Source organism: Faecalibacterium sp. AF10-46 (genome assembly GCF_003604105.1).
Taxonomy (GTDB): domain Bacteria; phylum Bacillota; class Clostridia; order Oscillospirales; family Ruminococcaceae; genus Faecalibacterium; species Faecalibacterium taiwanense.
The window spans coordinates 1-57,671 of the sequence record NZ_QVGY01000002.1; the positions used below are offsets into that span (position 1 = coordinate 1).

Genomic DNA, 57,671 nt, shown 5'->3' on the forward strand with positions numbered 1-57,671 from the left:
GTTGTTCGGAAAATTGTGGGCAGCGATGCAGGGCTTAGCCCAGCAGCCCGGACAGCAGCGGGACAAGGGTCACGCCGATCAGGGCAACGCCGCCGCCCGCGACCAGCTGCTTCACGCCCTGGCTCTTGCTGCCGGGGTTATCCTGTCCGTAGCCCTCCAACAGGTTGATGCCGCCCCAGACACACAGGGCACCGCCCAGACCGACCACGATTGTCTGCAAAGTATCGACTGCGCTGTTGAAAAATTCCATAAGGTCCTCACTTTCTGCCGCTTGTTCTGCGGCACTCAAAAATAAAATTATTCGGCTGCATTTTCATCCGACAGGTCGATTTCGTACAGGTCAAAACTTTCGTCCTGTGCGACTACCTGCTGCCGCTTCCGGCGCAGGGTGGATAAGAACCTGTCCACATCAAAGGTGTTTTTCTTGTCCGCGTCTGCAAGGTACTTGTAGTGCGGGTGCTTGGTGATGTCGAACTTCTCCGAGAAGAACGGTCTCACGCCACGCAGTTGCAAGATGCACCTGCCGCCGTCCATGATTGCAATTTCGTCCTCTGACATCAACGCCTTTCCTAATTTTTGATAGTTCAGTCCGTGGGAGGTTTGAGAACCCCGGTTCTCGCTGGTGTTGAAACTGTCGATGGTCTCTTTCCCCAGCGCTTCGGAGATTTCTTTGGCATTCTTGCCCCGCCCACTCAAAAAGAGAACAGAATCGCAGTTGTCTGAAATGATTTCGGCCGCATCTTTGTAGATGGCTTTCAGCTGCGACTGGCTCTGCAAAATGATGGATGCCGAGATTTCCCGGCTGCGGATGGTGGCGATCATCTTGTCGAAGTTGGGAATCTGCCCGATGTTGGCGAACTCGTCCAGAATCAGCCGTACATGGACAGGCAGTCGGCCACCGTATTTATCATCCGCACGGTCACACAGCAGGTTGATAAGCTGGCTTTGGAGCATGGCAAGAATGAAGTTGAAGGTGGTGTCCGTGTCGCTCATAATCAAAAACAGCACCGTCTTTTCATCCCCGATGGTGTCCAGCTCCATTTCATCATCCTCCATCAGTTCCCGCACTTCCCGGATGTCAAATGGGGCTAAACGGGCACCACAGCTTATCAGGATGGAGGAACGGGTCTTGCCGGCCGACAGCAAAAACTTTTTGTACTGCCGGACGGCGAAGTGGTCAGGGTCTTTCTGTTCCAGCCGTTCAAACATGAGGTCCACTGGGCTTTGAAACTCCGGGTCGTCCTCGCGGGATTCACTGGCATTTATCATTTCCAGCAGAGTGGTGAAGTTCATTTCTTCTGCCGGGGCCTCATACCAGATGTAGCCGATAAGCGCGGTGTAGAACAGCCGTTCCGACTTCACCCAAAAATCTTCTGCTGATTTTTCACCCTCGCCCTTGGTGTTGGCGATAAGGGTATTCACCAGCTTCAGCACATCCTTTTCCGAGTGGATGTAGACAAAGGGGTTGTACTTCATGGACTTGGAAAAGTTTATCGTGTTCAGGATTTTCACTCGGTAGCCTGCCCGCTGGAACATTTGGCCTGTTTCGAGAACCAGAGTACCTTTCGGGTCAGTGACCACGAATGAGGTGGGATAGTCGGAAGTGGGGAAACATTGCATGAGGTTGGGCTTCACATAGAAGCGGGTCTTGCCGCTGCCGGAGCCGCCGATCACCAGCACATTCTTGTTCCGGGCCGTCTTGGGGTCTTTGGGCCGCCCAGTCATGGTCAGGCGTTCGGTCTGGGTCAGCAGGATGTTGTTTTCAAACTTGGGGTCGATGTACGGGGCAATGTCTTTGGCCGTGCCCCATCGGGCAGAGCCGTATTCTTCACCCTTGCGGTATTTCTTGGCGTTTTTGCCCTTGCTGTACACGATGAGCCGGACAGCCACCGCCCCGGCAACGCCCACGCACATGTCAAACGGATGCAGGCTGGGCAGCGGGCTTGCAAAGGCGACAGAGATGCCGCCCGTCAGGTGCAGCAGCTTTGCCGAAGCATCCGCGCCCGCCGCCAGACGGTACGCCTGCCCGCATTTGGCGAACAGGTACACGAACAGCAGATACGGCAGATTCAGCACCAGCAGTTTTTTCAGTTCAGGCTTCATCGTTCCAGTCCCCTTTGCTTGATTTTTTCCTTCGCACGTTTCGGCTGCTGGGCGGCTTTCTGCTTGGCTACTGCCAGCACCTTGCGGATGGAGGGCCGCTGCTCCTTGGAGAGTGTTTTGGCGGTGAACTCCCGGAACGCCTGTTCCAGATTGTCCGCATCCTTGGCCTTGAAGATCACGATGTAATGGGGCGGCTGGGTGGTTTTATCCTTGCGTAAGGTAAAGTCCACGCCGTACTTCTTGGCGCAGGGCTTGAACGCCCCGATGTTCGCCTCTGTGACTTCAATGTTGGTCAGGGCCGCGCCGTGGGCTTTCAGCTGTTTCAGGCTTTGCTTGCCGTGGTGCAGCTTTGGTCCCTTGGCCCGGTGCTGCAAGTATTTTTTCAACGCAGCTTGCAGGGCTTGGGCGGTGAGCTTGCCCGTTTTCATGGACAGGGCAATGGTTTTCTGGGTGACTTCTTCCTGCAATATGAATCCCTCCTTGTTGCAGAAAATTCAGAGCGGCAGCTAGGGTGGAACCACCAGCCGCCGCAGGTAAAGTGTTCTCATGGATGGGTACTCCTTTCGGTCAGTTGTTGGGCGGGCGGCCCCAATCAGGCTGCGCCATATCGTGCGCCACAAGGGACGCATAGTAGCTGTTGATGGTGCTGGGCGCGTTAAAAAGCATGGCCCGCAGGTATTGCTTGATGTTACGGACTTTGGTGGTGTTATCCCGCAGGCAGTCCATGACGAACTCGATGTGATGGCTGTCCAGTTTCAGGAACTTGGCCTTGACCAACTCTGCCGGGTAATCGTCCCCGGCCACCCGGATGGACTTGCGGTTGGTGCAGACGGTTTCCAGCAGGATGTCCACGATCTCGTCCAGTTGCTCCCGGTCTATCCGGGGATTCTGGATGAGGGTGTCATACTCGATGTTCTCCAAAATCAGGTCCCGGTAGATTTGATAGGCCGCTTCCTTTCGGTTTTCCGTCCGTTCCGGCGGCGGGGCCGCTGCCTCGTCCTCGTCCAAAGGCAAGGGGTTTGGGGAATGGATAGGAATGGAATCGGTATTTAATCTCTCTTTCTTTTGTTTTTCTGTAATTAGTTTATCTTTATTTAATTGCATTGGATTTTCCAACGTAGGGTTTTCCTGCGTGGGATTCTCCAACGTTGGATTTTCCAATGCAGGTGAAACCGATGCAGGAACAGGCTGCGGCAGCTCGAAGATCACATAGTCTGCACCACGCAACCGCCCTTTCTCGTCCCGTTCTCTGGAACGCTGGATGTATCCTGCCTGTTCCAGTTCCCGGATGGCCTGCCGTATCGCGTCTATGCTTTCCCGGTTGATACGGGCCAGCCCTTGCAGGGTGTAGTCCCAATCTTCCGGCAGGGAGGGCATTTGGGAGAGCAAGCCCTTGGCTTTCAGGGATAAGTTCCTGTTCCGCAGGTGATGATTCGACATGACCGTGTAGCCGCTGTTCTTTTCTAGCCGAAAAACTGCCATTTCACGGATACCTCCTTTCGTTGTAAACAAAAAAGCAGCGTTCATTTGCTCCCGGTGATGGGAGAAGTGAACGCTGCGCGTACTTGATAATTTTTAGGTTGTGTGGTATATAAAAGGCAACTGTTTTTTCAATACAGCCGCCCATCGGGGTGCGATACAAGCAAGTTGCTATCCGATGACCTCAAAAACAAATTGTACTACGATGGTTTTCAAAAAGTGCTGTATCACTACTCGCACCAAGAAAAACCAGTACACGTTGTGTACTGGTTTTTCTTTTTGTCTGCACGATGGAAGGGGCTCGAACAAGGCGGCGGCGCACAGCGCCGCAAGCAAAGCCACAGTGCGGCTTTGCTTAGCCTGCGGGTCCCAACCCGTAGGAATGTCTACCGTGGAAGCTGTAACCGAAAGATTTCATGGCTTTTTTGTTTTGTAAGCCACGAGTGCACGGTTTCTGCACGATTTTTGCACGGTGGGTGTTATCCATGTCCGATTATGTAGGGCGCTGTATTGCATTGCAATCAGTGCCCTTTTTCTTAGCGTGAAAATGTAAAAGACCAACTGTATATTTCAGGCTTCGGAAAGAATCTTCCCCTCCTCCAGCATCTTTTTCACCTCGCGCAGGTCTTTGCACTCGGCGGTGTACAGACGGCGCATCTCGTCGTCGGCGGGGGCAAGGTCCGGCACCATCACGGTGACAAAGCCGCCCCGCGCACCGGCGCGCACGCCGTTGTAGCTGTCCTCCAGCACCAGCGTTTCAGCCGGGATGGTGCCCAGCGCCTTGGCCGCGGTGAGGAAGATCTCCGGGTCGGGCTTGGACGCAGAGAACTGCTCGCCGGAAATAAGGGCCTTGAAGTGGCTGGTCATGTTCCAGTTGTTGAGGTGCCGCAGGATGGATGCCATCCGGCTGGAGGAAGCCACCACCATGGGAATGTGCTGCGCTTCCAGATACGCGATCAGTTCATCCAGACCCGGCTTTTTGGGCGGCGGTGCCTGAAAGGCCGTCTCCGCCTGCGCGTGCAGGGCATCCATGATGGCATCGGTATCGCAGTCCGGGCCGTAGAAGCGGCGCAGCACGGCCCGCATGGAATCGCCTGCCGAGCCGCGCGCGGCAGAGTCCAGCCCTTCCTTATAAGAAAGGCCCAGTGTGGCCAGTGCGGGCTTCCACAGGGTGGCCCAGATGCGCTCGGTGTCGAACATCAGCCCGTCCATATCAAAAATAACACCTTTTATCATTGTGCAAAAGCTCCTTTCTGAGCCTGTAAGATCCGGCTTATGCCCTCATTGTATCATATTTTGGGCAGTTTGCACATGGAAAAGCAGGCAATTTAGCGCAACTTAACCTGTCCAAAGATGAAAGATTTTTCGTTTCCTTGTAAATCACATTCATATTATTATAATAGAAAACAACATTCGGTGTTTGCGGGCGCATTTTCACTCGCTGCGCCCGAGATCAGGAAAGAGGGAAAATAAATCATGTTGGATATCAAGATCACCCGTACCACTGCTCCGAAGGCAAAGCCTGACGAGAGCAATCTGGGTTTTGGCAAGAAGTTCACCGACCATATGTTCGTGATGGATTACACCGAGGGCGAAGGCTGGCACGATGCCCGCATCGTCCCCTACGGCCCCTTTGAACTGGACCCGGCTACTGTCGTGTTCCACTACGCGCAGGAGATCTTTGAGGGCATGAAGGCATACCGCACGGCCGATGATACGGTCCAGCTGTTCCGCCCGGACTGCAACGCAAAGCGTTTCCAGGACTCCGCCGACCGTCTGTGCATCCCCAAGATCCCTGTGGAGGACTACATTCAGGCCGTTGAAACTCTGGTGGACGTGGACCGTGACTGGGTGCCCCATTCCGACGGTGCTTCCCTGTATATCCGTCCCTTCATTTTTGCAAACGACGTGGGTCTGGGCGTGCACGCTTCCAAGCACTACATTTTCTGCATCATCTGCGCTCCCTCGGGCGCTTACTATGCCGAGGGCATCAACCCCGTCCGCATCTATGTGGAAGACGAGTACATCCGTGCCGCTCCCGGCCTGACCGGCTTCACCAAGTGCGGCGGCAACTACGCTGCTTCCATCAAGGCCGGTGAGCTGGCCGAGGAGCAGGGCTACGCACAGGTGCTGTGGCTGGACGGCGTGGAGAAGAAGTACGTCGAGGAAGTTGGCAGCATGAACATCATGTTCAAGATCGACGGCAAGGTGTACACCGCTGCTACCGTCGGCACCGTTCTGCCCGGCGTTACCCGCCGCAGCTGCATCGAGCTGCTGAAGGACTGGGGCTATGAGGTCGTCGAGGGCAAGATCGCCATTGCCGACATCATGGCTGCTGCCCGCGAAGGCAAGCTGGAAGAGGTGTTCGGCACCGGTACCGCCGCTGTCGTCTCCCCCGTCAAGGAGCTGGTCTGGAAGGGCGAGCACGCCTACATCGGCGACGGCAAGATCGGCCCTGTCACCCAGAAGCTGTACGACACCATGACCGGTATGCAGTGGGGCAAGATCCCCGATACCAAGGGCTGGATCGTGCCTGTTGAGAAAAAGAACTGATCCCGATTCTCCGGAGAGAACCTTTTTATTCAGAATAGCAGCAAACGCCGCCAGGCCTCCGCTCGGCGGCGTTTGCCGTATATCGGAAAACGCCTTCCGTCAAAACTCCAAAATTTCCCGGCGCAATTGCTTTCTGTGCCCTGCAGTGCTAAACTGAAAACAGAACAGCGGCCTGCATTGCGGCAGGCGTGCGGGAAAGATTGAGAGGAATGGACCCATGGTCAAAAAATGGAGCGTGAGCTACCCTGCTGTCAACGGCACCGAGCAGCGCAGAGTATATGTTTATCTGCCCACGATGTATGAAGCTGACCCTGACCGCCGGTATCCGGTGCTGTATATGTTCGACGGCCAGAACGTCTTTTTTGACGAGGATGCCACCTTTGGCAAAAGCTGGGGCGTGGCCGATTATCTGGACTACACCGACACCCCGCTGATCGTGGCGGCGGTGGAGTGCAACGCCGGAGCCAACAACGAACGGCTGGTGGAGTATTCGCCCTACCGGTTCGACGACCCGCAGTTCGGCCACTTCGACGGCAAGGGTCAGGCCACCATGAGCTGGTATATCCACCGGTTCAAGCCCTTCATCGACCGCAGCTTCCGCACTCTGCCCGACCGGGAGCACACCTTCATCGGCGGCAGCAGCATGGGCGGCCTGATGAGCCTGTACGCCCTTTTGCAGCACAACGACACTTTCAGCCGTGCGGCGGCGCTGTCGCCGTCCATCTGGGTGTCGCCGGAAAAGCTTTCCGGCCTTGTGGGCCGCGCAAAGCTGGAGCCGGGCACCGTGCTGTACATGGACTACGGCTCCCGCGAGATGGGCAACCACGACGGGATGCGCCGCGGCTTTGCAGAGATGTGTGCAAAGGTCATGACCCGGGGCATCCACCTTACCAGCCGCATCGTGCCCGGCGGCACCCACAGCGAAGCCAGTTGGGAAAAACAGCTGCCCTTTATGTTCCATACTCTGATGTATGAGGTGGAGGAGTAAACCCTAAAAGGAGGAAACACCATGGAAATGCAGTATTTTAAGGACTACAGCCCGGCGCTGGGCCGCGACATGGAGTGCAAAATTTACGGCCACGCAGGCCGCCCGATGCTGTACATCCCCTGTCAGGATGGCCACTTCTTCGATTTTGAGAACTTCCACATGAACGATACCCTTGCCCCATGGATCGATGCTGGTAAGATCATGGTGATCTCCATTGATACCATGGACAAGGAGACCTGGTCCGACACGCAGGGCGACCCCTATTGGCGCATCCGCCGCTATGAGCAGTGGCTGCGCTATATCGTGGAGGAGGCTGTGCCCAAGATCCAGTATCTGGCCAAGGAGCGCAACGGCTGGGACGACCTGCCCGGTGTCATTGCCTTTGGCTGCAGTCTGGGTGCCACCCATGCGGTCAACCTGTACCTGCGCCGCCCGGATGTGTTCTGCGGCTGTCTGGCCCTCAGCGGCATCTACACGGCCCACTATGGCTTCGGCAATTATATGGACGAGCTGGTGTACATGAACTCGCCCGTGGACTACATGAAGAACTTCCCGGAGGATCACCCCTACATGCAGCTGTTCCGCAGCCAGAAGGCGGTCATCTGCTGCGGTCAGGGCGACTGGGAGCAGCCGGACACCACATGGTTCCTCAAGCGCATCTTCGAGGCCAAGAACATCCCCATCTGGGTAGACCTGTGGGGCCACGATGTGAACCACGACTGGAACTGGTGGTATAAGCAGACTGCATATTACATGCCGTATATTCTGGGCGAGTAAAATGGCTCGCCCTCTCAGTCACCTTCGGTGACAGCTCCCCCAAAGGGGGAGCCTTTGGCAAAACCAAAAGGCATTGCCGTACTGCCAAGGCCTCTCCCTTTGACAGATTTCCCCCGGTTGGGGGAAGATGTCGCGCAAGCGACAGAAAGGGGAACGAGGTGGACGCGAGCTTTGCGAGCGGACGGAGAGGGCGAGGCCGCCTTGATAGAGGTTCATAGAGGAAAGAGGAATCATAAAACCATGCAGAATTTTATTTTTATTTCGCCCAACTTCCCCACCAATTACTGGCAGTTCTGCCGTGAGCTGAAAAACAACGGCATGAACGTGCTGGGCATCGGCGACCAGCCCTACGATGAGCTGAAGCCGGAGCTGAAGGACAGCCTGAACGAGTACTACAAGGTGGGCAGTCTGGAAAACTACGACGAGGTCTACCGCGCCGTGGCCTTCTTTGCCTTCAAGTATGGCCGCATCGACTGGCTGGAGTCCAACAATGAATACTGGCTGGAGCGGGACGCAGCCCTGCGCACCGATTTCCACATCACCTCCGGCTTCCAGACCGCCGATATGCCCCGCATCAAGTACAAGAGCAAGATGAAGGAGTATTACCAGAAGGCCGGCATCGCCACCGCACGCTACCACATGGTGGACGATTACGAGGGCTGCCGGAAGTTCATCGACGAGGTGGGCTACCCGGTGGTGGTAAAGCCCGACAACGGCGTGGGCGCATCCGATACCCACAAGCTGTCCAGCGACGAGGACCTGAAAAAGTTCCTCGTGCAGAAGACGGCCCATCACCCGGATGTGGAGTACATCATGGAAGAGTTCGTCCGGGCCGAGGTGAACAGCTACGATGCCATCATCGATGCCAACGGCAACCCCATCTTTGAGGCCGGCAACGTGAGCCCCATGTCCATCATGGATATCGTCAACGACAACGACAACTCCATCTATTACATCATCAAGGACCTGCCCGAGGACACCCGCGCCGCAGGCCGTGCCGTCGTCAAGAGCTTTGGCGTCCGGAGCCGCTTCATCCACTTTGAGTTCTTCCGCATGACCGAGGATCAGGCCAGCATGGGCCAAAAGGGCCAGATCGTGGCACTGGAAGTCAACATGCGCCCCTGCGGCGGCTTCACCCCGGATATGATCAACTTTGCCCGCTCCACCAACGTCTACAAGATCTGGGCGGACATGATCGCCTTTGGCGGCACTGATATGCCGGTGGGCGAGCACTTCTACTGCCCGTTTGCAGGCCGCCGCGACGGCAAGCACTTTGTGTACAGCCACGAGCAGATCATGCAGAAGTACCAGCAGAACATGCGCATGGTGGACCGCATCCCGGATGCCCTGAGCGGTGCCATGGGCAACCAGATGTACGTTGCCACCTTCTCCACCCGCGAGGGCATGGAGCAGTTCTACGCCGACGTGCTGGCCACCACCGACGACAACAACGCCGCTGTACAGAAGGAACTGAGCAGCATTCTGGCTCTGGGCGAGCCGGAGACCACCCCGGCGGAAAAGCCCGCCGCTCCTGCCGCTAAAAAGGCACGCACCACAAAGAAAAAGTAAGAATACGCTCAAACAGCCCCGGAACGGCATCTGCCGCCCCGGGGCTGTTGTTATATTGCAAAAAAATGGTCACCCGTTCTGAGCGAAATGACAAATTTTTTCAGATTGGTTGACAAGATGCCGGGGGGGGGGTAAGATGTGGGTGTGAAGCATATTTTTGGGGTGCTTCGGCACAAAAAACAGGAGGCTTGTATTATGAGATTGTACAAAAAAGCAGCCGCTGTCCTGCTGGCGGCAGCAATGGCCGTTTCCATGATGACCGCTTGCGGCGGTGGCGGTGGTTCCACCGGCGGCAATGGCGGCGGCAGCGGAAACAATGGCGGAAGCACATCCGTGGCTGTGCCTGCACCGGACAAGTTTGAAAATGTTGGCACTGGTTCCGAAAGTGAGGGTGGCGGGTCCGGCACTTTGGGTACGCCGATCGCAAGCTTCAGCGGAAGCCAGTATGCAGCTTTTGTTCAGAATGTGAAGAATCATCAGTCCACCGGTCTGTACATGGAATACACCACTGTGGAATATGATGCGAACAAAGCATATAAATCTGGAATAAATTATATTCTTGCAGCGGATAGAAATGACATCTATTTGAAAATGAGGTCTGTCGGCAGCACATCCTCGGTTCCGAGTGTGGTATTCGGAACGGTCGAGAACAATACAGAGTGGTTGTACGCCTTGTATGAAAAGTCGAAGGTTGCAGTGGGCGAGCAGGGAGCCTATAATGAAGGCCAGCTGTGGGATGATATTGGCTTTAGTGCAGATGCTCTGCCCTATCAGATGTACAAGACTGTTGTAAAAGTGAACGGCCAGCCCTATGACGCTGAGACCTTTACGGATTCCTATGGAACCAAGTACACTATCTGCTATCAGGGCAGTATGCCGAAGTATACGATGATTGAATATGCGCATCCGGATTCAGACGGTGTGCAGTATTACGTCACCGAGTATAAGACCATCCAGTACACCACCAACGGCCTGTGCCAGTGGCCGAAAGACGGCTATAAGGTCTATAAGTACGTCAGCACTTCTCAATCCGGCAATACGGCAACGATCGTGCTGGCAGATGAAGCAGGCAAGCAGTATACGATCACTGTCGTGGAAGGCGTCCCCAATGGCCTGACCGTTAAGGATGGAAACGGCAATGTCGTTACAGACCAGTTCAAGTGGCTTATGCAGGGCGAGTAAAACAAGAATATAATTTACAACCAATAATCTTCAGCCCCGGAATGGCGTGCCCGTCCCGGGGCTGTTGTTATATTGCTAAAAAATGGTCATCTGTTCCGGGCAAAATGACAAAATTTTTCAGATTGGTTGACAAGATGCCCGGGGGGGGGGTAAGATGTGGGTGCGAAGCATATTTTTGGGGTGCTTCGGAACAAAAAACAGGAGGCTTGTATTATGAGATTGTACAAAAAAGCAGCCGCCGTTCTGCTGGCGGCAGCAATGGCTGTTTCCATGATGACCGCTTGCGGCGGTGGCGCAGGCGGCGGCAACGGTGGCAATGGCGGGAATGGCGGTAATGGTGGCGACACTGAAATCGTTGAACCGGTTCCCGGTCCGGATACAACGGACCCGGATCAGGGCGGTGAGACTGGCGGCACTACGACTCAGCCCGAGAAGACAAAAATCCCGGATGTGACAAAGAGTCAGTATGCACAGTCCTCGAAGAAGATCTACAATTCGAACGAGTTCTATGTCCTGGCTACTATGGCCGATTATGATGCCAATAAAACAAAAACGAGCGAAGGACAGATGATTTTGGCCCGCAAAGGCACCGATGTTTACATGAAAACTGCCTTTACTGAAAACAGCAAGACCCAAGAGCATGCGGTGTTCGCAGAAAAGACAAACGATGGCAAGTATGCAAGTTACCTGCTGTTTGAGGATGCTAAGACTGCATTGAAAAGTATTCGGAACGATCCGCCCATGGACTTTTCTAAAGAGGAAAAGTTGCCGAACGAAATGTACAGCACTACTGTAAAGGTCGGCGGCAAAGAATATTACGCAGAAACCTATACAGATGGAAACGGTTCCGAACAGACCACTTGCTTTGGCGATAATGGCATGCCGAAATATCAGTTTTTTCAGCGAAAGGATGGCACCTCTGAGACTACGGTGTACCAAACCATCCGAATCGGTAACTCTAACAACCTGTGTCAGGTGAACGGCTATAAGGCTTATACGATGGAGAAAGATGCGGAAGGTAAACCGATTCTGGTCGATGAAAGTGGCAACAAGTATAAAGTTACTATCGAGTTTGACCAGACTACCCACAAGGTTACTGAAGTGAAAGTCGAAGACAGCAATGGCAAGGATGTAACGACGAAAGACTTTGCATGGTTTGTTAAGTATCTTAAAGGTTAAAGCACTTTTCTCAAAAAAATAACAAGATGTTTTGCCCCGGCTGTCCCCCGACAGCCGGGGCTTTTCGTTGTCCCTTTTGGCAAAGTGTGGTATACTGTTGCCAGAGATTTTATTGGGAACGAGGTACATCTATGAAAATTCCTGCAAACGGCTTTACCCACGCCGGCAAGTTCCACGCCGACGATGTGTTTGCCACTGCCCTGCTGCAAATTTTGCGCCCGGATATCAAGATCACCCGCGGCTTTGTGGTGCCGGACGGTTTTGACGGCATCGTGTACGATGTGGGCTTTGGGATGTTCGACCACCATCAGGAGCCGCGGGAGTGCCGCCCCAATGGCGTGCCCTATGCGGCCTTCGGCCTGCTGTGGCGGGTGCTCGGCCCCGGCCTTGTGGGCGAGCGTCAGGCCCGGCTCATTGACGAGAACTTCATCCAGCCGCTGGACCTCAACGATAACACCGGCGAGCAGAACAGCCTGTGCGATGCCATTGGCTTTTTTAACCCGGTGTGGGACTCCAAAGAGGATCAGGACACCTGCTTTTTCAAGGCGGTGGCCGTGGCAAAGCAGATCTTGGAAAACCAGATCGCCAGCGCCAACGCCGTGAACCGCGCCGACGAAAAGGTGCAGCAGGCCTATCAGAACTCCCGGGACGGCATCGTGGTGCTGCCCTGCTACCTGCCGTGGAAGAACGGCCTGTACAAAACGGATGCGCTGTTCGTGGTCTACCCCAGCCAGCGCGGCGGCTGGAGCGCCCAGTGCGTCACCGACCACAAGACCAAGCGCCCCAAGCTCCCCTTCCCCCAGAGCTGGGCCGGTCAGCCGCAGGAGGTCATTGAGCAGAAGAGCGGCATCCCGGGCATCAGCTTCTGCCACGCCAGCCGCTTCCTCATCACCGCCAAGGATAAGGAAACTGCCCTTGCCGCCTGCCGTCAGGTGTTAAAGAACAATGGCCGCATCTGAGCCGTGCGCCCGGCCAAAGCCCGCCTTTGTGTATATGGTGCGGTGTACCGGCGGCCAGCTGTACACCGGCTGGACCACCGACCCTGTCGCCCGCCTGCAGGCCCACAAAAGCGGCAGAGGGGCCCGCTACACCCGGGCCAGAGGTGCAGCGGCCTTTGCCTACGTGGAGCGCTGTGCGGACAAGCGCAGCGCCCTGCGGCGGGAAGCTGCGCTCAAAAAGCTGCCCAAGGCGCAAAAAGAGCTGCTGTGCCGCGCATGGAGCGCGGCGGGCGGGCCCTTTTCCGGCGCATAAAGACAAAACGAAACCCGGAACTCTTTCAGGGCCAGACGGCTCACAAAAGGGTCCCGGGCGTTTTGTTTTTGCGGTGTGAATTCTTTCCGTGTGCTGTAGTCCGCACATGCCTCCGGACAGGCTGCATGTGCCCCGAATATATACTGCGCAAATGCATAAAATATGAATATATTCTGCAAATAACGCATAAAGATACAAATTGAACCAAAACAGAGGTCAAATCCGTGTAAGGTTTGGCGGTTTTCGGCATTGACGGAAAAGCCGCGCTGCGTATAATAAAAGCATCAACCGAAACGCAGATGCAAGAGGGTGCAAGAGGGATGCTTGCATCAGGGAACAAAAGTGTATTTTTAAAAGGAGCAATCATCATGAAAAAGGAAAACATCAAAAAAGTCGTTCTGGCATACTCCGGCGGTCTGGACACCTCCATCATCATTCCCTGGCTGAAGGAAAACTACAACAACTGCGAGGTCGTCGCCGTCTCCGGTGACGTGGGTCAGGGCACCGAGCTGGACGGTCTGGAAGAAAAGGCCAAGGCTACCGGCGCTTCCAAGCTGTACGTGCTGGACCTGAAGAAGGACTTTGTGGAGAACTACATCTTCCCCACCCTGAAGTTCGGCGCAAAGTACGAGGATTACCTGCTGGGCACCAGCTTTGCACGTCCCTGCATCGCCAAGGCTCTGGCAGATATCGCCATCAAGGAAGGTGCAGATGCCATCTGCCACGGCTGCACCGGTAAGGGCAACGATCAGGTGCGTTTTGAGCTGACCCTCAAGGCCCTGTGCCCGGATATGGCCATCATTGCTCCGTGGCGTGAGTGGGATATCAAGAGCCGTGACGAGGAGATCGATTACGCCGAGGCTCACCACATCCCCCTGAAGATCAACCGTGAGACCAACTATTCCAAGGACAAGAACCTGTGGCACCTGAGCCACGAGGGCCTCGATCTGGAAAGCCCCGCCAACGAGCCGCAGTACAACAAGCCCGGCTTCCTGGAGCTGGGTGTCAGCCCCGAGCAGGCTCCCGACGTTCCCACCTATGTGACCATCCACTTTGAAAAGGGCATCCCCACCGCCGTTGACGGCAAGGAGATGGGCGCTGTGGAGCTGGTGGAATACCTGAACAAGCTGGGCGGCGAGAACGGCATCGGCCTGCTGGATATCGTGGAGAACCGTCTGGTGGGCATGAAGAGCCGCGGCGTCTACGAGACCCCGGGCGGTGCTATCCTGTACAAGGCCATCAACGTTCTGGAGACCATCACTCTGGATAAGGAAAGCTCTCACTTCAAGGCTCAGCTGGCCCAGAAGTACGCCGATATCGTTTACAACGGCCAGTGGTTCACCCCGCTGCGCGAGGCTCTGGATGCCTTTGCCGACAGTCTGGAAAAGACCGTCACCGGCGATGTGAAGCTCAAGCTCTACAAGGGCAACATGATCAACGCAGGTGTCACCTCTCCGTACACCCTGTACGACGAGCAGACTGCTTCCTTCGGCGAGGACGAGGACTACAATCAGGCTGATGCCGCAGGCTTCATCAACCTGTTCGGCCTGTCCATCAAGGAGCGCGCAAAGCTGTCCAAGAACTGGCCGGAGATCAAGTAATCAGCTGTAACATCTTCCCTTTCGTGTGTTTTCACACTTTCACACGGAAGTTCCATCCAACCGGCATCGTTGCCGGCGGCACCGCCGCAGGAGCGTTTTCCCCTGCGGCGGCTTTGCCGTTTTTTAGAAGAAATTGACGAATGGCTGCTGTATGTGGTAACGGGCTTGCCCTCTCAGTCACCTTCGGTGACAGCTCCCCCAAAGGGGGAGCCCTTGGCAAAACCGGAAACTTTGCCGTACTGCCAAGGCCTCTCCCTTTGGGAAAGGTGGATGCGAACGCAGTGAGCAGACGGAGAGGGCGAGGATGCTTGCCGCGGGGCAGCGGTTCCCGGACATAAAGTAAAGGATAAAACTATGGCAGAACAACTCTGGAAGGGCCGTTTTTCCAAGGCCGTGGATTCCCGCGTGAACGACTTCAACTCCTCCATCCGGTTCGATCAGCGCATGATCGCGCAGGATATGCGCGGCAGCGGCGTGCACGCCGCCATGCTGGCAAAGCAGGGCATCATCTCGGAAAAGGACTGTGAGGACATCCTCAACGGTCTGGCTTCCATCGCCGACGATCTGGCAGCCGGCAGGCTGGAGATCGACCCGGGTGCCGAGGATGTGCACACCTTTGTGGAGCAGACCCTCACCGCCCGCATCGGCGATGCGGGCAAGCGGCTGCACACCGGCCGCAGCCGCAACGATCAGGTGGCGCTGGATATCCGCCTGACCCTGCGGGACTACAGCCACACCCTGCAGGCCTACATCGTGGAGCTGGTGCGGGTGCTGTGCAAAAAGGCAGCGGAGAACACCACCGCCGTCATGCCCGGCTACACCCATCTGCAGCGTGCCCAGCCCATCACCTTTGGCCACGCCCTGATGGCCTACGCTTCCATGCTTCTGCGCGACCTGCAGCGCTTTGAGGATGCCACCGCCCGCATGGACGCACAGTGCCCGCTGGGCAGCGGCGCGCTGGCCGGCACCACCTACCCGCTGGACCGGGATTTCACCGCCGAAAAGCTGGGCTTTGCCGTCCCCTGCGCCAACAGTCTGGACGGCGTGTCCGACCGGGATTTCTGCATCGAGCTGGCAAGCGCTATCTCCATCTGCATGATGCACCTGTCCCGCCTCTCTGAGGAGATCATCCTCTGGTGCAGCTGGGAGTTCAAGTTCATTGAGCTGGACGATGCCTTTACCACCGGCTCTTCCATCATGCCGCAGAAGAAGAACCCGGATGTTACCGAGCTGATCCGCGGCAAGACCGGCCGCGTCTACGGCGACCTGAACACCCTTCTGGTGATGATGAAGGGCATTCCCCTCGCCTACAACAAGGACATGCAGGAAGATAAGGAAGCTATCTTCGACGCAGTGGATACGCTGGAGCTGTGCCTGAAGACGGTCACTCCCATGCTGGATACCATGAAGACCATTCCGGCCAACATGCGCCGCGCCGCCGCCAAGGGCTTTATCAACGCCACCGACTGCGCCGACTACCTCACCAAGAAGGGGATGCCCTTCCGCGATGCCTACAAGCTGACCGGCTGCATGGTGTCCGACTGCATCGCAAAGGACAAGACCCTTGAAGAGCTGACCCTCGACGAGTTCAAGGGCTACAGCGCTCTGTTCGAGAACGATATCTACGATGCCATTGATCTGGTCAAGTGCTGCGAGGGCCGCACCAGCTACGGCGGCCCCAGCGAAGCCAGCGTGAACAACCAGATCGCACTGGCAAACGCACAGCTGGATGCGTGGGAGGAAAAGAACGCATGAGCGTGAAAGTTTTTATTGATGGCTCTTCCGGCACCACCGGCCTGCGCATTGCCGACCGTCTGGCACAACGCCCGGAGATCGAGCTGCTTTCCATTTCCGCAGAGGGCCGCAAGGATGTGAACGAGCGCGCCAGGGTCATCAACTCTGCCGACCTCGCCTTCCTCTGCCTGCCGGATGCCGCTTCCAAAGAGGTCATGCCCCTGCTGCGCCCGGACGTGAAGGTGCTGGACACCTCCACCGCCTTCCGCACCGATGCCGCATGGGACTACGGCTTCCCGGAGCTGGCGGGCCAGAAGGAAAAGATCCAGAAGTCTTACCGCGTGGCAGTGCCCGGCTGCTATGCCAGCGGCTTTATCAGCATTGCCCGCCCACTGGTGGAGCTGGGGCTTGTACCGAAGGATTACCCCTTCAGCTGCACCGGCATCTCCGGCTACTCCGGCGGCGGCAAAAAGATGATCGCCGAGTACGAAAGCTCTAACCGTCCGGCACACAGCAAGCTGGATGCACCCAAGAGCTACGGTCTGGGCCTTGCCCATAAGCATCTGCCCGAGATGCAGAAGATCAGCGGCCTTGCCCACACCCCCATGTTCGTGCCGGTGGTGTGCGACTACTACTGCGGCATGCAGGTGCTGGTGCCGCTGGATCTGACGCTGGCGGGCAGCACCGCCGAACAGGTGGCCAAGGGCATTGCCGGGTACTATAAGGACGCTGCCACCGTCAAGGTGCACGCTCTGAACGAAGCCCTGCCGGAGAACGGCCTGTACTCCAATGCCATGGCCGGTACCGACCGCATGGAGCTGTACATGACTGTGAACGCTGCAGGCGACCAGATGATGCTGGTGTCTGTGTTCGATAATCTGGGCAAAGGCTCCTCCGGCGCAGCGGTCCAGTGCATGAACCTGATGCTGGGGCTGGAAGAGACCGAAGGGTTGGAATAAACTTGTATCGCATATGGGCAGCGTCCTCGCCCTCTCCGTCTTTGCTGCGCAAATCCACCTCTCCCAAAGGGAGAGGCCTTGGCAAAGAGATGAAGTCTGCGTGGACTGCCAAGGGCTCCCCCTTTGGGGGAGCTGGCGAACGTATGTGAGCCTGAGAGGGCGAGCCTGTTTGCGTGAGAAGTATTTCTTTGTGGGAAAGGAAGATCATTATGCAGTATCAAGAAGTTGCGGGCGGCATCTGCGCGCCCAAGGGTTTTGCAGCGGCTGGCGTGCACTGCGGCATCCGCGCAAACCATGCAGAAAAATACGATCTGGCACTCATCAAGGCGGACGTGCGCTGCGCCGCCGCCGGTGTGTACACCACCAACAAGGTCTGCGGTGCACCCATCAAGGTGGACCGCGCCCACCTGAAGGACGGCTATGCACAGGCGATCATCGTGAACAGCGGCAACGCCAACACCTGCGCCGCCAACGGCGTGGCTCTGGCCGAAGAATGCTGTGAGCTGGTGGGCAAGGAGCTGGGCATCGACCCGCAGGACGTGCTGCCCGCTTCCACCGGTGTCATCGGTCAGCCCATGGTCATCGACCCCTTTGCCCGGGGCATTCCTGCCGCCGCCGCAAAGCTGGCTGCGGACGAGCAGGGCAGCACCGACGCTGCCACCGCCATCATGACCACCGACACCCACAAAAAGGAATACGCCATCCAGTTCGAGCTGGGCGGCAAGACCTGCACGGTGGGTGCCATTGGCAAGGGCAGCGGCATGATTGCCCCCAATATGGCAACCATGCTGGCCTTCTACACCACCGATGCGGCGGTCTCGCCCATCCTGCTGGAAAAGGCCCTCAAGACCGTGGTGCCCGGCACCTACAACCAGATGAGCGTGGATCTGGACACTTCCACCAACGATACCCTGATCATCATGGCTTCCGGCCTTGCAGGCAACCCGGAGATCTGCGAGGAGAACGCGGACTACGAAGCCTTTGTTGCGGCGCTGACTGCCATTGCAGAGCACATGTGTGCCGAGCACGCCGGTGATGGCGAGGGTGCCACCCACCTCATCACCTGCGAAGTGACCCACGCCCCCGACCTGAAGACCGCCCGTGCCGTCAGCCGCAGCGTGGTGTGCTCCAACCTGTTCAAGGCGGCGGTCTTTGGCCGCGACGCCAACTGGGGCCGCATCCTGTGCGCCATCGGCTACACCCCCGGCGATTTCTCCATTGATAAGGTCTGCGTGTGGCTTTCCAGCAAGGCCGGTGAGGTGTATGTGTGCGAAAACGCCGCCTACCACCCCTACAGCGAGGACGAAGCCGCCAAGGTGCTGGCTGAGCACGATGTGCTGGTCAAGGTGGACATGGGCACCGGCGATGCATCCGCAAAGGCATGGGGCTGCGATCTGACCTACGATTACGTCAAGATCAACGGCGACTATAGAACTTAATGGAACTCCCCCAGTCGCCTGCGGCGACAGCCCCCTCACGGAGGGAGCCTGAAAGCCTCCCTCCTTGAGAAAGACTCCCCCGGCCGGGGGAGGTGGCACGAAAGTGCCAGAAGGGGAATGGGTAGCATCGCGTAGCGATGACGGAAGGAGTTCGTCTGGTGGAAAACGAATGCCGGAGCAAGCGTGCTGGCGGCAAGGAGAGTATATGAAAAACGAAGAAATGGCGCGCCTTTTCTCTGAGGCGACACCCTACATCCAGAAGTATCACGGAAAGACCATGGTGGTAAAGTACGGCGGCAATGCCATGATCAACGAAGAACTGAAAAATGCCGTCATGAACGATCTGGTCACCCTTACCCTGCTGGGTGTGCGCGTGGTGCTGGTGCACGGCGGCGGCCCGGCCATCAACGAGATGCTCAAAAAAGTGGGCGTGGAGAGCCATTTCGCAAACGGTCTGCGCGTGACTGACGATGCCACCATGGAGATCGTGCAGCAGGTGCTGGCCGGTAAGGTGAACAAAGATCTGGTGGCAAAGCTGCGCGGCCGCGGCGTGGGCCTGTGCGGCATGGACGGCCAGATGCTGCGCTGCACCGAGCTGGACCCCCAGCTGGGCCATGTGGGCGAGATCGTGCATGTGGACGCTACCCTGATCGCAAGCCTGCTGGACGGCGGCTTCATCCCCGTGATCGCCACGGTGGGCATGGACGATCTGGGTCAGGCCTACAACGTGAACGCCGACACCGCCGCTGCACAGATCGCGATTGCGCTGAAAGCGGAGAAGCTGGTATCCATGACCGATATCGCGGGCCTGCTGCGGGATAAGGACGACGAGAGCACCCTCATCCCCGAGGTGGAGGTGTCCGAGATCGAGGGCTATAAGTCCGCCGGCATCATTGCGGGCGGCATGATCCCCAAGATCGGCGGCATGGCCGATGCCATCTATCAGGGCGTGCACGAGGCGGTCATCATCGATGGCCGCGTGCCCCACTCCATCCTGCTGGAGCTGTTCTCCGACCGCGGCTCCGGCACCCGCTTTTACCGCCGCAGCCACCGCGAATAAGCATTGCACAGGTGCCGTGCAGGCGGTATAATAAGAAAAATGACCCTCTCAAGCCTTTGCCAGCATTTTCTGGCGCGAAAGCGCCTGAGAGGGTTTTCTGTTCACAGTTTCTGTTCACAGGAGGGTACACCTATGGATTCTGAAAAAGTCATCAAGCGGGACGGCGAATACGTCCTGCACACCTATAACCGCAACCCTATTGTGCTGGAAAAAGGCCACGGCCTGCGCGCCGCAGGCCCCGAGGGTCAGCAGTATCTGGATTTTACCAGCGGCATTGGCGTGAACAGCCTTGGCTACTGTGATCTGGACTGGGCCGAGGCCGTTTCCGAGCAGGCCCATAAGCTGCAGCACTCCTCCAACCTCTACTACACGGCCCCCTGCGGCAAGCTGGCCAAAAAGCTGTGCAAGCGCACCGGCATGAGCAAGGTGTTCTTTGGCAACTCCGGTGCCGAGGCCAACGAGGGTGCCATTAAGGCTGCGCGCAAGTACAGCGTGGACCACTACCGCAAGGACCGCACCACGGTCATCACGCTGGTGAACAGCTTCCACGGCCGCACCATCGCCACCCTGACCGCCACCGGTCAGGAGGTGTTCCACAACTACTTCGGCCCCTTCAACGAGGGCTTCCTGTATGCTCCGGCAGGCGATATCGAAGCGCTGGAGGAGCTGGTGGACCGCACAACCTGCGCCGTGATGCTGGAACTCATTCAGGGCGAGGGCGGCGTGATGGCGCTGGACCCGGACTACGTGCAGGCCGTGCGCAAGCTCTGCGACGAAAAAGATCTTGTGCTCATCGTAGACGAGGTGCAGACCGGCGTGGGCCGCACCGGCACCTTCCTGTGCTGCGAGCACTACAACCTCAAGCCGGATGTGGTCACGCTGGCCAAGGGTCTGGGCGGCGGCCTGCCCATCGGCGCAGTGCTGATGAACGAAAAGGTAGCCGAGGGCATGGGCCCCGGCACCCATGGCTCCACCTTCGGCGGCAACCCGGTGGTCTGCGCCGGTGCCAACGTGGTGGTGGACCGCATGGATCAGAGCTTCCTTGCCAATGTCAACGAGCGCGCCGTCCAGCTGCGCGCAGGCATCGCAAAGCTGCCCCATGTCAAGAGCATTTCCGGCATCGGCCTGATGGTGGGCATCGAGTTCTACGACCTCAAGGCCGCAGATGTGCTGGTCGCCTGCCGCGAAGCGGGCCTGCTGGTGCTGACAGCCAAGACCCGCCTGCGCCTGCTGCCGCCGCTGACCCTCAGCGAGCACGATGTGGACATGGCGCTGGAGATCCTGAGCGATGTGCTGGGCAAGATGGAGCCGACGGCTCCGAAGGAGCAGGCATGAAAAATCTGCTGAAAATGAGCGACCTCTCCCCTGCCGAGCTGACCCACATTCTGGATGTGGCCGACCAGCTCAAGGCACAGCAGAAGCTGGGCGGCACGGCCCCGCTGTTGGCAGGAAAGACGGTTGCCCTGATGTTCTCCAAGGCATCCACCCGCACCCGCACCAGCTTTGAGGTGGGTGTGTACCAGCTGGGCGGTCTGGGCAACTACATGAACACCGCCGAGCTGCAGGCCGGGCGCGGCGAGCCCCTCAAGGACACCGCCCGGGTGCTGGGCCGCTACTACGACTGCGTGGTGTGGCGCACCTACCGCCAGAGCGATCTGGAAGAGTTTGCCGAGCTGGCCGGTGTGCCGGTGATCAACGGCCTGACGGATTACGCCCATCCCTGCCAGGTTCTGGCCGACCTGATGACCATTCGGGAGCGCCGGGGCAGCCTTGCGGGCCGGAAGCTCTGCTTTGTCGGTGACGGCAGCAGCATGGCAAACAGCCTCATCGTGGGCGGACTGCTGGCTGGGATGCAGATCACCTGTGTCTGCCCGCAGAGCTACCGCCCGGCGGCGGATGTGCTGATGTTCGCCCACAAGTACGGCAGCGCCTTCCACCTGACCGCAGACCCTGCCGAGGGCATTCAGGATGCCGACGTGGTGGCAACGGCTGTGTGGAACACCGCCAAGCCCGGCACGCCGGAAAGTGAGCAGCGCCTGCGGGATTTTGTGGGCTTCCAGCTCACCGGCAAGCTGCTGGAAAGCGCAAAGCCCGATGTCATGGTGCTGCACTGCCTGCCCGCCCACCGGGGTGAGGAGATCTCCTCGGCAGTGTTCGAGCAGCACGCACCGGAGATCTTCGATGAAGCCGAGAACCGCCTGCACGTGCAGAAAGCCGTGCTGGCCATTCTTCTGGCGGGAAAATAAAAACAGAAAACACAAAAAATGCCTCCGGCATCTGCCAGAGGCATTTTTTGCTTTATGGAAGAAAAACGGTTCAGCTACGGTCCATCTTGACCACGAACAGATAGCTCAGAACAAAGGACAGGCCGAACGCAATGATCCAGCCAATGGCTGCATAGAGGAAGTAGGGGCCGATGTAAGCGGGAATGCTGAAGATGCTGGAGGTGATGTAGCCGTACAGACGCACACCGAAAGCACCGATGAAAGCGCTGCCCACGCAGCTGCCGATGGTAGCTGCAAGGAAACCCTTCTTGTACTTGGTCAGCACGCCGAACAGAGCAGGCTCGGTGATGCCCAGAATGCCGGACAGAACGGAGGACAGAACGATGGAACGTTCCTTTTGGCTCTTTTCTTTGAAATAGCAGCCTGCGGCGGCACCCACAATGGACAGATTTGCAATGAACATCATGGGCATGAGCATATCATAGCCCTTGGTAGCAAAATTCTCCAGTGCAATGGGGGTCATGGCGTGGTGCATACCCACCAGAATGGAAGCGGGACGGATCAGGCCCATGACGACGCCTGCGAAAATGGGAGAGATGCCAAACAGAACATCCAGCATCCATGCCAGTGCTTTGCCGATGTAAATGCCGATGGGGCCGATGACAGTCAGAGCGAAGAAGCCGGAAATAAACAGGGTGATGGTGGGAGTGATGACGGTGCGGGCAGCTTCGGGCACAATGTTATCCACCCATTTGTAGATGTAGCTCAGGGCGAACACGCCGAAGATGATGGGAATGACCGAGCCGGAGTAGTTGAACACCGGGATGGGCAGCACACCGGCGAACATGAAGTTGCTGATCTCGCCTGCCTTGGCGGCATCCACCATGGTGGGGTACATCAGGGTAGCGGCAATGGCAATGGCCAGATACTGGTTGGTCTTGAACTTCTTTGCAGCCGATGCGGCAATGAAGAACGGCAGGAAGGTAAATACGCCGCTGGCCAGCATGTCAATGACCTTATAGGTGTCGGTGGCATTGGATACGACGCCCAGAGCCACCAGACCGCCCATAAGACCCTTGATCATACCGGCACCGGCGATGGCGGGTACGATGGGGCCGAACACGCCGGACACCATATCCATGAACCAGGAGATGAAATCCTTCTTCTTTTCCGGCTGTGCAGGAGCGGTGTCCTCTTTCAGGTCCAGCTGCTGCAGGGCGATGTCGTAATACTTGTGGACACTGGTGCCCAGTACGATCTGCAGCTGCCCCTTGGCAAACTGCACACCAATGACACCGTCCAGAGCTTTGATGGCATCCTCCTGGATCTTACTGGTATCCTTCAGCTCAAAGCGCAGGCGGGTCATGCAATGCCATGTGTTCACAACATTGTCTTTGCCGCCGACATACTCGATAATCTTGGCGACGACTTCGGTCTTTTCCATAAGGGAGAGCCTCCTTCTTCGATTTCCTTTTCTTTTTTGATTGTGTTCCAAAGCGAAAATCCAGCACGTGCGTTGTGACTTCATGATAGCACAACCATTTTGGCTTGTAAAACGGTCCATTTCTGCTGATAAAATACAAAAATAATCGGTTTTACGTTTTATTTACAAAAATATTTCTAAAATTGGACTGTTTTATTTTGACTTTTGGCCCAAATAAAAAGCAGGAATTGATTTGCCGGGCAAGGTATGGTTGAATAGTCTTGCAGACAAAAGACACGAACACTTTTCGGGATACTTAAAGAGGTGTTTTTATGAAACCTACGATCATTACAGATATCAAATGCTTCGTCACAAATCCGGAACGGCACAATCTGGTCGCCGTCAAGGTGCTGACCGACAAGGGCGTTTACGGTGTGGGCTGCGCTACGTTCCAGCAGCGTCCGCTGGCGGTCAAGTGCGTGGTGGAGGATTACCTCAAGCCGATTCTCATCGGCCGCGATGCCAACGACATCGAGGATCTGTGGAACCTGATGATGGTCAACTCCTACTGGCGCAATGGCCCGGTCATCAACAATGCAGTGGCCGGTATTGATATGGCTTTGTGGGACATCAAGGGCAAACTGGCAGATATGCCGCTGTATCAGCTGCTGGGCGGCAAGGCACGAACGGCCATCCCTGCCTATACCCATGCCGTTGCTGATACGATGGAGGAACTGTACCGCGAGGTGGATCGCATTTACAACGAGGGCTACCGCCACATCCGCTGCCAGCTGGGTTTTTACGGCGGCATCCCGGATGAGCTGCATACCCCGGAAGATCCCATTCCCGGCACCTACTTCAATCAGGACGACTATATGCGCAATACAGTGTATATGTTTGGCAAGCTGCGGGAAAAGTACGGCAGCAAATTCCACATCCTGCACGATGTGCATGAGCGGTTGACCCCGAATCAGGCCATCCAGTTTGCAAAGGATCTGGAGCCGTACAAGCCATTCTTCCTGGAGGATCTGCTTTCCCCGGATCAGAACGAGTGGCTGGGACAGCTGCGCAGCCAGTGCGCGACCCCCATTGCCACCGGCGAGCTGTTCAATAACCCGATGGAATGGAAAGAACTGGTCATCAACCGCCGCGTGGATTATCTGCGCTGCCATGTCTCCCAGCTGGGCGGCATTACCCCGGCAGTCAAACTGGCGCATTTCTGCGAGCCGTTTGGTGTGCGCATCGCGTGGCATACGCCTTCGGATATCACGCCTATCGGTGTTGCGGTGAATACCCATCTGAATATCCATCTGCACAACGCGGCCATTCAGGAGAACATCGAGCTGAAGGATAAGATCAAAGCCTGCTTCCCCGGCTACAACGAGGCAAAAGGCGGCTACTTCTACCCTATTGAGCGTCCGGGCATCGGTGTGGATATCGACGAGGAAGAAATTGCAAAATATCCGGTTCGGTATCGTCCGCATGAGTGGACGCAGAGCCGCATCCCGGACGGCACGCTGGTGACACCGTAAATCTGAAAAACGATCTTTACCACAGAGCTTTACAAATTTGTACGCTCTGTGGTATTCTTTTTGAGGAAATGAATTTTGGGAGGGCGTTACAATGAGCGCAAAAAAGACGGATTTTATTGTGACCGACCTCATCAGCAAGATCTTCCAGCGCAAGACGATTATGGATAAACTGCCCAGTCAGCGGGAGCTGGCAGGGTTGTATCATGTGTCTCGGTTTACAATCCAGAAGGTGATGTCCCGGCTGCAGTCCATCGGGCTGATCTATATGACGCAGGGCGATGGAACCTATGTCAATAAGCGCGCTCTGGGGCATCCGATGGTGTACAATTCGCTGACCGAAGTGCCTTACGATGAGTTGCGTTCCAAGCTGATCTATCTGAAGCAGGTCGAACCTTCCAGCGAACTGCAGCGCATCTTCAACCTGAAAACCGGTCAGAAACTGTGGGAGTTCCGGCGCATCCGTATTGTACGGTATGAGATCAGTCAGGTAGAAACCGGCTGGATGCCGCTGGCGCTGTTTCCGGGGCTGAACAAGGACGTGCTGGAGGATTCCATCCAGAACTACGCCTTGCAGCAGAAATACCGTATTGCCTATTTTATCACCAACTACCATGCCGGCGCACTGGATGCAGAGCACGCGGAACTTCTGGGAAGCAAAAAAGGCGTTCCGGCAATGGAGATCACATCGCGCGGCGTACTGCGGGATGGTAGCATTTTTGTGTATAGCCGCATCAGGGCGCTGCAATATGAATGCACCTATGTTTCACCCTTTAATAAGGATGTGTTCCTCTCCCGTCGGGAAAAGCCGGACGATCCTGCATAAACATCGTGCCTGCCGGGTAAAAACGGCAGGCACGATGTTTAAATCATTATACTTTCATCGCTCCCCTGTCCAGAATTTTATCGAACCGGGCAAAGAAGGTGATGGTGGTGATGGTGGCGGCCAGAATGTCGCTGACCGGCTCGGCCAGAAACACGCCGAACACTGCATCCGGCAGAACGTGCGGCAGAATGAAGATGAGAGGGATCAACAGAATGATCTTGCGCAGGCAGGCCAGCAGCAGGCTGACCTTAGCCTGCCCCAGCGCCATAAAGCTCTGCTGGCAGGCAATCTGGAAGCCCATGGCAAAAATGCCCGCCATGTAAATGCGCATGGCCCACGTGGTGTACTGGATCAGTGCGGTGTCCGAGGTGAAAATGCCCGCCACCGCGCCGGGGAACAGCATCATCAACAGCCAGAACACACAGGTGTAGGCCCCGCACAGCGTCAGTTGAAAACGGAAGGCTTCCTTGACGCGGGCCTTCTTGCCTGCGCCGAAGTTGAAGCTCATCACCGGCTGTCCGCCCTGACAGATGCCCTGAATGGGCAGCGTGCACAGCTGGGATGCGCTGGTGATGACGGTCATGGCACCCACGGCCACATCGCCGCCGTACCGCGCCAGACTGGAGCTGAAGCTGATGGAAAGCAGGCTCTCGGTGGAGAGCATCACAAAGGTGGAGATGCCCAGAGCCATCACCGGCAGGATGACATTGCGCTCCGGGCGCAGATAGTCCCTGCGCAGGCGCAGGAGGGTCTCTTTGCCGGTGAGGAAGCGGATGATCCATGCCGCGCCCACGGCCTGACTGAGCACCGTGGCAATGGCCGCGCCCCGCACGCCCAGCCCGAACCCGAAGATTAGGATGGGGTCGAGAATAATGTTGATCACCGCGCCGATCACGGTGGTAAGCATACTGGTCTTGGCAAAGCCCTGCGTGGTGATAAAAGGGTTCATGCCCAGCACCACCAGCACGAACACCGAGCCTGCAATGTAGATGCGGCTGTAGCCCAGGGCGTACGGCAGGGTGGCATCGCTGGCACCGAACAGCCGCAGCAGCACCGGTGCCCCGGCATAGAAGCCGATGGTCAGCACCACGGCAAAGAACATCAGCACGGTAAAGCTGTTGGAGATGATCTTTTCGGCCCGCTGCCTGTCCCCCTGCCCCAGAGCAATGGCGGTGCGCGGCGCGCCGCCCGCGCCCACCAGCATGGCAAAAGCGTTCAGCAGCATCAGAATGGGTGTGAACAGCCCCACGCCGGTCAGAGCTGCCGCGCCAATGCCCGCAATGTGGCCGATGTAAATGCGGTCCACGATGTTATACAGCAGGTTCACCACCTGCGCCACCACGGCGGGGATCATGAGCTGCAGCATCAGCTTTTTGATGCTGCCGGTGCCCATATCTTGTTTTGCCTGTGCCATTGGAATGCTCTCCTCTGTACTTCAAATTTGAAAAATATCGTTCCTATTATACTCGGCTCCCGCCCAAAAGAACAGCCTTTTTTGCAAAGAAACCGCGCTTTCTGCCCCAAAAACGCAAAACGGCCCGGCTGCGTATGGCTTGCAGCCGGGCCGTGCCGTAACGGAAGAAAAGTGTTGACGAAAAACCGCTTTTTTGATATACTGTAAAGGCTAATATATGGAGATGTATCGAAGCGGTCGTAACGAGAACGACTCGAAATCTAACTGGCTTTTTGGAAGTGGGTTTCCGGTTTTGCTAGGTTTCATGCGGGTTTTCCGACTTCGAGAGTGAACGATTTTCGGTCGTTCTCTCCTGAAATTCTCTCCAAAGTTTTCCCAGAATGCACGGAGCATTCTAAAATTTAATATGTGGAGCATTACTCAAGTGGTCGTAAGAGGTCGCACTCGAAATGCGATAGGCCGGGAGACCGGTGCCAGGGTTCGACTCCCTGATGCTCCGCCAAATCGAATGGACAGATGAATTTTATTCGTCTGTCCATTCTTTTTTGCCGGAACATCGCCCGTCCACCCTGTCTTTGGGGCGTATGGCATCATGCTGACGCATTGCCATAGGCCATTTTATCACCCCATGGCAGATTTCAGGTAGTGCAGACGGTATTTCAGATACTGGCGGATCGCGGACGCTCTTTTTTCGCTCAGCAAGGCAAGAATCGGAGAGATTGCCTGAAGAATCTTCTGATAATCTGCTGCCCCCGGCCTATGAATTTTGCGTTTTTTCACGCAAAAGGGGCCACCGGTCTTCAGGCAGAAGGAGCGTAGAGATTGCACCGCCCCACCACCAGAAAAGCCACAGCGGAACAAGTCCACTCGTCAATTATGTACATACCTTAAAATCGTTTTTATAACTTCATCCATCACAATCGGCTTTGACAAATGTGCGTTCATTCCTGCATCCAGTGATGCCTGAACATCTTCTGCAAATGAATTAGCTGTCATTGCTATAATAGGAATGTTTTTTCCATCCGGTCTGTCATTCATTGCCCTGATTGCTTTTGTCGCTTCATAACCATTCATTTCAGGCATCATGACATCCATCAGGATTACATCAAATGTGCCTTTCGGATGATTTCTGAACATCTCAACAGCATTCTTTCCATCCACAGCTCTTTCTACATTCATCCCGAGCTCTTCCAACTGCACGGCAGCAATCTCTGCATTCAGTTCATTATCCTCTACAAGAAGGACCTTCACACCTGTAAGATCTACCTTTTCAGAAAAACCTGTGTCTGACTTATTACATTCCTTATCTGTAATTTCCAAAGGAATATCCACAGTAAATGTGGTTCCCTCATGCTTTTTACTCTGCACAGAAATGGTTCCGCCCATCATATCCACATACTTCTTTACGATAGCCATCCCCAGTCCAACTCCGTGGTACTGCGTTCTCACATCGGAATCTTCCTGTGTAAATTCCTCAAAAACTTCTTTTGTAAATTCCTCACTCATGCCAATACCAGTATCCGAAATGCGGTAACGTATATTTATATATCCATCCCCGCCCTTTTCCTGACACTGGGCTTCAAATGTAATCGTCCCTCCATCCGGAGTGTATTTTACGGCATTGCTCAGAATATTGACCAGCACATCGCGCAGGCGTGCAGGATCCGCAAGTACATTTGGAATCTTTGCGTCTTCACGCTGAATCTTAAAGTTGATATCCCTGTTCGTAAGAAAGCCTTTTATAATATCCAATGCAGAATCTGTAATGTTTTTCACATCCGCCGGTACCGGATCGTATTTCACTTTTCCACTTTCGATATGGGTCAGATCTAATACATCATTGATCAGCGACAGTAAATACTCTGAGCTTTCGTCAATCTTTTCCAGACAATTTTTCACTTCGTCTGACGGATTGTTTTTCATTGCAATACCGGTAAATCCTATGATTGCATTCATCGGTGTCCTCATATCATGGGACATATGTGACAAAAATGCTGTTTTTGCCTTGTTTGCAGCCTGTGCATGCTCTGCCAGTTCCGCCATTTCCTCAGCTTTCTCCTGAGCCGCCTTCTGAGCTTTTTTTCTTGCACTGAGACGCACCATTATCACAGCCATAGCAGTCAGCAGCCATCCAAAAATAAGTAGAGCCCAAACAGTAACAACAGGATACAGACGGATCCAGTCAACAAATGTCAGCTCTGTTGCTTTGTATGTGGTATACTGTGCTGCAAGATCTTCAACAAGATTTTGGGGCATGGCATACATTGCTTTCGTCAGAATACCAGCCAGCGCATGGTTCTCAGTTGATGAAATCACCATGCGGTAGGTGAATGTAGGCTGTTCCAGCAGAGTATATGTCATTGTGCCCGTAGTGTCACTGTTCACAAACGCCTGTGCCATGTAATAGTAGACGAAGGCAGCATCTGCTTTACCCTTACGGACAGCTTCCATCATTTCCTGTCGGGTACTGCACATCAGTTTTTCTGCACCGGGTGCCATTGCATCTTCAATTGAATTAGATGCTGTCTGGTCAACAGTAGTAACAACATTGATTTTTCCATCAAAGTCACGCCGTGTCACCCTTGCCAGCTGCATCGTAATGAAAGGTGCAGTAATCCCCCATTTTTTCGTCTCAGCATAGTTATCTGTTTCCAGGCGCGCATCGATGCTAATATCTGTAGTTTCCTTATTTTTCTGATAAGCAATATACTCATCTCTGGTGGCAGGTGTAAGAAACTCATAGGAAATCCCGACATAGTCTGCAATTTTCCGGAAGTAATCCGGGATAATACCCTTCATCTCACCATTTTCATTATAAGAATATGGATAACGGGTCGGATCACACAGAACATGAAGCGGGTTTTCCTTGGAATACTGTGAAATTATACTTTTTTCTTTCTCCGTATATTCCAGATTCTTAGTTTGTATGCTTTCATAATTTTTATTACGAAGCGTCGTTTTCCAGTCACCCTCAACTGCATTCATCTGGTCGATTGCATAATTGATCTCATTCAGCAATTCTGTATTACCTTTTTTAACAATGACATAGAAATCGCTGCTGTCAAATTTATCCACGATACGCTCATTGTTTGTTTTTCTCATAGAAGTGGCAGCAATCGCATCAACATTTCCGCTCTGAAGAGCTTCCTCCATCTCTGCTGTCGTATCAAAATAAAATGGATCATATGTAAATCCTTTATTGTCTGCAAAATCCGCAAACTCTTTATCTCGTGAGCTTCCGTTCAAAAATGCCACACGCATACCGTTGTAAGTACTGTAATTGCCATCCACAATCGTGCTGTTGTCACTGCGGACGGTCAGAATCCCATTATTGGTTCCGATCGGACGTGAAAAATCAAACGTTTCTTCTCTTTCCGGTGTTTTGCGGGGAGATGTTACCATATCAATCTCGCCATCTTCAAGCATCTGCTGCATATCATCCCAGCTCTTATCATATCCGACATATTCGTAATCTACATCCCAATAACGGGCCATCAGCCGAAGAAAATCATAGCCATACCCACTGCGGTTGCCTTCTTCATCCATCACATGATAACCATCCATGGCAAAGAAACCGACTTTGACAGTTTCATGCTGCGAACTGTCCTCGGCTGCATATGCAGTCAGGGGAAAAAACATCATACACACGCATACAAAAACCAGTAACACTGCCACATATTTCTTTGCTCTCAAAATCATATTAAATCTCCTGTCTGGCAAATATATTTCTCTATGTGTCCTTTTCCTGCTTCGCGCATGTACGGCAGGACCGCCTTGTTCCCATTGACTGTGCCGAAGAAGTTCGTATCGAACTGTGCCTTTGCCTGATCAAGCGGTGTAATGATACAGTGGAACAATTAAAACAAAACGGTTCGTCCGTTTTGTTGCGGTGCATTCATAGCAAATCGCACGGCATCACGGTCGGTCATGGGATCTACAATGCCAATCGTCAGGTGCTCCTTGTGAAGCAATAAGAGCGCCCATAGATCAACTTCCTTCAGAACAACCTCTACGGTCTGCGTTTCGCCGGGCATCAATTTCGGAAGAGAAAGAGGAAGCTGCACCGTGCTTAGCGTGGTACCGTCTGCGCTCTCCAGATAAAGATTCGCTGCCCAATCCCAATAAAATGGGGCGGCACCCTCATTTGCCACAGTCAAGCTGACCACAGCTTCTCCGTCATGCGGCATCAGCTTCAGTGTTGTCACACGGAGCCGGTAGCCCAAACGCTTTAAGACCGCCTGATATCCCTGTGAATATGCAGGCTGTGCTGCTTTCGGACCAAGAAAGCTCATGTGAGAAGCATCCAATAGCTGCAGTGTGCGGGAAAGCTCTGTGTCCAGCAGCTCCTCCATCGGCAGGCTGCTGGTAAACTCGCCGCCTACGGGCGCATCCTGCCAGAAATTCTGCATAGCAGAAAGTCCATTCGCTTCTTTGCCGTACCAGCCGCCGTTTTTGATCCAGTTCAGCCACTCATTGGTGTCCTTTTCGTGGCCGGTCATATCGTTGTAAAGACCAAGCCGGTTACTTACAGCGATGTTGAACGGTCGCCGCATCAGGAGCTTTGCATTGGAAAATGCATTCAGATAGTCTGTTGCATATTGATCCCGAATGGTTTCGTCCGGCATAGGTACAAGACCATCGCTGCTTTTGATATGCCATTCGCCCCAGTGGCCGAGACTGCCCAGTTCTACATAAGTCACAAAGCCATCTGCGTCAAAATGCTCGGCCAAGGCTGAAACAACTTTATGGTGTGCGGCACGAAGGATATCGTTTGCATAATCCGGGGAATAACCTTTGCCATACGAGGTACTGTACCAGCTGCCATCGGCAGTCTGAGCATATAACCACTCCGGAATATCAAGGTGCTTCTTCTGGCCGGGTACGTCACAAACGAACCGCAGTACCAGATGGATGCCCTGCTCGCGCAGGGCGGCAAGTCCGTACCGCTGTTCGATAGCATCCCACGCATACTGGCCTTCCGTTGGTTCCACCTCTCGCCATGTCAGCTCCAGATAGCGCAATGTGGCATTCGGATGGTCCGTACTGCCTACCATTGGAGCGTAGCCGATCTGTGCGTTGGAAAAGGCAGACGGATCTTCCTGATAGGTACGCGTGCAGATCATATTCCGAACCATACCAAACCCCACCCCAAGCAGACAAACCGCAGATACGAAACCTTTTGAAAGCTTATCCATGGTATTCGCCATTATATTGGATCAGTGTAACATCCTGTACGCCATTTACGGCGCGCAGGCGATCTGTAAATTCCAGATTCGGGTCTTTGCTGAATACCTCTACCGCCATTTCGGTGCTATCCTTGCGCATGGTCTTGGACTTTACCACAAATTTGCAGCGGCCAAAGGCACGAACGATATCGTCTTCTGCGTCTGTACCAAGATAGTGAATGACCGCAATGTACACTCTGCCTTTGGCCTGCCAGTGGTAGAAAAAGAGGATCATCCCGATCATGACAACGGCTGTTACAAGGCCCAATGCGTACATACCGGCACCGGCTGTAATGCCGGTAGTGATCGACCAGAACAGGTATAACAGATCCAGAGGGTCTTTGACGGCAGTACGGAAGCGGACGATAGACAACGCACCGACCATACCAAGGGAGATGACAACGTTGGTACTGATGGCCAGCGTTACCATGCAGGTCAGCACACACATGCCAACCAACGTGACAGCAAAGCTGCGGGAATATACAACGCCGGTATAAAACTGCCGATAGACCAGATAGATGAGGATTCCCAATGCCAGTGCAGTCAGCAGGGCAAGCGCCAGTTTGGGAGCATCGTATTGGGTAAAGGTGTTCAGGACGGATTTTTTGATAAAGTCTTTTGTGCTCATGGGCGAAAGGTTCCTTTCTATAGGGCTCAGGTCTCCTGCCAGTATGCAAATCCGTTCATATAGGCGGTTTTGTCACAACAGAGGACATATTTTGATACAGCCGTAAGCTCCTGCGCACGGGGCGGCAGAAGATTCCGGACGATCTGGGGCAGATATTCTGTAAATTTTACTTCCATTACCAGCTTACCCGGTTCCAGCACCGGAAGCGCAGGAAGCGTGGAGTCGAAGATATCCCGGCTGCCAACCGCGGCGCGTACATCCGTATCAAAGGTGATGCGTACCGTACCGGCATCCATGATCCATGGCTCGCGGTCGTAGTCTACAATAACACGGGGACGCAGCATGTTACAGATACACTCGGTATAGAACTCCTGACACAGGCGGTAACGGCTATGCAGGAGAAAATCATAGTCCCCGGCGAGAATGGAATCAAACTCTGCGTGGGTCAGAGGCGCGGCTTCTTTATAGATATAACTGCCAAATTTTTTCTTTCGCTCCAGCTTGATGCTGCGGTCGCTGCAGTTATAAATGCGGATGCGGTATTTCTTGCGCAGCAGCACGCCGGCATCCTTTTCTTCATAAGCGGTGTTCCAGTAATCGTCAAAATATAAGCTGCGAATGAAGTAGCCGCCGTTCGTTGCATGGGGGTCCAGTTTGAGGATAGGGGACATCCGCGCGGTCAGCTCGGCCTTGTCGGCCCACGAGATAAGATACTTTAGTTCATGACGATAGTGCTCTGTGCCTGTGCATCGTGGAGGGGCCAACAACTGATGATACAGCATCGATATCTGAGGCTTAGACATCTTCATAGGTGTCCTCCGCAATGCTGCCGTCCGGCTGGACGTAAAAGCAGAGCATGCCATAATGCTTGCCTGCTTCGGTAACATAGTAGTCAAAGGCATCCTGCGTATAACCAGAGGCATTGGTCGCTCTTACGCGCAAAAAATACTGCCCGGCCGGGAGCGTATCCATAGTAAGCTCTGGCAGGATCAGATTCTCCTGCCGAAAGAACGTAGTCGTAAACAGATAATCCTTTGCAAGCTCAACAGTATAGTAAATGTTTTCAATCTCGAAGTTATAAGAGGGGTCCCAGGTCAGCAGAAGGGAGCCGTTTACCACCTGCGGCTCGCCAATATAAAATGGCATGGGTTTGCGGTAGCTCTCCCAATAGTAATTATAATTTTCATCAATTTCCGGCCAGATACTTTTCAGGACCTCTTCGTATTCGTCATGTGTGATGGGAACGTTCATTCGGTCCGGCATCTGCCAGACATATTTTTCCGTTACGCTTCGGTAATGCTCCATCATGGACTGAATGCGTTCCTCATTCATGTAAGCATAAAGCTCCTTCATGGCGGTATCCAGCAGATCGCGGTAACTTTGCGTTTGCAGACAGCGCCGGAACAGGACATTGCCCCAGTAATTGCTTACACCACGTTCCCAACTTTCGGAGTCGGAGAAGTTAATGATCTCACGTTCCCGGCGGCGGAGCATACCGTCATTGTCCCAGTCCCACAAGTACCATTTGCTGGAGTTTTGAGGGCTGTACAAGTAGACGTTGCGATTTTGGGTGTCCGTATTGCCGGTTAACAACTGAAATGCCATCCAATATGCAATGTTTTCTTTATCAAAGTACGTTACAAATAGCTCATCGTCCATAGAAGAGGATTCATCATTGAGAACATCCAGCATTTTGATCAGTTTGGAATGGTCGCTGTTTCCTTTTATCTCCAAGTGCTTTTCGAACGCAGTTTGGTCATATGCTGGGTCTGTTGTAAGACGAATGACATCTTCATATCGGTAGAACTCAAAAGAATTGATTTTATACAGCTGTCCGTTTGGATCCACACCGTGCGCCTTAAGGGCTGTTTTATTCAGCTGTTCTACCTGCGTGTACAAACCATAATCCTCAAAAACACCGCTGGCGCTATCGGTCAGATCCTTCACATAAAGATGAACGAACTGGGTGCGCAAGCCCATCATCTGGTCGATGCCTTTAATAAGGTCATAGGCCATTTTGTTACGGAAGCGCAGTCCCTCACCCTGATGCTTATTCAGTGCGATCGTGCGCTGGCCTCGCCAGCTGCCTTTGTTTTTCTTTAATTTGACCTTGTAGTTTTTCTGAGTATAACGGCTGGAAGTCTGACCGCGTATTTGTACCGTGGCATTTGGGGCAAGTGTATCGTAACCAACTTCGCCGGCAAGGGGGCCGTTTTCATCGCCCACCTGCAAAAGACCATTCACCTGATAGCGTGCTACGCCCATCGCCGTGTAGTCGTAAGCGGAATAATGGTTGATCTCTGCCCAGCTGTGGTTTGTATTTTCGCTGTCATTGCCGCGGCTCACGGTAAGGTACATCGTTACAATGCCGCTGTCATCGTAGACGTTGTACAGCTCTGCGTTGTCGCGCAGGTGGACACTGTTGATTTCAGATGCGGGAGCCTTTTCAATGGACTGGTTGCTTTCTGCACTGGCGGCAGCGGATCCGGCGCTGTCACTTTCCACAGGTAAAACTGCGCAGCCTGCGCACAGACCAGCCAGCGCAACGCTCAACCCCAGCATCCTGCGGCGCGAAATCAGAAACTCCTCATTCATGTGATCGATTTTCCCTCCTGATGGTCTGCCTTGCTGTTTTGGCATCCTGTTTTTCAAGAAAAATGCCAAGGCGTGTAAAAAGATGTTCTTTGGTTTCGGCTACGATAGGCTGCTGACCCAATACCCGATAGGGCAGGTTGGCGGTAAAGGCATCCAGACGAAACAGAGCAACCAGATAAAAAAGCGCTGCACCTGCCAGAAATCCGAAACCATAAAATGCTGTGTTGAAGAGCAGTGAGAGCAGGGTAAAGGCAGTGGTGCTGGCTGCAAACACAGCTGCCGCCAGAACAGCACCCAGATAATCTGTAAAGTAAAGCAGGATCAGCAGCACCGTATTACCAACGGCGTATAAGCCGTATCCCACGCACAATGTCCGGAAATAGCCATGCATCAGATCATTGAAGCCAAGCGGTAAAAGATTCAGCAGCGTGCCCGCCAGTGAAATGACCCCTGCCGTACAGAACAGCTGCTTGAGGGCAGTGAAGCGAAGCTCCCGGTTGAGCACTGCCAGCATTTCTTCTTCAGCGGTAACGATATCGCCCACAACACCGCCATCGTTGAACAGGCTGTAATAATCCCGGTATTTCGGATAGAAGTTTACCTCTACAGACACCACAAAGTTGATGCTGGTGATCAGGATGCTTAAAAAGGCGATCAGAGCCGGAACGTCGTAGTAAGGTGCGCCGTAAAACAGGCCCTTTACCTGCACGCCGATCGGCCCGGACCAATATAGGACCAGATGGGAGAACAGGCCGAGGTTTGTGCACAGGCCGGTAAACGCCAGAGGCAGAAACCGATCGACCCAGCGCAGAAAGGTCCATGGGCTGTCATCGCTTTGCGGGAAATAGCGGTAGAGCAGCACCACATCCCACACCATCATCAGGCCATACCCCATCGTAATGGAAAACAGCATGCCTTCCAGTACAGGAGCACCCAGAATAAAGACGAGCAGATATCCCAGCCCGAAAGACAGCGCGATCGCCGCCAGAAAGGAGCACAGGATGCCCCGGTAATCCTTGATAGCGGTCAGGTAGCTCATGCCGTTCCAGTTCAGGATCATCTCGGCAAACAGCCATAAACATAACAGCCCCTGCAGGAGCGTTGCGCCGGAGAACAACAGAAAGATGCCGTACAGGATGCAGCCAATCAGCAGCATCAGGACGCTGGACCCCCAGAAAGAGGGGAGAATTGCATCCTCGCGTTCTTCGTACAGCATATCGGCCAGATAGCGGGTCACAGGCATGGAGAAAAAGCTGGTGACAGTCAGCGAGGACAGCAGCGTATAGGTGACCATACACACCAGCAAGTCCTGCTGGGTACGCTCGGCCCCGGCCCAGCTGCACAGCAACAGAATACCAAGCTGCAGCGCAATACCCAGCAGCATCGGTCCAGTGCAGATGATGCCGGCATAGCCGTAGGCGCGCAGCCATGCAAACAAACCCTTGCGCCGAAATAACTTTTTTAATTCAAATCCGATTCCTGCCATTTGTTACTCCAAATGAAAATGCTCTGCAGTTGCCTGGTACATCTTCCGATAGTTGTCTAACATTTGTTCGTGATGAAAATATCGGTCTACGCGCTGCTGACCGATGCGCCCCATTTCTTCCCGACGGGCACGGCTGGCACACATCCGCTCCATGGCATCTGCCAGACCCTGCCGGTACATGGGCGGCACACAGTACCCCGCTACACCCAGATCATCGCCGGGCGCGCCTTCCAGCAGTTCCCGACAGCAGCCCACTTCAGTCGTCACGCAGGGGCGGCGTGCAGCCATGGATTCCAGTACGGAAAGTGGCTGACCTTCCGAGATACTGGTCAGGATAGTAAAGTCCAGCTTTTGCATGTACTGCACCACGTCCACACGTCCGGTAAAGATCAGATTGTCCAGCCGGAGCTGCTTCACCAGGGCATAACACTCCTGCGCATAGTCCTCATCGTCCACGCCGCCCATGATGTGCAGGCGAACCTGCGGAACCCGGGAGGAAAGCTCAAAGAAGGCGTAGATCATGGTTTTGATATCCTTGATAGGGGCCAGACGCACTACAGCGCCAATATCGACCCAACCGTCCTCAGGCTTGAGCGGGATGTCGCAAAAGCGCTGATACTGCACGCCATTGGGGATAACGATGCATTTGCTGCCATCACAGCCCATTTCGATCTGAGTACGGCGGGCGTTATAGAACAGACTGCTTACCCGGAACGCTCTGCGGTAGATATCCTCGGACAACATATAAAAGAAGCGGATCCAACGGCTTTTGAAAGAGGGAACGACCCAGTCGGCACGGATGATCTCTTCTTCGCGCTCGCGCGTATAGATGCCGTGCTCTGTCAGAAGCACCGGCGCATGGTTCATGCTGCCGCCCAGACAGGCCAACAGGCCGCCATATCCGGTGGAGATCGCATGATAGATCTGCGCTTTTGGCACGCGTCCGGTCAGCAGGTACAACACCGGCAGCAGCATGGAGCGCATGGTGTGAAAAGCGTCAGCATAGGGGACATAGGGATATTCCTCCAAGCAGATATCGGTAAACAGTTTCATAAACTCCCGGCTCTGCAAAAAGGAGAGAGGATGCACCTTTTTCTGCTGAAACAGCCGGAACAGCACGTCCCAGTCCGGCGTTCCGAGCCGCAGTAATTCCCGCAAGGCAGTACGCTCTTCTTCGGTAAACAAAACGGGCACATGTTCTCCGTGCAGGCGTAAGGCATCGTCCAGAAATACCTCTTCCACCTCAACAACATTGGATGGAAGGTCGTAGACGAATTTGCCGCGTCCTTCCGCTTTTGCGCCAATGACCCACAGCACAAACTCGTGCTCCTGCATGGCCTGAATATAGGCGTGCATCCAGGTGGAAACACCTCCATGCACATAAGGGTAGGAACCTTCCAGAATCAGACAGATCCGCATTCAGCTCATGCTCCTTTCCGCTCAATGTGCACCGTTCCGGCGGTGGCCTTCAGCAAGTAGAGATCTCCGGTCAGGTGGGTCAGCTCGCCATTTGTTACGCGGCCGGGCGTTCCTTCATTGGCACGGAAGAAAAGCCATGCTTCATCGATAAAATTGCCGAGATGCAGGGTCCACGCGGTGTCGGTGCTGTCCAGCGCAACGGTCAGCTGCGCGTACCGTTGGATGGCACCGGAACACTCGGTCCCGGTCTGACGGCGAAGATCCGGTGCAGAGGTGCTGAGCCATTTCAGATAGTCCTCCAGACCGCCTTTGTACACTTCCCAGCCTTCCGCTGCACCGCGGTCTTCATCCAACAAGTCATCCGGGTGCATAAAATGCGTGCTGACATAGTGCATATTCAGCTCACTCATAGCCGCTAGGCGCATATAAGTATCACCAACCATACCACCGGACACGATACGAGGCTGCTCCACGATACCATCCGTTGCCACACCGAACTCCTGTACATAGGGCAGATCTGTGCCGTCTTTAAAATAGGTGCTGGCAATGGTACGGATCTGCGGAACTTTTGTGCCAAGCACCCGTCGGCCTTCGGCAGAGAGAATGTTGGAGGGCGGAACATATACCGTGCCATTCGTGTAAGGGAGAACGGTTTGCTGAAATTCAATCAGCTCTTCCATGGCGGCTGTAATGGCTTCTTCGCTGGGCCACTGCCGATAGGCGTACAGACCCTTGTAATCGGTATTTGGCAGCACCAGAGGCTGGTGGTTGTAACCGTGAAACCCTATCTCGCCGCCCTGCCGCAGCAGAAGGCTTCCAAAATAACGAAACTGCTGTGTATCTTTTTGACGCGTCGGTTCATCCACGGTGTCATCCTCGTAGTTTTCAATCATGACACCGGTAAAACGAACTCCGTATTTCTGCGCCAGCTGCACCAGATCCGGCCACCAGACTTTGCTGTAAAAGTCGCTGATGCTCATGCTGTAATCTCTGCGGATATAGGTACCATCACCGCCGGGAACAGGAGAAGGAAAATCGTCCAGATAGAACACGGAACCGTTAATGACAGGGTAAGCAGTGGCATCGCATAGCAAGCTGAAGGATGCTGCATAGATACCGCGCATGATTTTGTCGTAAATGCCGATATTGTCTACCACGATTCTTCCGCTGCCCAGTGAAACACTCCACACCAGCGGCGTGCCCTCGTCTCCGGTACGGGCATGCACTGTGGCTTCTTCCCGGAGGCTGACACTCAGAGCGGATTCAAACGGGTCGCTGAATTCATAGCGCTGTCCACCGCCAAGCATAAATTCCTCCGCAGGAACGATGCTCTCTGCAAGTTTATAGTTCCAGGAAGAGGAAAGCACACCCAGTTTCAGAGAAATCACGTCAAAATAGGAGGTTTTGCTCGGCGTCATAGCAAACAGGATGCTGCCGCCCTGTTGTGCCCAGTTCATCAAAGTGATCAGATCCTGTCCCAGTACATCCAGATCAGGCACTAACACCACAACCGTCTTGTAATTGGAAAAGTCCGGAAGGAGAGTGGACGATTTGGAAATATCCACTGTCTGTGTACTGACTTTCATGTCCAGAAGGATCTGATCAAACTGCTTTTTTGCCTCGGACACATTGTCTTGGGTACTGTCATACAACAGGAGATTGGTGACTGGCTGGCCAAATAACGCATTTTGAGCCGGCAGCACAGAGGTCCGGCTCAGGTAATCGATCTTGAAATTGGTTGATGCATACTTTATGCCGCAGCGCTCTGCAAAAAGCACGCCGGCAATCAGCAGAAATACCAGCCAGATCAGCAGCAGTTTGCTCCAGCGAAATTGTTTTAGTTTTGATAGAAAGCGGAGTTTCATTTGGAATCCTCTTTGCCATACCAGAAATTTACGATTTCCTGTCCTTTGGAGGTAAGATAGACATTCTGCTCCTTGATTTTGTGCAGAATGTCCTGGATCGCAGTGCCATTGTGCAGTATGGCGGCCATTCGCAGCTGGAGCAGCCAAGGCTCTTCTCTCTGCGGCCAGCGTTCGGAAAGTGTGTCAATGGTCTGGCGGGCGGTATCATATTCCGCTAAGTCTAACTGGACAGAAGCCAGCTTGCACCCCAAGGTAAAATCCCGACGCGTGCCGATGCGTTTTTTCAGCAGCCGCTCCAACTGGCGCTGCTGGATCTCGGCCGCACGGCCCTGCACATACCCGGATTCGATGTAGCTTTCCAGATAATCGCAGTAACTGCACAGGATATCAGGGTCGTCCGGGTCAGAAGCATATTGCTGTTCATGCTGTTGCAGTGTGAGATCAGCTTCCTTGGAAATTTGCGCCAGAGCAGTGGAAGCATAGTGCACAACCTCACTGTCGTTATTCAGCCGGGCCTGCTGCAAAAGGTGATAATAACTGGTAGGAGCTTCTGTCAGAACTGAGAGGATCAGCTGCCGCTTTTGAAGGGGGTTGTTTACCAGAAGAGCTTCTTCCAGCGGAATGACCTGCTCCTCGTCTGCGTTTCCGGGAACAAGAATGCTTCGGTGGATCTCTTCGTTGATGTGCATTTTTTCCAACGTCTTTTCCAGCAGGTCATCGCCAAATAATGCCCGGTTGGTGTGCAGGATCAGAACACACAAAGGTCCCCAGATGGGGATCAACAGAATCACCGGAAAAAAGTATCCCTTTATATCCAGAATGCCGCAGCGTATAAGCAGCCATAGCACAAGACAGACCAAAAGATGAAGAAGTAACAATACCAATGTTGAAATACTAGCATTCATTAGCAGGATCCTTTTTTGCAGCAGCGATCAGGCGGTGCTGTCCATCCAACGATACAGATGTGACCTGAAATCCTTTTTCGGCCATGCGCTGGGTAAGGAGCGGCAGGTTTTCCTCTGTGGCCTGATTCAGCAGCAGGTAAACGTTCTCGTCTGTGCCAAGTCCGGCAATATCGCTGCTGCGGATGCTGCGCTCCAACTGCGCATAAAATTCCTCTGAAGTTGCAAACTTACCGGAGACGCGCAGCAGCAGATGCTGCGCCATCTTGTCCTCCTGTAAGGTGCAGGCGTTTGCGAGCTGCTCCGCGAATGGCACGGGCCGCATCAGACAGGTGCCCGGAAGATACCATGTTTCCTGAATGGCGCTTTCATATTCAAAAGCGCGGATCAGTGCGGTTTCTACCAGACCACACAGGATGCGGAACAGGTTCTGATAATAGAGTGTCATCTGGTTTTCCCCGGCTGTCCGCAGGCTGATGAGCACTACGATCGAACCGTTCTGGCGTACACCGGCTGCATACATGGGAAGATCCGGAGCAAACGTCCGATTGACCCACACACCATCCTGTTCAATGGCACGAAACACATCGATGTATTTATCAACGGCAAGTGAACGGGCAGGAGCAGGCTGCAATCCGGAGCTTGCTGCGGTCAGCCGCGCAAAGGCATACCCCTTTTCCAAGTGATAGATCGTGAGGCTGTGGTTTTCCAAAATATCTTCCATGACCTGTATGGTCTTGCGGTAAATCTCCTGCGGCTGCAGGGTGTTCAGCTGCTGCGTTACAGTATAGATCTTTCCAAAACTGTCTCTGCGGCCAAGGATCTGATGCCGGAAAAGCTGCTTATCCTCCAAGGTGTCCTCATAGAGCTCCTGCGTAAATTGAAGCCGCTGCCGCAGCAGGTTGTTTTCATTCTGTACAAAGCGCGAGGTTTCCGTATTGCGCAGCTGCACATATCCGCAGGAAGCACCTATTATGAAATAAATAAGGAACGGCAGCCAGTAGGACGGCTCGTAAAACAGCAGTACAAGCGTCATTCCCTGCCGAAAGTATCCGAAAATCAAAGAAAGAGACGCGAGAAAAGCTGCAAACACACCGGCGTTCAGGCCGTATACAGTGCCGATAAGCATTACGAAAGCCAACCGGAAATCAACCATCTGGAATTGCGCGTCTGTGTGGGTAAGCTGTACCAGAAGTTCCGTGACCCCCGATGCCAACAAGATCTCGAGAAAGCGCAGCAGCCGGATCTGATTGCGCAGAGTATCGACTATCCGGTGGAGCAGCGGCTTTTTCGGCGTTTGGCTTTTCTGCCATGCATGATAGATCTGCGGCATGTCGTCCAGCAGACAATAGCGTTGAAACCACCCATATCGGTTGCGTACCACCTTGTCGTCTGCAGGATACGTCTGGAGCGTATCGGTACCGTAGGTCACTTCCAGTGTCGGGCGTAGTTTTTGCAGCGCGGTGCCCAGCATCCGGCAGTCGATGTGAAATACCTCCGGAAGCGTGAAAAGCTCCGGCTGAGGCGTCCATGTATCAAACACGCGATTTACAAGGCTGGCCAGTTCGTCAAAACAGAGTGCGTAAACAGGCTGCGCGGCTTGCTCGTCAAACGAAACCTTTTCGGTGGGGATCTGCTGGAAAAGCCGCTCAAAGCATTTCGGCCCAGATGCCGAAATGCTGTAGATGTAGGGAAGCCGGAAAACCTTGACCTGGATCTTGCTTGTTTTTGCATAGTGCAGACAAAGCTCTTCTGCCGTCCGCGTCAGTATGGATTGACTTGTGGGCGGTGTCAGGACGCTCTCCGGGCCGGAAAAGTAGATCAGCTCCACTTCCTTCTCCCGGAACTCCTGCAAAACGCGGCGAAGCCGATCCAGCTCGCCTTCCGGGTTGTTGTGAGGCAACAGATATTCTGAAAAGTAGACGATCCGGTCAAAATCGTAGGTAGTGTAAAGCCGATCCAACAGCTGCCTGCTATCCAGAATAACTGATTTTATGCGAGTGTCCGAAAGCATATCGTCTTTGCGATGTGTCGTCAGAACGTGATCATCGGGAAAGGCTTCCTCGATCCATTCCTTTGTCAGAAACATCGTGTTTCCTGTAAGCAAAACTTCCATGTCATTTTACCGTTATTGTTTAAGCTTCTGAGAAGAATAAGAGATTTTATAGAATAGTATCATATTGGGTAGAAAGTTGCAAGGACGGGTGCTGAATACAGGGAGATACAGCGAAAATCTTCTAAAAAAGACCATCCGCGGTGATATGTATGAAAATCAATCAATGTTTGCAATTCAAAATCTTTTTCAGTGTGTCCGTAAATTTCACATCCTGCTCCTTCGTCCGCTTTGCACTCCCTTTCGGGTGCTTGCCGGCACGAAGGAGCTTTTTGTTTTCGTACCGCCGCAACATGAGGGCATCCATGTTGTCAGCAGTGTACTCCAAGCCGTTCTGATTCAGCACTCTGGCACACCGGGCAAGGCACATACTCGCCAGCCCATAGTCCTGTGTTACGACAATATCTCCCGGCTTTACTCGGTTGACCAGCGCAAAGTCCACACTGTCAGCACCCTTGTCGAATACCAGTGTCTGCGCCCCCTCACGTTCGATCTGGTGCGAGGTATCACACAGGATAATGACCGGGATGCCGAACTGCTTTGCAATCTGCAAAGTCAGATCAACCACGGGACAGCCATCCGCATCAATCAAAATATTCATCGGCTTTCCTCCATCGCCCACCGAAATGCCTTTGCCGTGCGCAGGTCAGCGTTTTTGAAATGCCCGCCGCTGTTCCACTCAAGGGTGCAGTCTACCCCACGCACTGTAAGCTGGCTGTGCAGGGCGCGGATGTTATCACCTACCGCAGCCATGACAGCGTTTTTCGTATGCTCTTCCTTGTCGCCAAGGCTCAGGTAAATGCACTGTGCTTGAATGGGGTGCTGTTGTTCAAACTCCATCCATCCCGGAAACCATACGGAAGGCGAAGCGGCCGCAACACCGGAAAACAGAGCTGTCTGCGTGGATGCCCACAATGCAAACAGCCCGGCCAGCGAGTAGCCGCCCAGAATGATTTTGACGTTTTCCGGGAGAGGATACTGCTGCTTCAGTGTTGGCATAACCTGTTCTGTCAGAAAGCGCAGGGTGTCCGCAGCCTTACCGCCGAAACTTTCTTTGCCCCACACCGCAGGAGCTTCCCACGGAGAAAGTGCATCGTTCCAGCTTTCCACTGGGATGGCCGCAAACAGAAAGTGGTGCGCACTCTGTGCAATAGCGGTAACCTCGCTTTCCATGCTTTGCAGCTCGTGTTCGCCGGTCATTTGGAGCAGCAGGTATTCTGTATGGGCTTCGCCGTAAATGCGGCAAGGTCGGTTCCCGAGTTGCATTGTATGTGCGGTCATTGCAGCATCCTCCCGAAAATTTTCGATAAGCCCAGTATAGCAACCGAAAAATCATTTTGCAATTCAAAAGGCGTTCGCATTCGCAAGCAGTGTCTTCGTAAAAAAGCTGGCACCTGATTTGAAGTTGTGCGAGGCTTCCAGAGTGATGTATCAGCAGTTTTTGAACGATCATGCCGTAGCCCATAAGCGGCAGACGAACCGGGCACGTGGGATTTGAACAGCGCAGCGTTATTCAATACCGCTAAGCTCGCGGTACAGCGTGCGGGCATAGGAATCTGTCATGCCGCTGATATAGTCGGTGACCATCAGAAGCCGGAGGTACAAGTCAAAAGATTCCGTGCCGGTTCGGGCGTTTTTGTAATCCTGCTTGTAATTGCCGGAGAAGATGGCGAGAAGCTTTTTGTCGGCCTTGGAAGGTGCCTGTCCGTCGGTGCAGTATTCAGAGTCATAGTACAGCACGGCGGGAACAAAATGATCCAGCAGAAAATCGAGAATGACCTGTCCGGACAGCTCCAGTTTCAGGATACCGGGCGTATCGAAGGCAAATTTCCGCATGGCCCCTTTCAGAATGTCAATGGTGATGGCGTGATTGGTTCCTTCAAACAGATCACCGCAGTAGGTCCCGGCCATGATCTCTTTATATTTGCAGGAAAAACGGTAGATGGCTACATACATCAGCCACTGACGCGTTTGGGTGAGCCATTTTTTAAATGCAGCGCTGTCGTTTTCTGGGGTGTGGTCTGCACCGCGCTGCTTGGAAAGCTCTTGGATCTGCTCATCGGAGAAGTACTCAGGGCTTCTGTGGGAAACGATCTTTGAATGGTCATAAGAATTTGTGTAATATTCAATGAACTGGTCAAGGGTGAACAGGCCCTTTTTAAAGGCATCTTCCAGATCGGCAGTAGAGTATGCAATGTCGTCGGCTGCTTCCAGCAGGTAGGTCAGCGGATGGCGCACGATGCCTTTGTCGGGAGTGGCGGTCCCAACCGCTTCCGAGATCTGCTCAAAAGTCTCCTGTTCTGCAGCGAAGAAGCCGAGTTTGTGCTTTCGGATATCCGCACTGTCTTTATCAACGGAGCAGGAGTCGGTGGGGTATTTTACCAGCGTGCTGATGATCGCTTTGGACAGATTGAGGCTGGAACCGTGTTTTGCTTTCAGCAGGATCCGCAGCGCCTGTGCATTGCCCTCAAAATTTTCCAGATCAGCGATCATCTGCTCGGATAACCAGCTGCGAAGGGGCTGTCCTTTGTATTTTACATGGTCGAGGTTCTCTTTGAACCAGTCACCGATCACGGTCTCGCCGAAATGCCCGAAGGGCGGATTGCCGAGGTCGTGCAAAAGGCCGGCGCAGAGCAGGACTGATGCGATGGCTTCGGCATCCTCCGGAACGGCAATATCAGTTGGCTTGTACTGTGTTGTGTTTTTGGAGATCATGATGCCAAGCTGCCGGGCGATCGTGGAGACTTCGATCGAGTGCGTCAGGCGGGTTCGGATGAAATCACTCTTATCCAGAGGAAACACCTGCGTTTTATCCTGCAGCCTGCGGAATGCAGCGCTGGAAACGATCCGGCTGTAGTCCTTTTCAAATGCATTGATGGGATACTCCTTGAACGAATCGGGCTCAGGAGGTTCAGAAGAAAGTTTTTCAGTTGACAGCAATTTTGCCCATTCCATAATCAGTACACCTCGCTTTTGAAACGTCGTGATCAAAAATCTGCAAAAGGCATCGGCCTTCCATCACTGCCATTATACAAAAGAAACGCTGCTCCGGCAACAAAAAACGGATTCTCTGAAAAAAACACAAAAACTGCAGCTTGAACAGGTGCAGAGTTCCAATTTATTTCGGGATCCGAAAAAAGGAAAGCGGAGTGTTATGCTGCGGTGTACTGCTTCCGTCAGATGCACCCGAAATTGAATCAGACAAAAGCTTCCCTTTCCGTGGGCTGTGTGCCTGCGGCGGGAAAGCTTTTTTGTATGCCTGCGGGGCAGGAACGGCGGGGTATCAGCCAGATTGCACAAAACGCATTGCACAAAATTGAACAGCTTTTCAGGAAAAAATCTTGCTATTCCGCTTGCGCTCATGTATAATGGACTTAACTTGGAAGGTAGGATGTTTAAAAACACTCTGCCGTATGCTGCTGCAGATGACTTGAAAGGTGGAACATGGGATGTTGTATAAGAAAGCTTCTGAGATGAAACCCACTCCGATCCCCCATTGCATGGGCGGCGAGGGCACCGTGATGATGGAACGCCTGCTGGATGCGCCTGCCGAAATGCTGGGCAAGGGCCGCGCCTACGTGCGCCACACGCTGGCACCGGGCGTGACCATTGGCAGGCACACGCATGAGCACGAGATGGAAAGCATGGTCATCGTCTCCGGCCGCGCTGTCCACATCATCAACGGCGAGGAGCAGATCTTGGAGAAGGGCGACATCATTGCCGCCATGCCCGGCGACACCCACCAGATCGCCTGCCTGGGCGACGAGCCGCTGGTGCTGATCGCACAGGTGCTGTACGAATAAAGGAGGAGCTTCAGATGGAACAGATCCGCAGTGCCGATGTTCTGGCCAGCTTTCCACAGGTGGATGAGGAAAAACTGAACGCCGCCCTTGCCGCCGAAGCTGCCGCCAGCAACCGCAAGATCATTGTGCTGGACGACGACCCTACAGGCGTACAGACGGTACATGATATTTATGTTTATACAGATTGGACGGTAGAAAGCCTGCGCAAGGGCTTTGCTGCGCCGGAAAAGCTCTTCTTTATTCTGACCAACAGCCGCGGCTTTACCGTGGCCGAGACCACCAAGGCCCACCGCGAGATCGCGGAGAACACCGCCAAGGTGGCCCGCGAGTTCGGCATGGACTACCTTATCATCAGCCGCGGCGACTCCACCCTGCGCGGTCACTACCCGCTGGAGACCGACCTGCTGCGCGAGGTGACGGAGGCTGAGAACGGTTACAAAATGGATGGCGACATCCTGTGCCCCTACTTCCGCGAGGGCGGACGCTTTACACTGGACAACGTGCATTATGTGCGCTACGGCGCAGAGCTTGTGCCCTGCGGCCAGACCGAATTTGCCAAGGACGAGACCTTTGGCTACCACGCCAGCAACCTGTGCGAATACATTGAGGAAAAAACCGGCGGCAAAGTCCGTGCAGGAGACGTGACCTGCATCTCGCTGGAAAGCCTGCGCGCCATGGACTTTGACGGCATCGAGGCCCAGCTGCTGGCGGTGCACGATTACGGCCATGTGATCGTGAATGCAGTGGCGGACTGCGATGTGAAGGTGTTTGCAGTGGCACTGTACCGCGCCATGGCAAAGGGCCGTCACTTCACCATCCGCAGTGCGGCCGCACTGGTCAAGGCCATCGGCAATATTTCCGACCAGCCGCTGCTCACCCGGGAAAAGATGGTCACGCAGGAAAGCAAGGCAGGCGGCATCATCGTGGTGGGCAGCCACACCAAAAAGACCACTGCCCAGCTGGAAGAACTGAAAAAAGTACAGGGCATCGAGTTTATTGAGATGGACAGCGACAAGGTGCTGGTGCCGGGCGAGCTGGAAAAGGAAGCAGCCGCCATCGTGGCCCACTGCTCACAGCAGATCGCAAAGGGCATCACCTGCTGCGTGTCCACAAAGCGCGTGGTGCTCACCCTGCCGGACGACACCCCGGAAGCAGCCCTCGTGCGCAGCGTTGCCATCAGCGATGCACTGCAAAGCTGCGTGGGCAGGCTGACCGCTTCCCCGACTTTTGTGGTGGCAAAGGGCGGCATCACCAGCAGCGACGTGGGCGTGAAGGCCCTGCGCGTAAAATGCGCCAAGGTGCTGGGCCAGATCCGGCCGGGCATCCCGGTATGGCAGACCGGTGCCGAAAGCCTGTTCCCCGGCACGCCGTACATCATCTTCCCGGGCAATGTGGGCGAAGTGCCCACTCTGCGGGAAGCGGTGGAAATTTTACTGGGCTGACACTCTGATGATTTAGAATGCCCTCCGCTTCGCTCTGGGCATATTCAGCGGAAAAATTATAATGATTGCAAAACAGCCAGACCGCGGTTGCGCAGCAATGAAAGCCCCAGTGGGGCTTTCAAGCGGCAGAACGTTCTTGCGGGAGCAAGATGGAGGGGCCTTGCCCCGACAAGTTCCGCGGGTCTGGCTGTTTTGCTTTTTACGAAGATAAGCTGCTTCTTGTGCAGCGGGTATTCGTGTGGGGCAGGTTTGTATGGCTTTTATAAAATGCATTGCCGCCGGATACGTTCTCTTTTGCGCGCCAAAAGAGAACCAGAAAGGACGGCGGTGCCCGCAGGGCATGAAAGCCCCAGTGGAACTTTTGAGCCGCAGACCGGGTTGCGAAGCAAATGCCACTACCTGTTACGACCCCTTCCCGTGAAAAAGCAAAGCCGGAATGACCGCAGTCATTCCGGCTTTGCAATATACAAAAATAATAATTCTGCTGTTTATGGCGCAGCGCACGCGGAGCCATTTTAAAGGAACGATCACTCTTTTTTGGCTTTCTTTTTCTTCTTTGCTGCCTTTTCCTCCGGCTTGTTCTTCATCAGCCTGCCGAGGGATGCGGCAGTGTATACGCAGAAGCAGCCCACCACCACGATCAGCACGACGGCGCTTGCGTCCAGCGCCACGGTGCCGGCGCGGACAGCGGCCAAATACAGTGCCAGCAGCACCACGCCGCCGCCCAGCCACAGGCTGCTGCTGTTCACCTGCTTTTGCCACTCCTGCTGCGGCGTGAGCGGATGCTGCTGCGCCTTGCCCTGACGGGCCTTCTTTTTCCAGATGTTATCACTTTGAAACGGATTCATGTTCCGGTGGCTCCTTCCCTGTCTTTTTCTTTAAGGGTATTATACGCCGCAAGATGGGATGATGTCTAGAAAGAAGTGAATTTTTCACCACTTGCATCCCACATTTGTGCAGAACGACCAAAACCGGTCCGAAATATCGGCTATTCGCCAATTTACTTTTTGCGGGCCGAAGAGTAATCTAATGGTAGGATGTAAAGACGGACAAGCTGTTGAGATTGAACTAAAGGTAGGATGTAGCAAAGAACCTTTGCTGCGGGCTTGTCCGGCACGAGAACGCGAAAAACAAAAGGAGGCTTTTCCGTTATGAAGGTAGGTCTGATCTATACCAGCACCACCCCGGAACTGATCGAACTGGTGGAGCAGGAAGTCAAAAAGCAGCTGGGCGATGATGTGGAGCTGTACAGCCTGCAGGACCCCAGCATTCTGGCAGATGTCCGCGCGGCAGGCTATGTGACCACTGCACCGGCAGCACGCCTGATCGGCATGTACATGAAGGCCGCTGAGGAAGGCGTGGATGCCATGCTGAACCTGTGCAGCAGCGTGGGCGAAGTTGCCGACAGTGTACAGGATGTGGCAAAGTACATTGGTGTGCCCATCGTCCGCGTGGACGAGGAAATGTGCCGCGAGGCTGTCCGCAAGGGCCAGCGCATCGGCGTGATGGCTACCCTGCCCACCACGCTGGAACCCACCAAGGGCACCATCCTGCGCATGGCCCGCGAGTGCAACAGGCACGTGGAACTGGTGGACTGTCTGGTGGACGGTGCATTCGGTCTGGATCAGGACCAGTTCAAGGCCCGCATGACCGAGATGGCCGGTACCATTGCCGACAAGGTGGATGTGATCGTGTTTGCACAGGGCAGCATGGCCTACTGCGAACAGTATATCGCCGATAAGTTTGGCAAGGTGGTCCTCAGCAGCCCCCGCTTTGGTGCAGCCGAGCTGAAAAAGGCGCTGGAAAAGAAAGGCACCATTTAAAAAAGGAACAAGAGCCGGAGCACGAGACCGGCTCAGGAGAAGATATTTTTTTGAAGGAGAATTCTTATGAAAAAGATGATTTCCCGTCGTGACTTCCTGAAGGTGGCCGGTATTTCCGCTGCCGCTCTGAGTCTGGCTGCCTGCGGCGGCTCCGGCACCAGCACTGCTGCTTCCACTGCCTCTACTGCAGCTTCCACCGGTTCTTCCGCTGCTGCTTCCGGCTCGGCTGTCACCCTGAAGCTGGGCTTCTCCACCAACGAAGAAGACCCCCGTGCAAAGGGCGCTAAGCAGTTTGCAGAGGAAGTTGCCGAAAAGACCGGCGGCGCTGTGGAAGTTCAGCTGTACCCCTCCGGCCAGCTGGGCGGCGATGCTGACCTGATCAACTCTATCGCTCTGGATTCCGGCACGGTGGATATCATCATCACCGACGCTTCCAACTTTGCCACCTACGATGCAAAGATGGGCATTTCCGCACTGCCGTTCCAGTTCGAGACCTTCGACGATGCATGGGCATTCATGGACAGCGACATCGAGGCTGCCGCTGAGGAAGGCCTGCTGAGCCAGAATATGCGTGTGCTGGCCCACTACTGCAACGGCTTCCGCTGCGTGACCAACTCCAAGGGCCCCATCAACAGCCCTGCCGACATGAACGGTCTGCTGATCCGCACCCCCGAGAACCCCGTCATCATGGCTACCATGACCGCTCTGGGTGCCAATCCTCAGCCGCTGAGCTTCTCTGAGCTGTATCAGGCCCTGCAGCAGAAGACCTACGATGCACAGGAGAACCCCATCCCCGTTATCTACAACAATAACCTCTACGAAGTTCAGGAGTACCTGAGCATCACCAACCACATCTACTCCGGCATGTGCTTTACCATTGCCGAGAGCAGCTGGAACAAGCTGAGCGCTGACCAGCAGCAGATCGTTTCCGACGCTGCAAAGGCATCTGCCGATTACGACCGTGAGCTGAACGAGCAGCAGACCAACGACCTGGTCTCCGCTCTGGAAGAGAAGGGCATGAAGATCAACAGCCCGGAACTGGCTCCGTTTGCAGCTGCGACCGAAAAGGTCCTGACCGACAACGCTGATACCTACGGCGACCTGCTGGATCAGCTGAAGGCATGGAAAGAAGCCCGCTGAGATCACTGACCAGAAAACCTTGAAATAAAACCGAAGCAAAGGGACGAGGGGGCGTGCCCTTCGTCCCTTTGCATTTTATCTGAATCGCACTTGGAAAGGAGTTTGTACTGTGAAAAAACTGCAAACCACTCTGGACAAGATCACCACCCTCATTTCCGCCATTCTCTGCGCAGCTATGATGGTAATTCTGTTCGCAAACGTTGTGCTGCGCCTGATCCCCGGCATCGGCGGCTTCAAGTGGTACATGGAGAGCAGCCAGTATCTGAACGTCTGGTCCATGCTCATTGCCTGCATCGGCATCAACGCCATGGGCACCAACCTCCGCGTGGAAGTGGTGGACGCTGTTCTCGGTAAGACCCCGCTGGGCAAAAAGATCGTTGTCATCATCCGTGATGTGTTCATCATCCTGTTCTACGTCATGGTCACCTACGGCGGCTACCAGCTGTGCACCCGCGCAAAGCAGGCCGTTTCCACCATGCCGCAGTTCACCATGGGTCAGGTGTACACCATCTTCCCCATTGCCGGTGTGCTGTGCATCCTGTCCGCCGTTCTCAACCTGATCGTTGAACTGACCGCAAAACCGGAAGGGGGCAAATCCAAATGATCGCATGGCTGCTGATCTCATTCTTCGTTCTGCTGTTTCTGGGCGTGCCCATCGCCATGAGTCTGGGCCTGTCCGCCATGGGCGGCATCCTGTTCCTGGGCGGCGGCAGCACCGTCACCATTGCCCAGCGCATGTTTGAGGGCATGAACAGCTTTGCACTGCTGGCCATCCCTCTGTACACCTTTGCCGGTTTCACCATGTCCAAGGGCGGTATTTCCAAGCGCCTGATGGACTTCTGTTACTCCATCGTCGGCCACATCTACGGCGGTCTGGCTCACGTGAACGTGCTTTCCAGCATGATCTTTGCGGGCATCTCGGGTTCCGCTGTTGCCGATACCGCAGGCGTTTCCGGTATGTTCATGCCGGAAATGGTGCGCAAGGGCTACTCCAAGAACTTTACCGTTGCCGTTACCGCCATTTCCTCCACCATCGGCATCATCATTCCTCCGTCCATCCCCATGGTGGTCATTGCCGGTATCTGCGGCATTTCCACCGGTAAGCTGTTCCTCGGCGGCATCATCCCCGGTGTCCTGTGCGGTCTGGCACAGATGATCGTCAGCTATTTCATGGCCAAGAAGGAAGGCGTGCCCAAGGAGCCGGGCCACTTCACCATCGGCCCCGTGCTGCATGGCCTGTGGGAGAGCTGGCCCGCCCTGCTCATGCCCATCATCATCGTGGGCACCATCACCATGGGCATCGTCAGCCCCACCGAGGCAGGCGTGATCGCTGTTGTTTACGGTCTGTTTGCCGGCGGCATCATCTACCGCGAACTCAAGTGGGAGGACATCAAGTTTGCCTTTGCAGAGACCGTCCGCACCAGCGGCCGTATCTTCATCGTTATCGGCGCTGCAAAGCTGTACACCGTCATGCTGACCACTGCGGGCTTTGATAAGTGGGTGGCCAAGACCATGCTGGGCTTCTCCACCAACCCCACTGTCATTCTCATCATGATCCTGCTGATCTTCTTCATCGTCACCATGTTCATGGAGTCCATCGCAACGCTGACCCTGTTCATGCCCATCCTGTATCCCATTGCTCTGGGTGTGGGCATCGACCCCATCGTGCTCAGCGTCCTGATCACCGTGGTCATCGGTGTTGGCCTGGTCACTCCTCCGGTGGGCATGTGCATTTACGTTGCCTGCGATCTGATGGATGTTACGGTCGGCGAGGTGTTCCCCACATTGGTGCCGTTTATTGCGGCCACCTTCGTCTGCATTGCGCTGATGGTCGCCTTCCCCCAGCTGATCCTGCTGCCCACCTATTTGATGGCGTAACCGTTGCGTCCGCTTTTCAGATATGGTAAAATAGTGGCGGAAATTCAACGTGTGATGTTTGGAGGCTTTCTGCCCCGGAACGTTCCACGCTGAACGACCCCGAATATCCACAAAACCGGATTTGGAGGCGGAACTATGTCAATGGAACATCCTGAAAAACAGAAGAATGCGGTAAAGTCTGTAGTCGATCAGGTCATGGATGGGATCATCTCCCAGATCATCGACGGCACCCTGCATCCGGGCGACAAGCTGCCTACCGAAATGGAACTGTGCAAGCAGTTCGGCGCGGGCCGCAACTCGGTGCGGGAAGCTGTGAAAAAGCTGCAGGCCTACGGCATCCTGTACATCAAGCGTGCCGACGGCACCTTTGTGAGCGAAAACTACAACCAGAAAATGCTGGACCCGATGCTGTACAGCATCATCCTGCAGAAGAACAGCTGGCAGGAATTTGTGGAGCTGCGCTCCGTAATTGATATCGGTACGCTGAATATTATCATTCAGCGCAAGGATATCGCATCCTTTCTGCCGGACCTGTACCGCACCTTCGGCGAGCTTTCTGCCGAAATGCACTCGCCGGAGCCTTCGGTGGATAAGGTGCTGGAGCTGGACAGCCGGTTCCACACCCAGATCGCCAATGCGGCCCAGAACCCCATGCTGGCCACCATCACCGAGTACATCACCCGGCTGACGCTGCCCAGCCGTCTGGAGACCACCCGCAAGGTGCTTGCCAAGGGCGAAGCGGAGATCGAGCGGTTCGTAGAGCTGCACCGCCAGCTGCTCAGCGTGATCGAGCGCAGGCAGGTGGACGAGATCGCCGCTACAGTGCAGGATCACTACATCTTCTGGAAGAAGTAAGCATACAGGCCTCCTGCCTGCCGTAAAAGGCGGGCAGGGGACGGTGAGTTTACAAGATAGGATGTTTGTGCTAAAATAGCGTTAGCATCCTTTGTTAAGCTTCTCCAATGCGACATGCAAGGAGTGTTCATCCAATGAAAAAAATCATGATCTCCGTGGCCCCCGTTGCGGCCACAGACATTCTCATCAATCCGCGGGCCATTGCCCGGGATGTGTATGAGTGCTACAAAAACGGCGCGTCCATGGTGCATCTGCACTGCCGCGACCTGAACGGCAACCTCACCCCGGATCTGAGCCTGCTGGAAGAAACGGTGGCCTACATCCGTGAGATGTGCGACATCGTGGTGGAGATCTCCACCGGCGGCGTGTCCAACCTGACCATTGAGGAGCGTGTGCAGCCCTGCTACCCCTCCTGGGTGGAAGCCAACAGCCTGAATGTCGGCTCGGTGAATCTGGGCGCCTCGGTGTACCAGAACCCCATCAAGGATGTGGAGTACTGCGTCAAGACCATCATGGACAACAAGAAGATCCCGGAGACCGAGGTCTTTGAGCTGGGCATGATCAACACCGTGCGGGAACTGAACGACAAGTTCCACTTTGTAAAACCCATCCTGTTTGCACTGGTGTTCGGCCATGGCGGCGAGATGCCTGCCACGGTGCCGGCCCTGCGCCACATGATCCAGGCGCTGGAAGAGAACTTCCCCAATGGCGACTACCTGTGGGGCTACACGCAGGCCCACCGCGAAGACTGGGAAATGGTCAAGACAGCGCTGGATATGGGCGCTTCCACCGTGCGCATCGGCTTTGAGGATTCGGACATGATCGCGCCGGGTGTCCATGTGGACAACAACGCAGCGCTGATCGCAAAGGTGTCGGACATCGTAAAGTCCAAGGGCATGATGCCCATGACACCCGACGAAGTGCGCGCCATGCTCAAGATCCCGCCGCTGCGCCGTTAAAAAGGAGGAAAGAAACGTATGGTGATTCAAGGCGTTGCTTACCTCTCAGACTTTGAGGCAAAAAAAGCCATCATGGAAATGGCCCGTCGGCTGGAAGCCAAGGGCTGGCTGGTGGCCGGTGACGGCAGCATGAGCGTCCGCGTCGGCCCGCAGGCCGCGTGGGTGACCGTTGCCGGTGCCGACAAGGCCGCGCTCACGCAGGATATGCTGGTGCGCGTGGATATGAATGGCAAGGCGATGCTCAGCGCAAAGCCCAAGCCCCTGCCCGAAGACCTGCCCATCCATCTGAAGATCTATCAGGAAAACGAGAACGCCCAGTGCGTGATGCATACCTATCCGGCCTGCGCGGCTGTGATGGGGATGCAGGGCCAGACCGTTCAGCCTGCAGCGTTCAGCCCCGCAGTGCGGGCGCTGGGACGGGTGCAGCTGCTGCCCGCCCAGAACGTGGACGCACAGGCACAGGCTGTCAGCCTGTTGTGCCGCACCGATAAGGCTGTTCTGCTGGAAAATGACGGCTGCCTGACCTGGGGCAAGACCCCGGCAGATGCGGCCCATCTGGTGGAAGCACTGGATTACTACGCAGCCGTCACCGCAAAGCTGGGCTGCGCAGGCTGCTCCAAATGCGGCAGCTGCGGCGGTCACTGCACCGGCTGCAGCAAGTGCGGCGCACCTGCCGTGCAGCCCATGGCTCAGCCCGCTGCACAGCCTGTGGCAATGGCAGTACCCTCCGCACAGCCTGCCCAGCCGGTGAGCTTGCCGGGCGTTACCGGGCTGATCCAGCCGGGCATGGCGCTGCCCACCCTGCCCAAACAGCAGGCGGCTCCTGCCCCTGCCCCGGTGCCCGCCGCACAGCCTGCGGCAGTCCCTGCAATGGCAGCGGCCCCGGCCGCACCGAAGTCCGCAAATGCCCGCGATGCCGCAATGGCCGAGGTCATCCGCCGGACGCTGAAGAGTTTTCAATAACAAAAAGTTTCGTTTGATCCAACGGATATGACCTTTACGGAAAGGAACGAAAACCATGGATATCAGTTCGCAGGAAATTGAAGCGATCGTCAAACAGGTGCTTGCCGGTATGGGCGGTGCACAGACAAGCGCCGCCCCTGCAGCCTATACCGCTGCACCCGGCGGTGCAGCAGGCGACCGCGGCGTGTTCGAGAATGTAGACGATGCAGTGGAAGCTGCATGGAAGGCCCAGCGCGACTGGGCGGCAAACTACAAGATCGAGGACCGCCAGCGCATCATTGAAGCCATCCGCCGCTGTGCCCGCGCACATGTGGAGGAGTGGTGCCACAAGATCGTGGAAGAGACCGGCATGGGCCGCTATGAGGACAAGGTGGAAAAACATCTGGCCGTCATCAACAAGACCCCCGGCCCCGAATGCCTGACCACCGAAGCCAAGAGCGGTGACGCGGGCCTGATGCTGGAAGAGTACGCACCCTTTGGTGTGATCTGCTCCATCACCCCCACCACCAACCCTACCGAGACCATCATCAACAACACCATCAGCATGATCGCAGGTGGCAACACCGTGGTGTTCAACGTGCACCCCCGCGCAAAGCGGGTGTCTGCCGACTGCCTGCAGGCGCTGAATACCGCCATCATCGAGGCGGGCGGCCCTGCAAACCTCATTACCATGACCCGTGAGCCGACCATGGAGAATGTGGACAAGATGGCCGCAAACCCCAAGATCCGCCTGATGGCAGGCACCGGTGGCATGGGCATGGTGAACGCCCTGCTGCGCAGCGGCAAAAAGTGCATCGGTGCCGGTGCAGGCAACCCGCCCGTCATCGTGGACGAGACCGCAGACATCGAGCTGGCAGGCCGCAAGATCTACGAAGGCGCTTCGTTCGATAACAACATCCTCTGCTTTGCAGAGAAGGAAGTGTTCGCCGTGAACACCGCCTACGACGGCCTGCTGCACGAGCTGCAGAAGCAGGGTGCCTACCTGCTGAACAAGGCCCAGACCGAACAGCTGGTGAACATCGTGCTGCAGCCCAAGAAGGGCGGCGGCCATGAGGTGAACAAAAAGTGGGTGGGCAAGGACGCTGCCCGCATTCTGGAGACCATCGGCGTGCATGTGCCGGATACTTGCCGCCTTGCCATCTGCGAGGTGCCTGCCGACCATCCGTTCGTTCTGGTGGAGCAGATGATGCCGGTGCTGCCCATCGTGCGCTGCCAGAGCTTTGAACAGGCGGTGGAAGATGCCGTGGTGGCCGAGCACGGCAACCGCCACACCGCTTCCATCTT

The 57,671-nt window shown here is 54.9% G+C and carries 49 protein-coding genes and 1 tRNA gene (1 of these 50 running past the window's edge); 28 read left to right on the forward strand and 22 right to left on the reverse strand.

The window, feature by feature from the left end:
- Positions 1–34: 34 nt before the first annotated feature.
- The 5 genes from DWV57_RS03195 to DWV57_RS03215 all read right to left on the reverse strand — a co-directional run bounded on the left by DWV57_RS03195 (position 35) and on the right by DWV57_RS03215 (position 4,818).
- Positions 35–250: a Maff2 family mobile element protein gene (locus tag DWV57_RS03195; RefSeq protein ID WP_005922889.1), complete on the reverse strand. Its 216-nt coding sequence runs from the start codon at positions 248–250 to the stop codon at positions 35–37.
- Between the two features lie 47 nt (positions 251–297).
- Positions 298–2,103: a VirD4-like conjugal transfer protein, CD1115 family gene (locus DWV57_RS03200; RefSeq protein ID WP_120019936.1), complete on the reverse strand. Its 1,806-nt coding sequence runs from the start codon at positions 2,101–2,103 to the stop codon at positions 298–300.
- Positions 2,100–2,570 (reverse strand): PcfB family protein, encoded by a 471-nt coding sequence (locus tag DWV57_RS03205; protein ID WP_120019937.1) that lies wholly within the window; start codon positions 2,568–2,570, stop codon positions 2,100–2,102. The genes DWV57_RS03200 and DWV57_RS03205 overlap by 4 nt, the downstream gene beginning before the upstream one ends.
- Before the next feature lie 100 nt (positions 2,571–2,670).
- Positions 2,671–3,585 carry a DUF6017 domain-containing protein gene (locus tag DWV57_RS03210; RefSeq protein ID WP_120019938.1) on the reverse strand — a complete coding sequence of 305 codons (915 nt, stop codon included), beginning with the start codon at positions 3,583–3,585 and terminating at the stop codon, positions 2,671–2,673.
- A 567-nt stretch (positions 3,586–4,152) separates the two neighbouring features.
- On the reverse strand, positions 4,153–4,818 hold the full coding sequence (locus DWV57_RS03215) for an HAD family phosphatase (RefSeq protein WP_120019939.1): 666 nt from the start codon (positions 4,816–4,818) through the stop codon (positions 4,153–4,155).
- A gap of 240 nt (positions 4,819–5,058) precedes the next feature.
- On the opposite strand from DWV57_RS03215, the gene DWV57_RS03220 reads away from it, so the two are divergent.
- The 15 genes from DWV57_RS03220 to argF all read left to right on the forward strand — a co-directional run bounded on the left by DWV57_RS03220 (position 5,059) and on the right by argF (position 22,120).
- A complete protein-coding gene (locus DWV57_RS03220; protein ID WP_097776827.1) occupies positions 5,059–6,135 on the forward strand; it encodes a branched-chain amino acid aminotransferase in 1,077 nt (358 codons plus the stop codon).
- A gap of 217 nt (positions 6,136–6,352) precedes the next feature.
- Positions 6,353–7,123, forward strand: coding sequence for an alpha/beta hydrolase-fold protein (locus DWV57_RS03225; protein ID WP_120019940.1), 771 nt, complete (start codon positions 6,353–6,355; stop codon positions 7,121–7,123).
- A gap of 21 nt (positions 7,124–7,144) precedes the next feature.
- A complete protein-coding gene (locus tag DWV57_RS03230; RefSeq protein WP_120019941.1) occupies positions 7,145–7,900 on the forward strand; it encodes an alpha/beta hydrolase-fold protein in 756 nt (251 codons plus the stop codon).
- A gap of 240 nt (positions 7,901–8,140) precedes the next feature.
- Positions 8,141–9,469, forward strand: coding sequence for an ATP-grasp domain-containing protein (locus DWV57_RS03235; RefSeq protein WP_120019942.1), 1,329 nt, complete (start codon positions 8,141–8,143; stop codon positions 9,467–9,469).
- Positions 9,470–9,664: 195 nt separating this feature from the next.
- Positions 9,665–10,651: a hypothetical protein gene (locus tag DWV57_RS03240; protein WP_120019943.1), complete on the forward strand. Its 987-nt coding sequence runs from the start codon at positions 9,665–9,667 to the stop codon at positions 10,649–10,651.
- Positions 10,652–10,864: 213 nt separating this feature from the next.
- Entirely contained in the window at positions 10,865–11,830 is a 966-nt protein-coding gene (locus DWV57_RS03245) for a hypothetical protein (protein ID WP_120019944.1), read from the forward strand.
- Between the two features lie 131 nt (positions 11,831–11,961).
- A complete protein-coding gene (locus DWV57_RS03250) occupies positions 11,962–12,789 on the forward strand; it encodes an MYG1 family protein (RefSeq protein WP_120019945.1) in 828 nt (275 codons plus the stop codon).
- A complete protein-coding gene (locus DWV57_RS03255; RefSeq protein ID WP_120019946.1) occupies positions 12,776–13,081 on the forward strand; it encodes a GIY-YIG nuclease family protein in 306 nt (101 codons plus the stop codon). The genes DWV57_RS03250 and DWV57_RS03255 overlap by 14 nt, the downstream gene beginning before the upstream one ends.
- Before the next feature lie 368 nt (positions 13,082–13,449).
- A complete protein-coding gene (locus tag DWV57_RS03260; protein WP_120019947.1) occupies positions 13,450–14,682 on the forward strand; it encodes an argininosuccinate synthase in 1,233 nt (410 codons plus the stop codon).
- 354 nt (positions 14,683–15,036) lie between these two features.
- Positions 15,037–16,437 (forward strand): argininosuccinate lyase, encoded by a 1,401-nt coding sequence (argH, locus tag DWV57_RS03270; RefSeq protein ID WP_120019949.1) that lies wholly within the window; start codon positions 15,037–15,039, stop codon positions 16,435–16,437.
- Positions 16,434–17,375 (forward strand): N-acetyl-gamma-glutamyl-phosphate reductase, encoded by a 942-nt coding sequence (gene argC, locus DWV57_RS03275; protein WP_120019950.1) that lies wholly within the window; start codon positions 16,434–16,436, stop codon positions 17,373–17,375. The genes argH and argC overlap by 4 nt, the downstream gene beginning before the upstream one ends.
- 209 nt (positions 17,376–17,584) lie before the next feature.
- Positions 17,585–18,814 (forward strand): bifunctional glutamate N-acetyltransferase/amino-acid acetyltransferase ArgJ, encoded by a 1,230-nt coding sequence (argJ, locus tag DWV57_RS03280; protein ID WP_005938553.1) that lies wholly within the window; start codon positions 17,585–17,587, stop codon positions 18,812–18,814.
- A gap of 205 nt (positions 18,815–19,019) precedes the next feature.
- The gene (argB, locus tag DWV57_RS03285; RefSeq protein ID WP_118527470.1) at positions 19,020–19,874 is read left to right on the forward strand and encodes an acetylglutamate kinase; all 855 of its coding nucleotides are present in this window, start codon (positions 19,020–19,022) and stop codon (positions 19,872–19,874) included.
- 132 nt (positions 19,875–20,006) lie between these two features.
- On the forward strand, positions 20,007–21,209 hold the full coding sequence (locus DWV57_RS03290; RefSeq protein WP_118527472.1) for an aspartate aminotransferase family protein: 1,203 nt from the start codon (positions 20,007–20,009) through the stop codon (positions 21,207–21,209).
- Positions 21,206–22,120, forward strand: coding sequence for an ornithine carbamoyltransferase (gene argF, locus DWV57_RS03295; protein WP_120019951.1), 915 nt, complete (start codon positions 21,206–21,208; stop codon positions 22,118–22,120). The genes DWV57_RS03290 and argF overlap by 4 nt, the downstream gene beginning before the upstream one ends.
- 70 nt (positions 22,121–22,190) lie before the next feature.
- Here argF and DWV57_RS03300 read toward each other — a convergent pair whose 3' ends face one another.
- Complete coding sequence (locus tag DWV57_RS03300; protein ID WP_120019952.1) at positions 22,191–23,543, reverse strand: PTS transporter subunit EIIC; 1,353 nt, start codon at positions 23,541–23,543, stop codon at positions 22,191–22,193.
- A gap of 311 nt (positions 23,544–23,854) precedes the next feature.
- Here DWV57_RS03300 and DWV57_RS03305 point away from each other — a divergent pair, with 311 nt between their 5' ends.
- Positions 23,855–25,054: an enolase C-terminal domain-like protein gene (locus tag DWV57_RS03305; protein ID WP_120019953.1), complete on the forward strand. Its 1,200-nt coding sequence runs from the start codon at positions 23,855–23,857 to the stop codon at positions 25,052–25,054.
- Positions 25,055–25,145: 91 nt separating this feature from the next.
- Positions 25,146–25,877 carry a GntR family transcriptional regulator gene (locus tag DWV57_RS03310; RefSeq protein ID WP_118527480.1) on the forward strand — a complete coding sequence of 244 codons (732 nt, stop codon included), beginning with the start codon at positions 25,146–25,148 and terminating at the stop codon, positions 25,875–25,877.
- A 46-nt stretch (positions 25,878–25,923) separates the two neighbouring features.
- On the opposite strand, the gene DWV57_RS03315 is transcribed toward DWV57_RS03310, so the two are convergent.
- Positions 25,924–27,291 (reverse strand): MATE family efflux transporter, encoded by a 1,368-nt coding sequence (locus DWV57_RS03315; RefSeq protein WP_120019954.1) that lies wholly within the window; start codon positions 27,289–27,291, stop codon positions 25,924–25,926.
- Between the two features lie 410 nt (positions 27,292–27,701).
- On the opposite strand from DWV57_RS03315, the gene DWV57_RS03320 reads away from it, so the two are divergent.
- Positions 27,702–27,793 (forward strand) — tRNA-Ser (locus tag DWV57_RS03320).
- A 119-nt stretch (positions 27,794–27,912) separates the two neighbouring features.
- Here DWV57_RS03320 and DWV57_RS14415 read toward each other — a convergent pair.
- From DWV57_RS14415 to DWV57_RS03390, 14 genes are all read right to left on the reverse strand, one after another.
- Positions 27,913–28,071: a hypothetical protein gene (locus DWV57_RS14415; protein ID WP_158576332.1), complete on the reverse strand. Its 159-nt coding sequence runs from the start codon at positions 28,069–28,071 to the stop codon at positions 27,913–27,915.
- Positions 28,072–28,161: 90 nt separating this feature from the next.
- Positions 28,162–30,990: a transporter substrate-binding domain-containing protein gene (locus DWV57_RS03325; protein WP_120019955.1), complete on the reverse strand. Its 2,829-nt coding sequence runs from the start codon at positions 30,988–30,990 to the stop codon at positions 28,162–28,164.
- Positions 30,991–31,148: 158 nt separating this feature from the next.
- Complete coding sequence (locus tag DWV57_RS03330) at positions 31,149–32,486, reverse strand: DUF4832 domain-containing protein (RefSeq protein WP_158576333.1); 1,338 nt, start codon at positions 32,484–32,486, stop codon at positions 31,149–31,151.
- Positions 32,479–33,144: a DUF4956 domain-containing protein gene (locus tag DWV57_RS03335; protein WP_097776860.1), complete on the reverse strand. Its 666-nt coding sequence runs from the start codon at positions 33,142–33,144 to the stop codon at positions 32,479–32,481. The genes DWV57_RS03330 and DWV57_RS03335 overlap by 8 nt, the downstream gene beginning before the upstream one ends.
- Positions 33,145–33,170: 26 nt before the next feature.
- Positions 33,171–33,953, reverse strand: coding sequence for a polyphosphate polymerase domain-containing protein (locus DWV57_RS03340; protein WP_097776861.1), 783 nt, complete (start codon positions 33,951–33,953; stop codon positions 33,171–33,173).
- On the reverse strand, positions 33,940–35,739 hold the full coding sequence (locus DWV57_RS03345) for a CotH kinase family protein (protein WP_120019956.1): 1,800 nt from the start codon (positions 35,737–35,739) through the stop codon (positions 33,940–33,942). The genes DWV57_RS03340 and DWV57_RS03345 overlap by 14 nt, the downstream gene beginning before the upstream one ends.
- Positions 35,732–37,225, reverse strand: coding sequence for an exopolysaccharide Pel transporter PelG (gene pelG, locus DWV57_RS03350; RefSeq protein WP_120019957.1), 1,494 nt, complete (start codon positions 37,223–37,225; stop codon positions 35,732–35,734). Before pelG ends, DWV57_RS03345 begins: the two co-directional genes overlap by 8 nt.
- A 3-nt stretch (positions 37,226–37,228) precedes the next feature.
- Complete coding sequence (gene pelF / locus DWV57_RS03355) at positions 37,229–38,644, reverse strand: GT4 family glycosyltransferase PelF (protein WP_118527519.1); 1,416 nt, start codon at positions 38,642–38,644, stop codon at positions 37,229–37,231.
- A gap of 5 nt (positions 38,645–38,649) precedes the next feature.
- Positions 38,650–40,509, reverse strand: coding sequence for a DUF2194 domain-containing protein (locus DWV57_RS03360; RefSeq protein ID WP_120019958.1), 1,860 nt, complete (start codon positions 40,507–40,509; stop codon positions 38,650–38,652).
- Positions 40,506–41,300 (reverse strand): hypothetical protein, encoded by a 795-nt coding sequence (locus DWV57_RS03365; protein ID WP_120019959.1) that lies wholly within the window; start codon positions 41,298–41,300, stop codon positions 40,506–40,508. Before DWV57_RS03365 ends, DWV57_RS03360 begins: the two co-directional genes overlap by 4 nt.
- Before the next feature lie 103 nt (positions 41,301–41,403).
- Positions 41,404–43,374: a DUF4118 domain-containing protein gene (locus DWV57_RS03370; protein WP_133303630.1), complete on the reverse strand. Its 1,971-nt coding sequence runs from the start codon at positions 43,372–43,374 to the stop codon at positions 41,404–41,406.
- A gap of 313 nt (positions 43,375–43,687) precedes the next feature.
- Positions 43,688–44,125 carry a DUF188 domain-containing protein gene (locus tag DWV57_RS03375; RefSeq protein WP_120019961.1) on the reverse strand — a complete coding sequence of 146 codons (438 nt, stop codon included), beginning with the start codon at positions 44,123–44,125 and terminating at the stop codon, positions 43,688–43,690.
- Positions 44,122–44,805, reverse strand: a complete 684-nt coding sequence (locus tag DWV57_RS03380) for an alpha/beta hydrolase-fold protein (protein ID WP_347562366.1) — start codon at positions 44,803–44,805, stop codon at positions 44,122–44,124. Before DWV57_RS03380 ends, DWV57_RS03375 begins: the two co-directional genes overlap by 4 nt.
- A gap of 228 nt (positions 44,806–45,033) precedes the next feature.
- The gene (locus DWV57_RS03390) at positions 45,034–46,479 is read right to left on the reverse strand and encodes a deoxyguanosinetriphosphate triphosphohydrolase (RefSeq protein WP_120019962.1); all 1,446 of its coding nucleotides are present in this window, start codon (positions 46,477–46,479) and stop codon (positions 45,034–45,036) included.
- Positions 46,480–46,973: 494 nt separating this feature from the next.
- Between DWV57_RS03390 and DWV57_RS03395 the strand changes: the two genes are divergently transcribed.
- Both DWV57_RS03395 and DWV57_RS03400 read left to right on the forward strand, forming a co-directional pair.
- Entirely contained in the window at positions 46,974–47,327 is a 354-nt protein-coding gene (locus DWV57_RS03395; RefSeq protein ID WP_097774654.1) for a cupin domain-containing protein, read from the forward strand.
- Positions 47,328–47,341: 14 nt separating this feature from the next.
- On the forward strand, positions 47,342–48,769 hold the full coding sequence (locus DWV57_RS03400; protein ID WP_120019963.1) for a four-carbon acid sugar kinase family protein: 1,428 nt from the start codon (positions 47,342–47,344) through the stop codon (positions 48,767–48,769).
- Positions 48,770–49,296: 527 nt separating this feature from the next.
- On the opposite strand, the gene DWV57_RS03410 is transcribed toward DWV57_RS03400, so the two are convergent.
- Positions 49,297–49,617, reverse strand: a complete 321-nt coding sequence (locus tag DWV57_RS03410; protein ID WP_097774523.1) for a hypothetical protein — start codon at positions 49,615–49,617, stop codon at positions 49,297–49,299.
- A gap of 303 nt (positions 49,618–49,920) precedes the next feature.
- Between DWV57_RS03410 and DWV57_RS03415 the strand changes: the two genes are divergently transcribed.
- From DWV57_RS03415 to DWV57_RS03450, 8 genes are all read left to right on the forward strand, one after another.
- Positions 49,921–50,592 (forward strand): aspartate/glutamate racemase family protein, encoded by a 672-nt coding sequence (locus tag DWV57_RS03415; protein WP_118527535.1) that lies wholly within the window; start codon positions 49,921–49,923, stop codon positions 50,590–50,592.
- Positions 50,593–50,658: 66 nt separating this feature from the next.
- The gene (locus DWV57_RS03420) at positions 50,659–51,732 is read left to right on the forward strand and encodes a TRAP transporter substrate-binding protein (protein ID WP_097776873.1); all 1,074 of its coding nucleotides are present in this window, start codon (positions 50,659–50,661) and stop codon (positions 51,730–51,732) included.
- A gap of 109 nt (positions 51,733–51,841) precedes the next feature.
- Positions 51,842–52,336, forward strand: a complete 495-nt coding sequence (locus tag DWV57_RS03425) for a TRAP transporter small permease subunit (protein ID WP_118527539.1) — start codon at positions 51,842–51,844, stop codon at positions 52,334–52,336.
- Positions 52,333–53,610, forward strand: coding sequence for a TRAP transporter large permease (locus tag DWV57_RS03430; RefSeq protein WP_097776874.1), 1,278 nt, complete (start codon positions 52,333–52,335; stop codon positions 53,608–53,610). Before DWV57_RS03425 ends, DWV57_RS03430 begins: the two co-directional genes overlap by 4 nt.
- Before the next feature lie 135 nt (positions 53,611–53,745).
- Positions 53,746–54,465 carry a GntR family transcriptional regulator gene (locus DWV57_RS03435; protein WP_118527541.1) on the forward strand — a complete coding sequence of 240 codons (720 nt, stop codon included), beginning with the start codon at positions 53,746–53,748 and terminating at the stop codon, positions 54,463–54,465.
- Positions 54,466–54,599: 134 nt separating this feature from the next.
- Complete coding sequence (locus tag DWV57_RS03440; protein WP_120019964.1) at positions 54,600–55,424, forward strand: 3-keto-5-aminohexanoate cleavage protein; 825 nt, start codon at positions 54,600–54,602, stop codon at positions 55,422–55,424.
- Between the two features lie 18 nt (positions 55,425–55,442).
- Positions 55,443–56,387 carry a class II aldolase/adducin family protein gene (locus tag DWV57_RS03445; protein WP_120019965.1) on the forward strand — a complete coding sequence of 315 codons (945 nt, stop codon included), beginning with the start codon at positions 55,443–55,445 and terminating at the stop codon, positions 56,385–56,387.
- Positions 56,388–56,442: 55 nt separating this feature from the next.
- Positions 56,443–57,671 carry the 5' portion of an aldehyde dehydrogenase family protein gene (locus tag DWV57_RS03450; protein WP_097781116.1) on the forward strand. 217 nt of this gene lie beyond the right edge of the window, so 1,229 of the gene's 1,446 nt are visible here — the first part of the coding sequence; its start codon is at positions 56,443–56,445; its stop codon lies beyond the right edge, outside the window.

Excerpts from the sequence above, each read along its gene's own strand:
- DWV57_RS03195 (WP_005922889.1), bottom strand. The coding sequence starts at position 250 with ATGGAATTTTTCAACAGCGCAGTCGATACTTTGCAGACAATCGTGGTC.
- DWV57_RS03200 (WP_120019936.1), bottom strand. The coding sequence starts at position 2,103 with ATGAAGCCTGAACTGAAAAAACTGCTGGTGCTGAATCTGCCGTATCTG.
- DWV57_RS03210 (WP_120019938.1), bottom strand. The coding sequence starts at position 3,585 with ATGGCAGTTTTTCGGCTAGAAAAGAACAGCGGCTACACGGTCATGTCG.
- DWV57_RS03215 (WP_120019939.1), bottom strand. The coding sequence starts at position 4,818 with ATGATAAAAGGTGTTATTTTTGATATGGACGGGCTGATGTTCGACACC.
- DWV57_RS03220 (WP_097776827.1), top strand. The coding sequence starts at position 5,059 with ATGTTGGATATCAAGATCACCCGTACCACTGCTCCGAAGGCAAAGCCT.
- DWV57_RS03225 (WP_120019940.1), top strand. The coding sequence starts at position 6,353 with ATGGTCAAAAAATGGAGCGTGAGCTACCCTGCTGTCAACGGCACCGAG.
- DWV57_RS03230 (WP_120019941.1), top strand. The coding sequence starts at position 7,145 with ATGGAAATGCAGTATTTTAAGGACTACAGCCCGGCGCTGGGCCGCGAC.
- DWV57_RS03235 (WP_120019942.1), top strand. The coding sequence starts at position 8,141 with ATGCAGAATTTTATTTTTATTTCGCCCAACTTCCCCACCAATTACTGG.
- DWV57_RS03240 (WP_120019943.1), top strand. The coding sequence starts at position 9,665 with ATGAGATTGTACAAAAAAGCAGCCGCTGTCCTGCTGGCGGCAGCAATG.
- DWV57_RS03245 (WP_120019944.1), top strand. The coding sequence starts at position 10,865 with ATGAGATTGTACAAAAAAGCAGCCGCCGTTCTGCTGGCGGCAGCAATG.
- DWV57_RS03250 (WP_120019945.1), top strand. The coding sequence starts at position 11,962 with ATGAAAATTCCTGCAAACGGCTTTACCCACGCCGGCAAGTTCCACGCC.
- DWV57_RS03255 (WP_120019946.1), top strand. The coding sequence starts at position 12,776 with ATGGCCGCATCTGAGCCGTGCGCCCGGCCAAAGCCCGCCTTTGTGTAT.
- DWV57_RS03260 (WP_120019947.1), top strand. The coding sequence starts at position 13,450 with ATGAAAAAGGAAAACATCAAAAAAGTCGTTCTGGCATACTCCGGCGGT.
- argH (WP_120019949.1), top strand. The coding sequence starts at position 15,037 with ATGGCAGAACAACTCTGGAAGGGCCGTTTTTCCAAGGCCGTGGATTCC.
- argC (WP_120019950.1), top strand. The coding sequence starts at position 16,434 with ATGAGCGTGAAAGTTTTTATTGATGGCTCTTCCGGCACCACCGGCCTG.
- argJ (WP_005938553.1), top strand. The coding sequence starts at position 17,585 with ATGCAGTATCAAGAAGTTGCGGGCGGCATCTGCGCGCCCAAGGGTTTT.
- argB (WP_118527470.1), top strand. The coding sequence starts at position 19,020 with ATGAAAAACGAAGAAATGGCGCGCCTTTTCTCTGAGGCGACACCCTAC.
- DWV57_RS03290 (WP_118527472.1), top strand. The coding sequence starts at position 20,007 with ATGGATTCTGAAAAAGTCATCAAGCGGGACGGCGAATACGTCCTGCAC.
- argF (WP_120019951.1), top strand. The coding sequence starts at position 21,206 with ATGAAAAATCTGCTGAAAATGAGCGACCTCTCCCCTGCCGAGCTGACC.
- DWV57_RS03300 (WP_120019952.1), bottom strand. The coding sequence starts at position 23,543 with ATGGAAAAGACCGAAGTCGTCGCCAAGATTATCGAGTATGTCGGCGGC.
- DWV57_RS03305 (WP_120019953.1), top strand. The coding sequence starts at position 23,855 with ATGAAACCTACGATCATTACAGATATCAAATGCTTCGTCACAAATCCG.
- DWV57_RS03310 (WP_118527480.1), top strand. The coding sequence starts at position 25,146 with ATGAGCGCAAAAAAGACGGATTTTATTGTGACCGACCTCATCAGCAAG.
- DWV57_RS03315 (WP_120019954.1), bottom strand. The coding sequence starts at position 27,291 with ATGGCACAGGCAAAACAAGATATGGGCACCGGCAGCATCAAAAAGCTG.
- DWV57_RS03325 (WP_120019955.1), bottom strand. The coding sequence starts at position 30,990 with ATGATTTTGAGAGCAAAGAAATATGTGGCAGTGTTACTGGTTTTTGTA.
- DWV57_RS03330 (WP_158576333.1), bottom strand. The coding sequence starts at position 32,486 with ATGGATAAGCTTTCAAAAGGTTTCGTATCTGCGGTTTGTCTGCTTGGG.
- DWV57_RS03335 (WP_097776860.1), bottom strand. The coding sequence starts at position 33,144 with ATGAGCACAAAAGACTTTATCAAAAAATCCGTCCTGAACACCTTTACC.
- DWV57_RS03340 (WP_097776861.1), bottom strand. The coding sequence starts at position 33,953 with ATGAAGATGTCTAAGCCTCAGATATCGATGCTGTATCATCAGTTGTTG.
- DWV57_RS03345 (WP_120019956.1), bottom strand. The coding sequence starts at position 35,739 with ATGAATGAGGAGTTTCTGATTTCGCGCCGCAGGATGCTGGGGTTGAGC.
- pelG (WP_120019957.1), bottom strand. The coding sequence starts at position 37,225 with ATGGCAGGAATCGGATTTGAATTAAAAAAGTTATTTCGGCGCAAGGGT.
- pelF (WP_118527519.1), bottom strand. The coding sequence starts at position 38,644 with ATGCGGATCTGTCTGATTCTGGAAGGTTCCTACCCTTATGTGCATGGA.
- DWV57_RS03360 (WP_120019958.1), bottom strand. The coding sequence starts at position 40,509 with ATGAAACTCCGCTTTCTATCAAAACTAAAACAATTTCGCTGGAGCAAA.
- DWV57_RS03375 (WP_120019961.1), bottom strand. The coding sequence starts at position 44,125 with ATGAATATTTTGATTGATGCGGATGGCTGTCCCGTGGTTGATCTGACT.
- DWV57_RS03380 (WP_347562366.1), bottom strand. The coding sequence starts at position 44,805 with ATGACCGCACATACAATGCAACTCGGGAACCGACCTTGCCGCATTTAC.
- DWV57_RS03390 (WP_120019962.1), bottom strand. The coding sequence starts at position 46,479 with ATGGAATGGGCAAAATTGCTGTCAACTGAAAAACTTTCTTCTGAACCT.
- DWV57_RS03395 (WP_097774654.1), top strand. The coding sequence starts at position 46,974 with ATGTTGTATAAGAAAGCTTCTGAGATGAAACCCACTCCGATCCCCCAT.
- DWV57_RS03400 (WP_120019963.1), top strand. The coding sequence starts at position 47,342 with ATGGAACAGATCCGCAGTGCCGATGTTCTGGCCAGCTTTCCACAGGTG.
- DWV57_RS03410 (WP_097774523.1), bottom strand. The coding sequence starts at position 49,617 with ATGAATCCGTTTCAAAGTGATAACATCTGGAAAAAGAAGGCCCGTCAG.
- DWV57_RS03415 (WP_118527535.1), top strand. The coding sequence starts at position 49,921 with ATGAAGGTAGGTCTGATCTATACCAGCACCACCCCGGAACTGATCGAA.
- DWV57_RS03420 (WP_097776873.1), top strand. The coding sequence starts at position 50,659 with ATGAAAAAGATGATTTCCCGTCGTGACTTCCTGAAGGTGGCCGGTATT.
- DWV57_RS03430 (WP_097776874.1), top strand. The coding sequence starts at position 52,333 with ATGATCGCATGGCTGCTGATCTCATTCTTCGTTCTGCTGTTTCTGGGC.
- DWV57_RS03435 (WP_118527541.1), top strand. The coding sequence starts at position 53,746 with ATGTCAATGGAACATCCTGAAAAACAGAAGAATGCGGTAAAGTCTGTA.
- DWV57_RS03440 (WP_120019964.1), top strand. The coding sequence starts at position 54,600 with ATGAAAAAAATCATGATCTCCGTGGCCCCCGTTGCGGCCACAGACATT.
- DWV57_RS03445 (WP_120019965.1), top strand. The coding sequence starts at position 55,443 with ATGGTGATTCAAGGCGTTGCTTACCTCTCAGACTTTGAGGCAAAAAAA.